This is a genomic window from Marinomonas epiphytica (assembly GCF_054780655.1).
In genome coordinates this window covers 114968-172638 of sequence record NZ_BAAGVX010000026.1, presented here as the reverse complement: position 1 = coordinate 172638, position 57671 = coordinate 114968, and the positions used below count along the sequence as shown (strand labels likewise).

Here is a 57671-nt window from a genome sequence, read left to right as displayed (position 1 = left end):
ATACTGATGCCCATCACCACGCCAACAACCAATGCTTGACGAACATCTAACCATTTTAAGTTGCGAAAGTATTTTTGTCCTGCCAAATAAAGTACAAAGGCGGCTACAATGAACCGAACGGCCATGAAGAAAACGGGGGGTAAGCCTGCTAAAGCTTCTTTCGAAAAAATCCAGCCAAAAGCCGCTAGCAACGTCACCAGCACAAGAACCAATTCAGCTTTCATATTAGAGGGGTGGGACACAACGACGCTCCATATCAATTAAGAGCAACATTGTAACAACAAGTGTTAGTTGGATGACATCTGTAAAGTAAGGAAACCTAGAGGAGTCAACTTACCGCCGACTCCTGCAGATCATCAGGCTCATTAGCAATTAGGCTTTTGCAACCTTAGGCCAACCCAAGAAAATAGAGACCAAAGCGACTACAGCAAGTACCCAGCTATACTGGACATAAGCCACCAGATCCAAAGGCGAAACTGCCGCAAGAGAAGACGCCAACAAAATTTGCGCTCCGTAAGGCAAAATGCCCTGTACCACACAGGAAAAAATGTCCAGTAAGCTCGCACTGCGTTTAGGGTCCACCTGATACTTGTCTGAAATATTTTTCGCAACCGAGCCATTAATCAAAATGGAAACCGTATTATTTGCGGTACATAGATTGGTTAGAGCCACGCACAAACTAATACTTAGCTCACCCGCACGAGTTGATCCAGCTTTTGCACCTAACGCCAAAGCACCTTTTTCAACTTTTGTAACCAACCAGTCTAAACCGCCTTCTGATTTCATAATGGCTCCTAAACCGCCAATCAGTAATGACAGAATTAAGATTTCCTGCATACCGGTGTAACCGCTGTAAATATCACTCGACCAATTAGCAATGTGGTACTCATCAGACAAAGCCATACCCAACAACCCCGCCATTAAAATACCAGAGAAAAGCACCAGCATGACGTTTACACCCGCTACTGCTAACACCAGCACTGTGGCATAAGGCAAGACTTTAATTAACTCATAGTCTTGGACATCCGTAATTTGCGCGTTTTCACTCTGAAAAAACAACCCGACAATGGTTAAGATGGCTGCAGGCAAGGCAATTTTGAAGTTCATGCGGAACTTATCTTTCATATCACAACCTTGTGTACGTGTCGCCGCTATGGTTGTATCTGAAATAATTGACAAATTGTCACCAAACATTGCCCCGCCAATCACAGTACCTACGGTAAGCAATAAAGGTAAGTCTGCGGCTTCCGCAACTCCGATCGCAATAGGAGCAATCGCAGCCACTGTGCCCATTGACGTACCCATTGATGTGGCGACAAATGCGGTAATAACAAATAGTCCTGGTAGTAGTAGGCTAGGAGGTACGATGCTTAAACCGAAGTTTACGGTTGCATCCACACCACCAATCGACTTTGCCACACTTGCAAAAGCACCAGCCAACAAATAGATCAACACCATAGTGACGATAGTGTTATCTCCAACACCATTTACAAAGGTTTCAATGCGTTTATTCAACGCCCCTTTCGCCAAGAGAATCGCCAGAGCGATAGCCGGTAAAATGGCTACTGGGGCAGAGATTTGATAAAAGGCAAAATCCACACCTTGGGATTGATACCAAAGTCCGCTGCCAACAAAAAGAACAAGGAATAAAGCCAGCGGTAAAAGCGCTAGCGGAGATTTAGAAGTCATGATTTTTGCTAATTCCTGATTATATAAAAGCAAAAAGCACCTCGCTTTTGGCAAAGTGCTTTATTTAGAGAGTAAGACAACAATAACGAAGGTCAGCCTTAAAATTCGCAGCGATGATAATCAATCTCAGAAAATCTCGCTAATATTAATTAGTCATGAAGAGGAAGCAATTCGATATAACAAAACTCTCGCTAAAGCAAAAATCTAAGAAGTTAAACTTATATAGCGTCACACTGACACATAACCATAAACAGGATCTAGCTTGCCTTGAACTAAACTTGGCGCGAAGCGTGACAGCTGGCTAAGTACTTTTAATTTCGCCAGCCCTAACGGGCCACTCATATGATACAAGCTCGCATTATTGGCTGACATCGTTTGAATTTTCGTAGTACGTTGCTTTCTTTCTACTTCATACTGAGCAAACGCCTCTGTGGGATTCCGCTGGTTTTTATCTTTCGCTAAATGCCGAGCTAACGCCATCCCGTCTTCAATCGCCATCGCAGCCCCTTGCGCCATAAATGGCAACATAGGATGGCAAGCATCCCCCAGCAGAACACAACGCCCTTTATACCAGTTGTCTAATGGCTTTCGCCCATACAAGGCCCATAAAAACGTCTGATCCACTTGCTCTAGCAAACCGCTAACATCCGGATGCCAGCCTGAAAAAGCTTTTCTTAACGCCTTTACATCCCCTTCTTCACTCCAAGACTCATTACGCCAGTCCTGACGTTCTTCCACTGCAACAAAGTTGACGAGTTTTCCACCGTCGAGAAAGTAACTGACTAGGTGACGGCCTGGGCCCGCCCAAACACAGGCGTCGGGTGCCACATGGACATTACCTAAACGCTCTACTGGTACCACACCACGCCAGGCAACCTGGCCAGTAAACTTAGCAGGCTGTGCCCCAAACATGCGCTCGCACAACTTTGAGTGAATACCATCGGCTCCAACTAACAGCTTGCTTCTTAACTCTCGGCCATCTTCAAACTGAGCCACCACCTCTGTCGTTGTTTCTTGATAATCCACCAGTTTGGCGGACAAGATAACCTCCACCCCTAAACGTTGACAGCACGATAACAGTGCTTTCAACAAGTCCGCGCGATGCACATGCCAATAAGGCGCACCATAACGAGACACGACTTCATCACCTAACGGCAACTGAAGATAATAATGGCCTGACTGATAATCACGAATAGAGGCTTGCTCTGGCACAAAAGCAGACGCTTTCAGAATTGCTGCAACGCCTAACGCGTCTAATACTTTCATCGCATTAGGGCTCATCTGCAAGCCCGCTCCCACTTCTTTTATGGCACAAGACTGCTCACAAACCGTTACCACAAAGCCTTGCTGAGCGCAGGCTAGAGCTAAGGTAAGACCACCTATTCCAGCCCCAACTACGATTACCTGGCTATTCGTATCCAATCACAATCTCCTAAGCCTTTAACAGGTTCTGTACATAATAATGGCAACACTCTCAGTTTGTATCAATTGAGCTTTTATTTGTTGCTTTGGCGCAAAATTTGCTCTTATTTTGTAACAAATTAAATATATTTTGTGTGTTTTATTAGTTGATTATTAGAGTCGCTTCAAGACATTATGAAAGCGCGACCAGAAAAACAGGGAAAATAATAAATAGGTTATCTGATCAGTATCAAGATAAACCACACCCAGTTTGCAAAAAAGCGAGGTAAACATGGATCATTTACAAAACCAATATCAATCTAATGGCTTTTTCGATGAGTTAATCGACTCAGAGAGCCTGCCTAGGCCCCCCGCCAAACAACTCTTTCATTACCTCAACAGCTTAACAGATGAAGAACTTGAAAAACGGCGGTTAGCAGCAGAGGCCACTATCCAAGAAATGGGCATTAGCTTCACGGTTTACACAGAAGAAGGCAACATAGACAGAGCATGGCCCTTCGACATTATCCCCAGAACCATTGAAGCCTCAGCTTGGCGAGTCGCAGAGAAAGGCCTAAAGCAAAGACTCAAAGCACTCAACCTTTTCATCGACGACCTCTACCACGACCAAAATGTCATTAAAGATGGCATCATCCCAGAGCACATCATTAAAGAATCCAAAAACTTTCGCCCTGAATGCGTTGGGGTTTCACCCGCTTACGGTGTATGGGCACATATTTGTGGTACTGATTTAGTGCGCGATGACAAAGGCGATTTCTATGTACTGGAAGATAACCTAAGAGTCCCCTCAGGTGTTTCTTACATGTTAGAGAACCGCGCTATTACTAAGCGAGTGTTGCCAGAGCTATTCGAAAACGACCATATTTTGCCCGTAAATTCCTATACCTCTCAGCTTTTCGACACATTAGCTTCCCTTTCTCCGCGAGAGACCGATAGCCCTGAAATTGTCGTTATGACACCGGGCATTTATAACTCAGCGTACTTTGAACATGCCTTTTTAGCGCAAGAAATGGGTGCCGAGTTAGTAGAAGGTAGCGATTTATTTGTCGACACTGATGACTGCGTCTACATGAAGACCATTAATGGGCCGGAACGCGTAGATGTGATTTACCGTCGTATCGATGACCTGTTCATAGACCCTGAAGCCTTTAACCCAGATTCTGTATTGGGCGTGCCTGGACTCATGCGAGCATGGCGTGAAGGCAATGTTGCATTAGCCAATGCGCCCGGCGCAGGGGTTGCTGACGACAAAGTCGTGTATGCCTATGTACCAGAAATCATTCGCTACTATTTAAATGAAGAACCTATTCTAAAAAACGTAGACACTTACCTATGCGATGACCCAGAACAGCAAAAATACGTTTTGGACAATCTAGATAAACTGGTGGTGAAACCGGCTAATGAATCTGGCGGTTACGGTATGTTAGTTGGCCCTCATTCTACGAAAAAAGAACAAGCTTTATTTGCAGATCTCATTAAAAAGAATCCTCGCAACTACATCGCCCAACCCACTTTGAAACTATCAACAGCCCCCACTTTAATTTCCCAAGGCAATCTTGAACCCCGCCACCTAGACCTCCGCCCTTTTATTCTTCAAGCGAAGGATACCTTTGTGACGACAGGTGGGCTTACGCGAGTCGCCATGAAAAAAGGCTCTTTAGTCGTTAATTCGTCACAAGGGGGTGGTAGTAAAGACACTTGGATAGTAGAAACGGAGGGCAAGTAACATGTTATCACGAGTAGCCGAACGCTTATTTTGGAGTGCACGTTACCTAGAACGTGTGGAAAACACAGCCCGTTTAGTCAGTGTTTATGACGATCTTTTATTTGATTTACCACGGGACGTGCAAGTTACCTGGTACAACCTAATTGAAATCAACAGTGGCGTTGAGCTCTTTGAGCAAAGGTACAAAAACAAGGACGAACGCAATGTCGTAAAATTTTTGTTGGCCGATGACAGTAATCCAAGCTCCATGTTGTCGTCTTTAAAAATGGTACGCGAAAACATTCGCACCTCTCGGGATGTGGTGCCCAAAGAAACTTGGGAGCTAATAAACGAACTGGACATATACGCCCGTAACAACATTAAACAGGGTATCAACCGTTCAGCCCGACACGACTTCCTGAATACCGTAATTGAAGGATGCCAGAAAATCATTGGCCTATTAGCAGGCGCTATGAGCCGTGATGCAGGCTGGCACTTTCTTATTTTAGGGCGCTACCTAGAACGCGCTGACATGAACACCCGAATCCTAGACGCCGCCCTATCCATTATGATGGAAGCGGATAAAGAAGAAAGCGTGTTACTTGGCCAGGTTGTCTGGTCTAAAGTATTGAAATCTCAAAGTGCGTACTTGGATTACCGCAGAACGGTACGAACGGCCATTAATGGCGCCAAAACGGTTACTTTCTTATTACGAGACCCTTGCTTCCCACGCAGCCTGGGCTATTGCCTTGAACAAATGCGAGACGCTGCGAGCAAGCTCCCTAGAGCGGGCCTGATTGCTGCTAATATCGACAAATTAAATAAGCGTTATTATGAAATAAACGGCTCAGAAGACTTGGATGAGAATTTCCATGAATACCTGAACGACATTCAATTAGATATTATCGACATCAGCTTTAAGATCACTGAGAACTGGTTCCAATTCCGCCAAGGAGACGCAGCATGACCATTCGAGTTGCGATACAGCATAAAACTACTTATGAGTTTGATCGCTTTATCAATGTCGCACCGCATATTTTACGTCTGCGCCCTGCGGCCCATTCACGCACCAAAATTCATGGTTATTCCCTTAAAGTGACCCCAAACGATCATTTTGTAAACTTGCAACAAGATCCGTTTGGCAACTTTCAAACACGTTTGGTTTTCCCTGAAAAAACAAACAAGTTGGAGTTTATGGTTGAAGTGATCGCAGATATGACCGTGATCAACCCCTTTGACTTCTTTGTAGAAAGTTACGCTGAAAACTACCCATTCAGTTACGATAAAGACCTTAAAAAAGAGCTAGAACCCTACCTAGCAGTCACCGAGTCAAGTCCTCTTTTAGACAAATGGCTGGCCAGTGTGGAGCGTTCTAAAAAGCCCATTAACGATTTTCTGGTTGAAATTAACGGACGTTTAGCCAGTGAAATAGGCTACGGCATACGCCTAGAACCCGGCGTGCAAACTTGTGAAGAAACCCTCACACTCAATAAAGGCTCATGCCGTGACACCTCTTGGCTATTGGTGCAGATCCTCCGTAACTTAGGTCTTGCAGCGCGCTTTGCATCTGGCTATTTGGTGCAATTAACCGCCGATGTCAAAGCATTAGACGGCCCTTCCGGCCCAGAAGAAGACTTCACAGATTTGCATGCCTGGTGTGAAGTCTATTTACCTGGCGCAGGCTGGGTAGGGCTGGACCCGACTTCAGGACTGTTTGCTGGTGAAGGACACATTCCTCTAGCCTGTACCCCAGAACCGGCTTCTGCCGCTCCTATCACTGGCCTGATCGATGAATGCGAATGTGAGTTTAGCTACAGTAATGTGGTGACTCGTATTCACGAAGACCCACGAGTTACCAAACCCTATGCAGAAGGCGAATGGGACACTATAAAAGCTCTGGGTTATGCCGTAGACAAAGAACTTGAAGCTGGTGATGTGCGCCTTACTATGGGGGGAGAGCCCACCTTTGTTTCCATTGACGATATGGACTCTGAACAATGGAACACAGGAGCATTAGGCGCTGAAAAACTAAAGTTGGCCAAAGATTTACTGTTGCGCATGAAAAGTGAGTTTGGTGCTAATGGCTTACTGCACTATGGGCAGGGCAAATGGTATCCAGGCGAAGAAGTGCCTCGTTGGGCCCTAGGTTGTTTTTGGCGTACTGACGGGCAAGCACTCTGGCAAGAGCCAAACTACTTAGCCCGAGTCGACAAAGACTACAAACACAATATAAAAAGTGCCAAATCTTTTGGTGAGCACCTATGTAATATAATGCAGCTTGATAGTAAATACTTACAAGCATCTTATGAAGACACCCTATATTATTTATGGTTAGAACAATCCTTACCCGCTGATGCGGACCCGACTAAAGCCGATTTAAAAGACGACTTAGAACGCCGCCGGTTAGCCAAACTGCTTAATCGAGGCTTGAGTACAGAAACCGGCTATTTGTTACCCCTGGAATTTAATTCAGTCAGCAATCAATGGCAAAGCAGTCTCTGGCCAATGCGCAGCGACGTTATTACCTTGATCCCTGGCGATAGTCCAATGGGCTATCGTTTACCCCTAAATTCGTTACCTGCTATTGTAGAAGAAGAGCAGCCGAAAGAACGAGACCCGTTTGACCCACTACAGCCTTTGGCAAACATGACCTTCCCTCAGGAGCTAAGTGCTAATTCAGCCAGCCCTGATAAGCGTACCGCCAAGCCTATTAAAGACAAAAACCAGGTTTTTAAAAATGTCATTCGTACCACCCTATGCATTGAACCACGAGAAGGCCGACTGCATATTTTCATGCCTCCTCTCACCCATCTAGAGCATTTTGTCGACCTTCTTGCTCGCATTGAAGCAACCGCCAAAGAGCTTGATTTGCCGGTTGTGATTGAAGGTTATGAGCCCCCTAAAGACCCGCGTTTACAAAAATTCTTAATCACTCCTGACCCAGGTGTCATTGAGGTAAACATACACCCTGCGGGCAGTTGGGACGAGCTAGTACATAATACAGAAACCCTATATCACCAAGCGTATCTCTCTCGTTTAGGTGCAGAGAAGTTCATGTTAGATGGTCGTCATACTGGAACGGGGGGCGGTAACCATGTAACCCTTGGCGGTCGCACACCTGCCGATAGCCCTCTTTTACGTCGCCCTGAATTGCTGCAAAGTTTAGTGACCTATTGGCAACATCACCCTGGGTTGTCCTATCTGTTTTCTGGTATGTTCATTGGCCCTACCAGCCAGGCCCCTCGCCCTGATGAAGGTCGCGATGAAAACCTCTATGAAATGGAAATTGCCTTCCAAAACATGCCCGAAGGCTTTGTCGAACAACCTTGGTTAGTTGATCGGCTCATGCGCAATCTATTAGTGGATATTACGGGTAATACCCACAGATCGGAATTTTGCATAGACAAACTTTACGCTGCTGGTACCTCCAGTGGTCGACAAGGTATTTTAGAGTTTCGCGGTTTTGAGATGCCTCCACACCCCCATATGTCTTTGGTGCAAATGCTATTGCTACGTTGCTTGGTGGCACGCTTTTGGAAAGAGCCTTACAAACAGCCTCTGGTACGCTGGGGCACGAGCTTACATGATAAATTCATGCTGCCTCATTTTGTTTGGCAAGACATTAAAGAAGTCGTGGAAGATTTACAAAGACACGGCTTCCCATTCAAGTTGGAATGGCTCATGCCGTTCGAAGAGTTCCGCTTCCCTCACTATGGTCGCCAACAAATTGACGACATGGAAATTGAATTGCGCTGGGCCATTGAGCCTTGGCATGTTCTTGGGGAAGAAGTCACAGGCTCAGGCACTGCACGCTATGTAGACTCTTCAGTGGAGCGTTTACAAGTCAAATTGAGCGGACTAACCGAAGGGCGTTATGTGCTTAGCTGTAATGGTCGTCGTGTACCAATTCGTTCTACTGGTCGCAAAGGGGAATTTGTTGGTGCAGTGCGCTATAAGGCTTGGGCTCCGCCATCCGCTTTACACCCAACTCTTGGCATGGATACACCACTGGTATTTGACTTAATTGATACTTGGAATGGCTTGTCCGTAGGGGGTTGTACTTACCATGTGTCCCACCCTGGTGGTCGTACTTATGAAACCTTACCTGTTAACAGTAACGAAGCCGAAGCTCGGCGAGTAAACCGTTTCTGGGATCACGGTTTCAGCCAAGGCCCCATTGCTCCACCACCTGCGTTCAGTGCCCTTAGAGCATTTCAGCCAAGTGGCAGCACGCCAAGACCTATGTCTCCACCTGCAGAAGAGCCAATGGATGAATATCCTCACACATTAGACCTGCGTAAGAGGTATACTGTGCTCTAATTACGACATTGAATATTCAGGCACACTATGCAACAGCAATCTAATCAACCGATGATGGCAACAGAAGACATCCCTTCTGTTGCTACGTCTTTCTCTTATGAAAGCCCAGTAAACGCTTATGACGAAGCCTTTACTGAGGCTCGTTTGCCAAGGGAACACTGGCAAAACGTTATTAATAGGATCAAAGGATTAGGTACTAATGGCATGCTTGAGCGCCAGCGACGTGCCCAACGTATCCTTAGGGAAGATGGCGCTACCTATAACTTATCCAGCGACCCATTAACCCCTAGTGTCTGGTCGCTGGATTTAATTCCCAATGTAATTGATAGCCAACAATGGCAAAACCTAGAACAAGGGCTAGTACAGCGTTCCACGTTGTTCGACCTTATATTGAAAGATCTATACGGTCCGCAAAATCTAGTGAAAGAAGGCATCATTCCAGCCGACATTGTTTATAGTCACCCTGGCTTTTTACGGCCATGTCACGGGCTCCAGTCTCCTGGTAAGCATCAATTGCTGATACACGGTACTGACCTAGTTAAAAACCAACAAGGCCAACATATCGTTATTGGCGATCGCACCCAGATGCCAAGTGGTGCAGGTTATGCGCTGGAAAACCGCTCTGTCATTTCTCGCGTTAACCCCAGTATTTTTCGTGACAACCAAGTGTGTCGATTGTCCTCTTACTTTTTGAGCATGAAAAGCATGCTCACCCAATTAGCAAGCGATTGGACCGATACCCCACGCATTGTTACCTTAACACCAGGCGCATACAGCAATAGTTATTTCGAACAAGCCTATTTATCAAACTTTCTTGGTTTTCCATTGGTACAAGGCAGTGACTTAACGGTGCGTAATGGTGCCGTGTGGATGAAATCTTTACACGGTTTAGAAAAGGTCGATGTCATTTTGCGCCACGTAGAAGATATCTACTGTGACCAAGCAGAGCTGAAAGCCGATTCCTTTTTAGGCGTACCTGGTTTATTAGAAGTAGCCCGAGCTGGTAATGTTGCCATCGCCAACCCTCTTGGCAGCGGCCTGTTAGAAGCGCCAGCGTTACTCAAATACTTACCAGCCATTAGCCAGTTTTTAATGTCTGAAGCCCCTCAGCTACCCGCGGTTGATACCTGGTGGTGCGGCGATAGCGCAGACCTAGACTACACCCTAGCAAATATTCATCAGTTGATTATTAAACCGGCCTTACGCAGCAGAGTAAACGGCAGTGTTTATGGGCATACTCTCGATGCCAGCAGCACCCAAGACATCATATCGAAAATCAAAGCCACTCCCCATTTATACGTTGCCCAGAGCTATGTACCAGGCTCAATGGTGCCAATTTGGGATGGCAATCAGCTAACCGCACGACCAAGCCTACTTAGAGCCTTTGCGGTATCTAATGAAGACAGCTATACGGTCATGAAAGGTGGCCTGAGCCGCGTTGGTAGTTCTGAAGACGAAGAAATCGTGTCCAACCTGTCTCAATCTAAGAGTAAAGACACCTGGGTGATATCAACAGAGCAGGAAGCGAAAGTCTCCTTGATTGATGACCAAGTATTGCTGCAAGACGACGCCCTACAAACAAACTTACCTAGTCGTGTCATCGAGAATTTATTTTGGATGGGGCGCTACGCAGAGCGAGCTGAAATCAGCATGCGCTTATTACGCACTGTGTTTAAACAAATGAATGGCGTTGACCCACTGCCAGTCGAAAGTAAGCAAATTCTACTGGAAATGGCGTCGGAGCAAACCGGCTGCTTACCCGGCTTTTTAGAAGCCGATCAAGACATGTTCGACAACCCTGACAGTGAACTGGTTTCCATCATCACTGACGGCAGCAGACCTGGCTCCATCAAAGCCAACCTACAAGCCATGTTGGGCTGTAGTGAACAAGTTAAAGAAATGCTCTCAGCGGATACTCGAATCATTATGAACGAGTTACGTGATCACATTCATGACTTAGATCGTGCCTACACCAATGGTTTACCAGATGCTCCTGAGGAATCGCTAGATAATCTGGTGACTTCCTTGTTAGCTCTATCCGGGCTGAACCATGAAAGCATGTTACGTGGGCTAGACTGGACCTTCCAAGAAATTGGCCGCCGAGCAGAACGAGCTATTCAAACGGCCAAACTGCTTAAGTCTGCGCTCACTCAACCCTTACCTGATGCGCCACAGCAACAGATTTTAGAATCCGTTTTATTGAGTGTAGAGGCGTTGATATCATTCCGCCGTCGTTACCGCAACAAAGCTCGTATCGCCTATGGGCTAGACCTAATGATGATTGACGAAACAAACCCTAGATCATTAATTTATCAAATTCAGCAACTGCAAACCTACATTCAACAATTGCCGCGTAACGAAACCAGCAGAGCAGGACTCAGCCCTGAAAGCCGTTCGGTTATTAAGTCATTAAATGATGTCCAACTGGCTGACCTAGAAGCACTGGCAAAAGTTGACGGTCCGACTGGCTCGCGCCTTCAATTGGACATTTTAATGACTCAATTACTTGAACAGCTAGAAGAGTTTACCGTGCAAATTAGCGATAAGTATTTTGACCATACAATTGGTCCACAACCGCTTATCAAGAGCACTTTGGAGATCACAGTATGAGATACCGAGTTCGCCATATCACCGAATACACTTACAGTGCGCCGGTGAGTTTATGCTACAACATGGCTCATTTGTTACCTCGTGATACAAACAATCAGACCTGCTTTAATCAAAAAATGCAGATCAACCCACCGCCCGTGTATCAAAGCAGTGGCATTGATTACTTTGGCAATCAGACCTTTTATTTCTCTATTCAAGAAGCACATAGAAAGCTCGTTATTGATGTCAAAACCGATTTCGATATAGAACCTTTAAACACAGAAGACACACTTAACGCCAGCACTCTTACTTGCGGCGAATTACGTGCTATGTTGGCAGCCCCAGACACACAAGAGCTGCGCCTTGCCAAAGAGTATTTACTTGATTCTGATCAGGTAAAATCATCTGCCACCCTGAAAGCCTATGCTCAAGAGACATTTCGTGATGACCAAACGGTGGTAACCGCGGCTTTGGCTTTTACCCACAAAATTTTCTCAGAATTCACTTTCGACCCTAACGCCACCACGGTAGCCACACCACTGGAGCAGGTTTTAGAACAACGCCGTGGCGTTTGCCAAGACTTCGCACACTTGGCAATTGGTTGTTTACGCTCCGTTGGCTTACCGGCCCGCTATATGAGTGGTTATTTAGAAACCCTGCCACCACCAGGACAAGAAAAGCTTGTCGGGGCAGATGCCTCCCATGCTTGGTTTGCGGTTTACATTCCTTTTCTCGGCTGGGTTGAGTTTGACCCTACCAATGACATCATGCCCAGTGACCAGCACATAGTAACGGCTTGGGGTCGCGATTATGCTGATGTCACACCACTACAAGGGGTTATTTTTGAAGGGGGGAGTAGCCAGCAACTTTCCGTATCTGTTGATGTACGCCGCCTTTAAGCTACCGCCCTTTTTAACTAGCTGAACATTACATGGCATGTGGATTCGATATAGGGTAAGCTCCCCGCCATGCACATGGGGCGACTCCCCTGCCCCTTATTAAATGATCAAATGAGACACACTATGAGTTTTGACACCCTTGGCCTTTCTGCCGACATTCTTAAAGCAATTAACGAATTAGGCTATCACACCCCGTCTGCCATCCAAGCGCAAGCCATACCAGCCGTATTGGAAGGCCAAGATGTCATGGCCGCAGCACAAACGGGTACAGGCAAAACCGCTGGCTTTACGCTCCCATTATTAGAAAAGTTAAGCCAAGGTATTCCAGCTGGCAACAACCAAGTTAGAGCTCTTGTGGTCACTCCAACCCGTGAACTGGCTGCGCAAGTAGGCCAGAGTGTCAGTGAATATGGTCAATATTTGGGGCTAAAATCCGCGGTGGTATTCGGTGGTGTTAAAATCAACCCGCAAATGATGACCCTGCGCCGTGGCGCCGACATTCTGGTTGCGACACCTGGCCGCTTGATTGATTTATACAATCAAAACGCGGTGAAATTTGATCATTTAGAAGTACTAGTATTGGATGAAGCAGACCGTATGCTAGACATGGGCTTTATTCACGATATTAAGAAAATCCTTGCCTTCTTACCTAAGCGACGCCAAAACTTACTGTTTTCAGCTACCTTTTCAGACGACATTCGCAAACTTGCCAAAGGCCTAGTAAATAACCCTGTAGAAATATCTGTTACACCTCGTAACGCCACCGCTGTCACAGTGGAACAATGGCTTCATCCGGTAGATAAAAAACGTAAAACCGAACTGCTTATTCAACTGATTAGTGATGGCCAATGGCAACAAGCTTTAGTGTTTTCTCGCACCAAACATGGCGCAAATAAGATCACTAAACAGCTAGAGGCCGCTGGTATTCGGGCCAGTGCAATACACGGCAACAAAAGCCAAGGAGCCCGCACACGAGCATTAGCGGACTTTAAAGAAGGTCGTATTCGAATTTTGGTAGCCACAGACATAGCCGCCCGAGGCCTCGACATTGAACAGCTACCTCATGTAGTCAACTTTGATTTACCCGATGTGGCCGAAGATTATGTCCACCGAATCGGTCGTACTGGGCGAGCAGGAGCGAATGGCCAAGCGATTTCGTTAGTGAGTGCAGACGAATTAGAGCAGCTAAAAGCCATAGAGCGATTAACGCAAAAACTCATTGAGCGCCGCTATGAAGATGACTTTTTCCCGACTCACATGCTGCCTGACACCCAGCTAGACACGCGCCCTATCAAACCGAAAAAGCCTAAGAAGCCCAAAAACAACCAAGCACAGAAAGGGGGGGCACAAACTAATGGCGGCACAAGTCATAAATCTCGTCAAAATAAGAAGCCTGCTCCTAAAGCCGATGTTACTCAAGGGCCAGGACTAAGAAGTAAGCCTCTTGCGCCTGCCCGTAGAAACCGCAAGCCGCGCCCGCAATAACCCCCTACCCAATTTAGTTTATCTCGTGCCACACAAAGTGGCACGAAGTCTGCTTCAGTTTTAGCCTGTTAAGGTGCTAATGACGCCCACTAGCATGCTGACCCGCTTAAAATAGGCTTTTTATTCAGCTTGCCTACCATATAACGCACAGTATAAGTGCGAACGTATTTTTGCGCCTGGAACAATGCACCATTAAATACCACTCTAGGAGTGCTATGTCTGCTTCTCAAAAAATCTTTAAGGTCCGCCGCCATTACAATAAGTGGGTTGCTGACCAAACGTTAGAAGATTACGCACTGCGCTATACCGCCAAACACGGACATACCATGACCATAGAGCGGGTTGCCCATACTGCTTTTGGAGCAACTGCATTTCTAGCACTAGAGGGCTTAGCGGCTGCGGTCACCTTAAATTACGGTTTTACTAATGCCGTTGCGGCCATACTGACGCTATTGGCCGTGTTTTTCATTACGGGCTTCCCCATTGCATATTATTCAGCCAAACACGGCCTTGATATCGATTTATTGACCCGAGGTGCGGGCTTTGGCTACTTGGGCTCGACCCTTACCTCGCTCATTTATGCCACCTTTACCTTTATCTTCTTTGCCATTGAAGCGGCCATTTTAGCTTCGGCCATGCAGGTGCTTTTTAATATTCCCCTGGCTATTGGGTATGCCTTATCGGCCATTTTTGTTATTCCAATTGTGACACATGGCATTAGAGCAATTAGTCGTTTTCAAGGCTCTACTCAGCTCATTTGGCTTGTATTACAGTTCACCGCCTTATTTGTTGTCGTGTTAAATGAATACGACCAGTTTCACGCTTGGACAGAGTTTTCACTGCCCCATGTACCGCACAGTGATGGCTTCAACATTCTACTTTTTGGCAGCGCTGCCTCTGTACTGTTTGCCCTCATGGCGCAGATTGGTGAGCAAGTCGACTACTTACGTTTTATGCCTCAAAAAACCGCAGAGAACAAAAAACGTTGGTGGTTTTGGCTGACCCTAGCGGGCCCTGGTTGGGTTTTTATGGGGGCTATAAAAATGCTTTTGGGGTCATTTTTAGCCTACTTGGCCTATCACCAAGGTTTGTCCTTCGAACAGGCTAGCGACCCAACGTACATGTACCAAAAGGTGTTTCAGTTTTTAACGAATTCCCCGACCTTAGCCCTCATTCTGGCAGCGGTTATGGTGTTTATTTGCCAAATGAAGATCAACCTAACCAATGCTTATGCAGGGTCCATTGCTTGGTCTAATTTCTTTTCACGCTTGACCCATAGCCACCCAGGTCGGGTGGTATGGCTAGTATTCAACGTGGTGATTGCCCTGCTTTTAATGGAGTTAGGTATTTATCAGGCATTAGAGGCCATTTTGGGGGTTTTTGCGATTGCCGCGGTCAGCTGGTTAGGTTGCCTCTCTGCTGATCTTTTGATTAACAAACCCCTTAAACTCAGCCCAGACTATGTTGAGTTTAAGCGCGCCCATCTATACGACATTAATCCGGTTGGCACAGGCTCTATGATTATTGCCACCATATTAGGATTGGTGAGCTATTTAGGTGCTTTTGGAGAGATTGCTAAGGCGTTATGCCACTTTGTCAGCCTTGCCAGCTGTTTTGTCTTTGTGCCCTTCATCGCTTGGTTAACGAAAGGCAAATACTATCTTGCAAGGCAGTCTCCTGAATTAATCCCATACATTGAACTAACCGCACAAAAATCGCCCAATGAGTCTGTGCAAAACCTTAAATGTGATATCTGCGAAAACCACTTTGAAGTGGCCGACATGAGCTATTGCCCTGCTTATATGCAGCCCATTTGCTCCCTATGCTGCTCTTTAGATGTTCGCTGCCTAGACAGCTGCAAACCTCATGCCCGTATTACTCAGCAAAGCATTAGTTTTCAGCGGCTTTTCCTGTCTAAAAAAGTCGTGCGCATGATCAACTCGCGGCTGGGTCAATTTGTTTCACTACTGGCTGTCATTAACTTAGTGATCGGCGCTCTATTAGCCCTGATTTACCGACAAATGGAACCACAGAATGTTTCGGAAGCAGCGCTTCTGCATCAAACCATGTGGACCCTATTTTTTACCTTACTCATTGTTTCTGGTGTGCTTGCTTGGCTCTTCCTATTGGCACACGAAAGCCGAGTGGTTGCGCAAAAGGAGTCTAATAGACAAACGCGTAAACTCACCAAAGAAATTGATGCCCACCAAGAAACCGACAAAGCATTGCAAGAGGCCAAAGAGCTTGCAGAAAGATCTAATGCAGCTAAGAGTCGTTATTTAACTGGTATTAGCCATGAATTGAGAACCCCATTACAGTCTATTATTGGCTACGCTCAGCTCCTGTCGGAGAAAGAAGAAACCCCACGCCAGCATCAACATGGCTTGGACATCATCCAACGCAGCGGAGAGTACCTTGCAGACCTGATTGAAGGCTTACTGGATATTTCTAAAATTGAAGCTGGACGACTCGACTTAAATCGCAATATTTTGGACTTACCGGCACTCATTGACCAGCTCAACAATATGTTTTCCATGCAGGCCACCAGCAAAGGGATTCAGTTTCATTCTAATATTAGAGACCCCTTGCCAAAAGCCGTCATGACCGATGAAAAACGATTACGACAAATACTGATCAACTTACTCTCTAATGCAGTAAAATACACCAGCCATGGCAAGGTAGCCTTTCATGTGCATTATCGTAATCAGGTGGCCGAGTTTATCGTTAAAGACACAGGCCCAGGTATAGAAGAAGAACACCTTTCACGTATTTTTGACCCCTTTGAACGTGTACGAAACAGCCAGACTGCCAATCTGCCCGGCACGGGCCTTGGCCTGACCATTGTGAAACTATTAACTGAAATTATGGGGGGCGACATACAAGCTCAAAGCCATTTAGGAATTGGCAGTGAGTTTAAGGTCAGCCTCATGTTACCTTGGGTGCCCGAAGAGCAAAAAACCACCCTTCAGCCTAAACACATTGTTGGCTATCAGGGTCCACGAAAAACGCTACTCATAGTGGATGACGACCCCATTGTCAGAGGCTTATTAGGGGACTTACTTACCCCTCTTGCATTCAATGTATACGAAGCACGAGACGGGCAAGACGCACTACAACAACTGGATAAAATTCAGCCAGATTTATTTTTGATGGATGTTTCCATGCCGGGTATAAGTGGATTAGAACTGGCCAAAGCCGTCAGAAAGCGTGGTATCAAGGTACCTATTGTTATGTTGTCTGCTGATGCTCAAGAACAACACCGCCAAGACGATGAAAAAGCTGCTTTTGATGACTACCTGGTAAAACCTGTGAACAACGTCACCTTGTTTAAGACGCTTGCTGAGCACCTTGCTCTGCAATGGCATTACCAAAGTACTCTTAGCCATACCACAGCACCAGAAACTGCACCAGCAACGCCACAAGCCGTTATTCCAGCCGCTGCTACACCTGCCCCCTTAGGTATTCCTGACCATGAGTGTATTCGAGAATTGATTGCCTTTGCCCAAATGGGATACCGTAAAGGCATAGCCCGTTGTTTACAGCAATTTGCCGAAGAGGCTCTGCTCAGCGAACCGGTCCAACAAGAGTTGGAAAGCTTCTATCAGGCTTTTCAATTTGACCAATTGGCAAACTACTTAATAGAGAACTCTCAGCCCATGTCTAACGAAGGAGACACCTCTCATGATGACGGCTAAAAATGACATTGTCTTAGTCGTGGATGACTCACCTGATGCTTTAAGCTTGATCAACGACACGCTTGAAGCCGCTAACATGGATGTGCTGGTTGCCTTAGAAGGCAAGCAAGCGCTTACGATTGCAAAGCGCATTCGCCCGGATATCATCCTAATGGATGCCATTATGCCCAACATGGATGGCTTTGAAGCCTGCAAAGCACTCAAAGCAGATGCCAACCTTGCGGCTATTCCTGTGATTTTCATGACGGGTTTAAGTGACACCGACGACATAGTGCGCGGGCTCGAGGCCGGCGGTGTTGACTATCTCACCAAGCCCATCAAGCCAAACGAATTGCTCGCTCGGATGAAAGTCCATTTGAATAATGCACGCCTGACTAACAGCGCACAACTGGCCTTAGACAGCACAGGGCAGCACCTCATGACGGTTACTGATGGCGGTATGATTGAATGGGCGACTCCCCAAACTTATGCCCTATTAGCCAAAGCCAAAGCAGATGAAGATTGGCAAAACCAACACATGGCACCACAACTGGCCCAATGGTTACGCCAGTCACCTGCTAACGACAGCCGGATTCGCCTAACGGAGCTTGAATACCCTCTCAGCGTTAAAATGATCAATAACCAGGCTGGGCAAGAACGCCTGCTTAAGCTTGAAGACGGTAAACGTCCTACCGGTCCCCATTTACTTAAACAACAACTTGGATTAACAGAGCGTGAGTCTGAAGTTTTGCACTGGTTAGCAAACGGTAAAACGAACCGGGACATAGCACAAATATTGGATATGAGCCCTCGTACCGTCAATAAACATTTAGAGCAGGTTTTTCCTAAGTTAGGCGTTGAAAACCGAACCGCTGCGGCGGGAGTAGCCCTAAAGGTGTTAGCCAACGACGAATAACGCACGTTTTAAACAAAAAAAGAGAAGCCCTACGTACATAGAAGCTTCTCGAAGGTAAGCGTACACAGTCATGAAGTACGCTCACAAAAGGAAAAACTAGCCTTCAAATGGACTTATTACAGGGTTCAAACGCCCATCGGCCATCTCACCGGGTTGGCGATCTGGTAGCCAACGAGTCATATCGTCCCGGCGCCCCTTATTCCAGCGATCTTGCTCATCTGGGTCTTGAATTATTTGTGTTTCATCGGCATACCAAATTATGGTCATGGCTTCTCGCATCGTATCTGACTGATTCTCATGTGCTCCATGTAAACACCAGCCAGAATGAAAGGTGGCATCACCCGCTTTCATGTCGCCATGATTGACAATCTCAAAGCCTCGTTCTTGGCAGAGCTGACTTAAAATGGCTTCAGATTCGTCAGAAATTGGAATATCACCAAGATAGCCTACCTTACCTGTGCCACTCGCAAAATTCAGTGTTCCCATATTTTCACTGACATCGATCAATGGCATCCACATGGTGAGTATCTTATCTGTCTCTAAAGGCCAATAATATTGGTCCTGATGCCAGGGAGTGAGCCCCCCATAAGGCTCTTTATAAAGTGCCTGATCATGATAAACACGTACTTTTTCAACCCCAAGTAGCTGCGCTGCCACCCCTGCAAAGCGCTTCGCCAATACAAATTTGGCCACTTCTGGGTAATCAGGCCAAAGGTTCATAATTTGTAAGAAAGCTTTGCCGTAGGTGTCCCGCTCTGCCAAGGGCTTCAAAGCCAACTGTTGTTTTCGGTCATCTACAGCGGTGCGAATTGCTTGTCGGCTTTCTGCCACTTGCTGGAGATCACAAACCTGATTAATTCGCACATGACCATCTTTATGGTAAGCCGACTTTGCCTCCTCTGAGACCGTCATTAGATCATCAAAAATTGCCATACTCGGCTCTCCTTTACGTCATGAATATGCCATTAGATTAGGACCTATGACGTAAAATAAAAATCGTTATCCTGTCTAAAAATATCAGATATTTGCACTATCTATTTTTTGACTAGACCTTCCCAGTAACTCGTTACGATATTGCTTTGGCGTCAGTTCAAATTGCCTTTTAAATAACGCAATAAAATGAGAAGGGGTAGAAAAACCCAGGTCATAACTTATGTCGGTGATCGACTTATTGGTCTGAGTGAGTAATCGAGCTGCACTGTAAAGCTTATGACGCACGGTATATTCGGAAAAATTGAAATGGAATATGCTTTTAAAGAGACGCGAAAAATAAGAAGGAGAAATATGACAAAGCTCCGCGGCTTCCACTAAAGTGAGGTCGACATAGAGATGACTACGAAACTGCTCAATGACTGGCGCCAGCCTTTCGTGCCCCTTACTTGCGGTTACCAAGTAATGGTTCTGAGCATTCACAGGCTGGGCATGCTCAACCAACCAAATAATCAACAACTTCAGTAATGTAAGGCTCTTCAGGCTATAAGGATTCTCCTGATAACTGTCTTTAAGCCATTCTAATTGCTGACGTATATTCGTAATTTGCGCTTTATTTAAACGCAAATGCACACCATATTGTAAAAACTCTGCCTCTTTGAGCAAACCATTTTCGGCTAAGAAATCGGGTAGAAACTGCACTATCGTCCAAGATTTAGCGCCTTCTTGTAGCTCATAATCATGGGTTTCTAATGCCGGTGTGTACACCACATCATAGTTCTCTAAGCTAGACTCACCTTGTGAGTGAATGTAGCTCCCTTGTACATGATCAAAAAAAATAAGCTCATGTACCTCATGAAAGTGCATGAAACAGGAGTATTCCTCACCAGCTTGATAGGACACTTTATGAACTTCAAATTGGTAACCTTCTTGAATATAAAAAGGCTCGCAGTATGTGGGTGTTTTTATCATTATTGTTCACTCCAATAAATGCAGCTTTATGGCTCTTTTTTAAAAATAACAGATATTTAACCTCTAGGTAAAACCACACTATAAATCTAAAACCACAAATATATGTTATTTCGAGACAAACATCTGGCAGAAAAAACTAAGATTTGCATGCTTTAATCCAATGCTATAAGTCATTTTAGGTTGGCTCGCCGCCAATGAGGAAAGTATATGCCAGAGGTTAAAGCCGTCATTTCGAACGGTAGAGGTGAATTCAAACACACGCACATACAAGTTGGCGCGCCAGCAGCTGGCGAAGTTCAGGTACAAATAAAAGCCAGCGGTTTATGCCATACCGATTGGGATGCAATCCAAAATTGGAATAAAAACTTTATTGTCGGCCACGAAGGTGCGGGAGTCGTTACTGCGGTAGGAGAGAATGTTAGCACCGTGGAGGTTGGCGACCACGTTGTATTAAATTGGGCCATTCCATGCGGCCAATGCTTTCAGTGTCGAGAAGGAAATTTACACCTTTGTAGCAACAACTCCCCTGTTTGCGGTTGTGGCCTTAGTGGCCACGCCCACGGTGCAGCCAGCACGCACTTGCATGAGCCGATTGAACGCTCTTTCCACCTGGGCACTTTAAGCGAACTGACGGTGGTGAAAGAAGCCGCCGTTGTCAAAATTAGCAAAGACATTCCTTTTGCCAGCGCCGCCATTGTTGGCTGTGGCGTCATGACAGGCTGGGGTTCAGTAGTAAATGCCGCAAGGGTTACACCAGGTAGCTCAGTGTGTGTGATTGGCTGTGGTGGTGTTGGACTCAACGCCATACAAGGCGCAAAACTGAGTGGCGCAGCCAAAGTTATAGCCATAGATATCAACCAAGCTAGGCTCGATCAAGCTAAGCTGTATGGCGCGACACACGGCATTATTGCTCATCCTAACGATAAGGACTTCAAACAGGTTGCCCATGACGTTAAAGCCCTCACTCAAGGTATAGGTGCCGATTTTGCTTTTGAGTGTACAGCGATTCCCGCGTTAGGATCAGCCCCATTAGCCCTTGTACGAAATGCAGGCACGGCAGTACAAGTCAGTGGTATTGAACAACGTATTGACTTTGATTGTGAGCTATTTGAGTGGGACAAAAAATACATTAACCCCTTATACGGTATGTGTAACCCAGAACGAGATTTCCAGCGTATTTTCTCTTTGTATCAGAAAGGCGACATGATGCTAGATGAGCTGGTCACTAAAACCTACCGATTAGACGAATTATCACAAGGCTTTGACGATATGTTGAATGGCCGAATAGCCAAAGGCGTCGTGCTTTTTGATGAGACTCAAGGAGCATAAAGTGGCTATAAAACGTCTTGAAGTATCAAATCCAGATTATACTCCCCTCCATCTGACCACCATGACTGTCCACTCTTCGTATACTCAAAGACGTCATGATGTGTCTGTGTATCAGCAAGCAACTAGTGGTAAAGACCTCCCTATTATTATTTTACTGCATGGCGTTTACGGCAGCCACTGGGTTTGGCTGCAATTAGGAGGGGTCGATAAAGTTTATGAGGAATTAAAAAGCTCACACCAGATTGAAGACTTCATTTTAGTGATGCCGTCTGATGGGGGATTTCAAGATGGTTCCGCTTACTTACCTACCCTTAATAATGGCGACTACGAAGGGTGGATTATGCACGATCTGCTCGACGCAGTTAAAGGCAATCTGACATCGGCCTCAGATTTAAGCCGACTGTATATTACAGGATTATCTATGGGCGGCTATGGCGCTCTTCGTTTAGGCGCAAAGTACGCCAGCCGTTTCAGCGGTATTTCCGCTCACTCCGCTATTACTCAGCTTCCACAAATTCAACAATTTACCGATACGGACCTTGAGGCGTATCAATGCTCTACTCCTCACGAGTCAGACTTACTACATTGGTTTAAGGTAAACAGCTTACACTTACCACCTTTACGCTTTGACTGCGGCCAAGAAGATGAGCTTTATGAGGGCAACGCAAACCTACATAAAAATCTACAAGAGCTGGGAGTTGACCATAACTTTCAGACTTTTCCAGGAGGCCACAGCTGGGACTATTGGCATAAATACATTGCCCATACTCTGCTGTATTTTACGCAAATCGAGCATTCTATTAAGCACCACTGAGTCATAAGATAACAACAAAAACGAGGACAAAATAATGAAAAAAATATCCGCCCTACTCACCCCATTGCTACTGGCAGGTAGTTTAATCAGCTCAGCCTACGCAGACACTCTAGTCATTAACTCGGATCAGGCCGATGCTGCCCCAAAAGCGGCCTTTGAAAAGATCATTAGTAAGTTTAAAGCTGAAAATCCTGACATTGATGTAAAATACAACCTGTACGATAAGGAAGCCTATAAAACGGCAATTCGTAACTGGTTAGCAACCTCTCCACCAGATGTTGTGTTCTGGTACGCGGGTAACCGCATGAAAACCTTTGTGGACCGCAACCTATTTGCCGATGTCAGCGAAATTTGGGAAGACCTAGACCTTAAAACCGTTATGCCTTCCTCTACCTCGTCGATGACCATTGATGATAAACAATGGGGTCTTCCATACACCTACTACCAAGTTGGTGTCTATTACCGCAAAGACTTATTTGAAAAATTTGGCCTAGCTGAACCAAAGACTTGGCAAGACCTCCTAGACGCAAGTGCCACATTAAAAGCGAATAACATTGCCCCTATTGCTATTGGTACCAAGTACTTATGGCCTGCAGCCGCTTGGTTCGATTACATCAACTTGCGCCTAAATGGTTTAGAGTTCCACATGGATCTCATGGAAGGCCGTGCGGCTTACACTGACGAAAAAGTTCGCAACGTCTTTAAATACTGGCGTGAACTGGTTGACCCAGGTTATTTCTTAGACAATCACTCATCTTACTCTTGGCAAGAAGCTCAGCCGTTCCTTTACAATGGCACCGCGGCGATGTATTTGATTGGTAACTACATTGCACCTAACTTTCCAAAAGAGCTAGATGGCAAAATGGGCTTCTTCCAATTCCCAATTATTGACCCGAATGTGCCTGTGGCGGAAGACGCTCCTACAGATACCATTCACATTCCCGCCAAAGCGAAAAACAAAAAAGATGCTCGTAAATTCTTAGAATTCATGTCTCGCGCAGAAAACCAGACTTTGGTTAATGAGGCACTACTTCAGATCCCTACCAACAAAAATGCCTCTGCCGTGGATAACTACTTCCTTAACAAAGGGGTAGAAGTGCTGGGAACAGCAAGTGGTACTGCTCAGTTTTACGACCGAGATACCCACCCCAACATGGCGAAAGAAGGTATGAAAGGCTTCCAGGAGTTTCTTGTGAAACCGGATCGTTTAGATCAGATCTTGGAACGTTTAGAGAAGGTTCGCCAAAGAACCTTTAAGTAAGTCCAAATGCCCACTGCTTTGCAGTGGGCATTTTTCTTTAGACTTGAGCAACCAAGGCAGCTGCTTTTTTACGCCTTAAATGCTGAATGATGATACCCGCAATCATGACCACTCCGCAGCCAAGATACGTTTGCAGAATGGTTTTGTCTTCCGACAGTAGCCCGATATCGGAAAACATGATGAATGCTCCAAGCACCATATAAAGCACGATTGCAGAAGCTTCAAACCGAAAGGCCCAAGGGGTTAGGTCCATGTCTTGATTTACGGGCATTACGTAATCGCTAGCACGTGGTTTGAAGTAGCCAATCACAAACATTAATAGTGAACAAACAACAAACAAAATCGCCAATTGATGCAAGAAATGAATTGGCGTGTCAAACACCAATTGCATAGCAGCATAACAGCTTACAAACACAGTAAGTGCGACTTTTGCCGCCACCGCAGGTACACGTTTACTGATGTACCCCACAAATACAATGGTGAATATTGGCACGCTAAAGAAGCCCGCGACCATTTGTAGGTATTGGAACAGCCCCGCAGGTGCGAACATAATAAAAGGTGAGATACAAACCGCGATAATGGCAATTAAAACGCCGAAAATACGCCCCTTCGAGACCAACTCTTGATCTGTGCGCCCCTTACCAAATAGAGGCTTATAAACGTTAAGCGCAAACAAAGTGGTTGAGCTGTTCAAAACACCGTTAAAGGTACTAAGAATGGCGCCAAACATAACAGCCACAAAGAACCCTACCAAAGGTTCTGGCAATACCTCGTTGACCAAACGTGTATACATGGTGTCTGGGTTACCCGCATCGGCACCAAACATATGGAACGCAATAATACCCGGAATTATCAAAAATAAAGGCGAAATAACTTTAATGGCCCCGGCTAAAATCACCCCTTTTTGGCCTTCTTTTAGGTTCTTGGCCCCTAAAGCACGCTGAATGATCGATTGATCTGTTCCCCAATAATACAAGTTTACTAGCAGCAAACCGGTAAACAAGGTTGAGAATGGCAGTGGATCTGTTTCCGAGCCTACTGATTGTAACTTTTCAGGTGCCGCCGTAACCAAGGTATTTAAACCAGAGGTAAAACTACCATCGCCCAATACCACCAGACCTAAAATCGGAATCATCATACCGCCAATAATGAGCCCAACACCGTTAATCGTGTCGGCAATTACCACTGCTTTTAAGCCACCGTAAATGGCATAAAAGAAGCCTAAAAAGCCAATCGCGGCAGAAATGATAGCAATAGATGCAAACTCACTGACCCCTAGTAAGCCCTGAATATCAAAGATGCCGCCAAGCACCACCGCGCCTGCATAAAGGGTCGTGGGCAAGATGTTAATCACGTACTGACAAAGGAACAGTAGGGTCACAAACTTTTTCACTGATAAGTCATAACGGCTTTCAAGAAAGTCCGGAATGGTCGTAATACCCTGCTTTAAATACCTTGGCACTAACAATAAAGCGATGATCACCAAGGTCACACCAGAAGCAACTTCCCACCCCATAACACTCATATTGTGGGAGTAAGATTGCGCACTCATACCCACAAAACTGGTAGCACTCAAATTGGTTAGAATAAGCGAACTGGCGATTAACGTGCCTGTTAGCGTACGCCCACCAAGAAAAAAGCCTTCTTGCGAATCTTTATTCGTGTTTTTTACCTTGCTATAGGTGTAGAACACCACAAATCCCGTAAAAAACAGGAAAGAAAGAATGGTTGTAAACATTAAAAGTAACTCCGTAAAACTTTTGTTTTTGTTGTGCAGAGCGCGTGAAATTACACGCGCTTAAGGTGTAGCATTAACACTGATTCTGGGTCGAGAATTGGCAAGGTCAAACCAATTGATTTTAAATTCTCACCACTTAAAGTCAGGGTTTTGTCTAACCATTGAGGACGTTGCTTCATTAGCTGAAAACTGGTGGTAGGCATTTCAACTATTTTCACTTGATACACTGCTGACTCGTCCACACAACTTATTCGTAGGGGGGAAGGTAAGGCGTGATCTGGCATTGCCAATTGGCAAACATTTATCAACATATCCTGCTCACCTTCTACCCCATAAATAAACTGGCGGTCATCTGGCGCATTCAATCTGAACGAGCGACCAGAGTGCAGCAAATCACGGAACGTTTTATGTAGCGCTATGTATTTAGCATAACCTTGCTTTTCTTCTGGGGTCGCCTTTACAGGGTCTAATTCAACTCCCATATGGCCAGTAAGTGCCGTCATTCCACGCATATTAATATGATGGCAACGACGTGTCGTATGGCTTTCATCGGGCCCTATATGAGCTCCCATTACCTCTGGTGGGAAGAAATAGCTCATGCCTCTTTGTATTGTCTGTCGCTCTAAGGCATCGTTACAGTCTGACGCCCAAAAACGATGAGTTCGTTTTAGTATTTCAAAGTCAATACGCCCACCACCTGAAGCACATGACTCAATTTCCACACTTGGATGAGCCTGTCTTAAGGTTTCTAACAAGCGGTAAAGCGCTTTTGTTTGGCCGTGTACTGCGGGCTTACCATGATGGCCGGGCTGTACTAGCTCGCGGTTCATGTCCCACTTTAAATAGCTAATTTGATAGCGACTTAGTAGCTCGTTCAAACGCTCAAACAAGTAGTTAAAGCAGTCTTCATTTTGCAAATTCAGAACATACTGCCAGCGCCCAGACGGTTGTTTATAGCCTGGCAGACCTAACACCCAATCAGGGTGTTGGCGGAACAAATTAGAGTCTTCACTGATCATTTCAGGCTCAACCCACAAGCCAAATTCCATGCCATTATCTTGCACATGTTGAATAACGGGTTCTAAACCGTTTGGATACTTTTCCTTGTCTAAATACCAATCACCTAAAGCGGTACGCTCGCCGTGGCGTCCTACAAACCAGCCGTCGTCTATAATGAAACGCTCTACCCCCATCTCAGCCGCTTCACTTGCCATTTGCATAATATATTCAGGCTTATGGTCAAAATAGATACCTTCCCAAGTATTAAGGTGAACAGGACGTGGCTTTTGTGAAGGGAATGACACAATGCTCTGGCGCACAAAACGATGAAAGCGGTCACTGATTCCATTTAATCCTGATTCTGAGTAGCACGCATATAGCCAAGGCGTAGTGTAACTTTCATTTTCAGAAAGAATACACTCACCAGCCAGTAGCAACTCACCGGCTTGTACAAATCGGCGACCATCACTTTTGATATCAGCACGCAACTGATGATTTCCACTCCAGCCCAAATGGAAGCCCCATACTTTACCGTCTTGCTCGTTGAAAGACTCAGTACCAGCCATCATGCCTGGGAAGTTTTCATGGGAAGTACGGCCACGGCGGTTTTCTTGGTTAAAACCGCCATGAGTTAGAGATAAGGTCTGTGTTTGAAACTCGCGACTCCAACGCCCGTGAAACGTCATCAATTGAGTGGCATGATGAGGCAAAGGCAACGTCGAAGTGAGTTTATTAAGCACATATTCCGAATCGGCAAGGTTGGTTAGCTTAATGCGTTTTTGTAATACATCGGTTGTATAATCAAGTTGCAACTCAATGGTTAAAGCCAGTTTCGCTACTGTATCTTGTAGAACAAACACCACCCCTTGCTCAGATTTTTGAGTTTCTGATACCGCAAACACAGGAGCCCAATCGCCACCTAGCCTATGGCCTTCTAAACCGGGAGAGTTAAAGTGGCCACTGCCTAGTTCAGGACAAAGCGACAAGGGCACATCGACATCAAGACGTGCTTGTGAAATAGGACGCTCTGTAGACATGATTAAGTCTTCATCAATTGTGCTGATTTTGGGTCCCCAATGTAGGATCTCAGGAACTCGCACCACATTAATAATCAGACTGCTGTTTTTACTCGTAAGATGGATGATGTTATTCATATTTTATACTTTTACTCGCTATGTTTTCGTAAACATTCTTCGTAGATTACCACGACACACAATCAAAAATCAGCAAATATGAAGTCAAAAAAAGATAAAAGTTCCAATAAAATCTATCAGTTTTTAGGAAATCGTAGTTAAAACAAACAATTATGTTTTCGTAAACAGTTGTTGTTCTACATTAACCTAGATAGGATGATAACGTTAATACAACTCTAACAAGAACGACCTAACCGACCATGAAAGCCACTTTTAAAGATGTCGCTAAACTAGCGGGCGTTTCAACTCAAACCGTTTCGCGAGTAACCAGCGGAGCAACCAATGTCGCAGAAAAGACTCGCGCTAAAGTTCTTAAAGCCATTGAAGAGCTAGACTATGTACCAAATAAAGGTGCGCAATTATTAAGCCGTTCGAAGAGTAAAAGCGTTGGGCTTATCACTCTTAGCCTAGACCACCACGGTGCTTCGCTCATAGCGAATGGCATTCGCCAGCAAGCAGAAAAAATGCATTACAACATAGTGCTGAATGTGGTGAGTGAACACAGTGTTAGTACAGCCAACAGCGCCATTAAAGAGCTGAAGGCTCAGCAAGTTGAACTGATTATTATTAATTTACCTTTAAACCGAGAGCAGGCCGAAGGATTCCAAGCTAATCATAAAGACACCACCTTTGTGTTTATGGACGTTCCGCCTGACAGCCAAGTTCATCAAGTGAGCTCCACTCACCAACAAGGGGCCGCATCGGCTGCAAGGCTAATGATAGAGCAAGGTAGGGAAAGCTTCATGCTGATTGCCGGACCACAAGATTCTAGCGCCTCGTCACAGCGGCTTGCGGGGTGGAAAAGCGTAGTAACTGACCAAAATTGCCGTTTAGTCATTGAAAAACACGGTGATTGGAAAGCGGCTTCAGGCTACCAACTTACTCTACAGGCTCTAAAAGAAGGCTACGACTTTGATGCCATTCTCGTAGCCAATGACCAAATGGCATTAGGAGTGTTAAGAGCGATCCATGAGTTTGGCCGAAAAATCCCTAGCCAAATCGCGCTAGCGGGGTTTGATGACTCAACGGACAGTGCTTATTACTATCCACCGTTAAGCAGTGTTCGTCAGGACTTCTTATCTCTGGGCTTTAACGCTGTCAACCTAGCCATTGCCGCCCACCATAACCCGCAGGAAGAGTTACAAAAGATTGCTATACCAACTCAATTAATGGAACGCCAATCTACTGGTGTGAAAGCGCCGCAAGATGTCGACAAACACGCCATTCGCCAACTCTTAAATGAGCTGAATGAGAAGTTGTCTTAGTACTAGTCAGCTTCGTTCGCGTAACACTCATCTTGTAAAAATTGAACAACCGAACTCAAGCACTGACACTCAGCAACACAAAACAAGATACGCCCCTCACGCCTTTGGCTCATTAAGCCTGCTGACGCTAAACTAGAAATGTGGTGCGATAGCGTAGACGCAGGCACTTCTAACTTTTCTTGTATTGCCCCCACGGGAATACCCTGATGACCCGCCTTAACGGCTTCTTTATAAATTTTTAAACGTACCGGATGCCCTAGCTCTTTTAACGCTTTTGCTACTGCTTCGATTTCCATAGCCCACCCAAAAATTCGATAAAACCGGAATTATAGCTTAACAAGCTAAAGTTTCTCTAGGCAGACTTCACTTAGCTTTCGCCATCCCAAGAGTAATCAGCAAAATAGTCACTTAAGTAGTCAATCAACGCTCGTAAGACTGGAGACATATGCTTTCGAGACGAATACAAAAGAAACACCTCCATTTCCTTTAGCTTCCACTCTGGCAAAACAACACTTAGCTCACCACTTTTTAAGTAAGGTGCAACCAAATATTTTGGCTGAATGGCAAGCCCAGCACCATTCAAAGCCGCGTGTAAAAGCATGGTTGCTTCATTCGCGCTTAAACGGCAGTCCACTTCGATTGACCGGCTTTGATCACCTTTCTCGACATACCACACATGCTGTTGAAAATTTTTATAACCAAGGCATTCATGAGCTTGCAGGTCTTCTGGTTGCACTATATCAGCCCTGCCTTTTAGATAATCGGGAGCCGCAACAATGACAGACTGACAGACAGCAATGGGCTTACCAATCAAAGACGGGTCAGGGTTAGAAGCTATGCGTACGGCTAAATCTATTCGGCTTTCGGTTAGATCGGATACGGAATCTCTTAAGTCGATATCAACTTTTACCTTTGGATGCTCAGCCATAAAGCCTTGCACAGCGCGAACCAAATGTGAAAAGCCAAAAGACATACTGGTTGCTAAGCGAATATTTCCAACCAGCTGTTCACTCGCTTTCGTCATGTTGCTGATACTTTCAGCCTGTAACAGCCAATTATTTATCTCAGCCAGACAACCTTCCCCTGCAGTTGTTAGCGATACTTTACGAGTTGTTCGATGCAGAAGCCTACAATTTAGCCAATTTTCCATTGTCTCGATATAGCGAGTAACCATAGGCCTAGACATATCTAGGCGCTCAGAGGTCTGCGTAAAACTGCCCGTTAAGGCGACATCGGCAAATACTTTAGCGGCAATTAACCTATCCATAACTTGCTCTAATTTTGAAACAGTAATGCTCAATTTAGTATCTATTTCAGAACATATCAAGAGTTTACTATTCCCCCCTAACAATCACTCATTAGGAGAACACAATGAAAAAACTGGTTTCTTTTGCCCTTGGTCTAGCGGTTTCATTTGGAGCCCATGCAAACCAAAACACACCGCTCAATCTAGATGTTTATAATGCTGGCCAAGGTAGCTTTCATGTTAACTCGACCCTACTCACTGGCGACAAAGAAGCACTGTTAATTGACACAGGTTTCACAAAATCCGACGCCTTGCAAATTGCCGCTAAAGTGCTAGATAGTGGCAAGAACTTAACCACCATATTCATTAGCCAAGCTGATCCAGATTATTACTTTGGCGCAGAATTTCTTCACACCCTATTCCCAGACGCCAATATAGTGACCACTCCAGCTGTGCAAAAGGCCATTAAGGCGAAATTACAAAACAAACTCGATTTCTGGGGACCTAAGCTTGGCAGCAATGCTCCCGTTTCCCCATTCATACCAAAGCTGATTACCGACAATACCTTAACATTAGAGGGGCATACTATTGAGATCCACGGTACCCAAGGTGCGCTTGCGAACCGCCCGTACTTATGGATACCGTCTAACAAAGCCATTCTTGGTAATATTGCAATATTTGGAAACCTACATGTTTGGACTGCCGACACTCAGTCCGATGACAAAATTTCCGCTTGGAATAAACAACTGACGCACATCCTTTCACTGGACCCTGAAATCGTCGTACCTGGCCATATGAAAGCAGGAACGGCCCTTAATACTGAAACAATCGTATACACCCAAGAATATTTGCGTGACTTTATTGAAGCTAAGGCCGGAAGTAAAAATAGCGCTGAGCTGATAGAGAAAATGCAACAAAAATACCCTAACGCGCAATTGCCCATTGCCTTAGATATTGGAGCAAAAGTCCACATGGGTGAAATGCCTTGGTAAAGCAAGATTAGCGTAAAGGATTAGTTACTTGATTGATTTATAAGTAAATCTTGAGAGTGACTAGTCTTTCTAATTTCATTGTAAACCGAGACTCAAACTAATGACTCTTTTTAGCCACACTGCTGGACTCTTGTGAGAGAGTGTCGAATAGCCATTGAATAAATACACTTCGTTCATATTCATTTGTGTCTGAATTAGTACAAGCAATCCCATACCAAGTAGACCGGATAACATCATTCATTGGCTTAACCAAAGTACCATTCGCTAATTCATTCATACAAAGTAAATCATCAGCTAGGAACATACCTTCCCCATCTAAAGCGGAATCAATGGCTAATGAAAGGTCTGAATACACATAGCCGTTTTTCCAAGCTTCGCTGTCAGGCAGAAACTGAGCGAACCATTTACGCCAAGTCTGGTGGCTATTATCGTGAATTAGCGATAAGCCAATAAGGTCTTCAGGCTTTTCGATATTTGGAAATTGCTCTAAATAACCTGGAGAGCACGCTGGAAAGGCATCTATTGGGAATAAACGTTGCAACTGAAAACCATGTTTATCAAGATTTTCCTCGAAATGAATAATAACATCTAAAGAACTTTCAGAAGCATGGTCTTGCACGGTGCCAGACTGCATTCGAACATTAATATCAGGATACGTTTCACGAAAAGACTTCAAACGGGGGCGTAACCATCGAGTTGAGAAACCAGGTTCAGCCACAATACGCACTATCTTCTCTCTGTTTGACTGACTTATTTCAACACAAGCCTCAGCCAACAAATTAAAGGCTTCGTTCAATTTAGGTTTTAAAGCTTGTCCTTCTAAAGTGAGCTTTACACGATTACCACTACGTACAAACAGCTTTACTTCAAGCCATTCTTCCAATGTTCGAATATGTTGGCTGATTGCACTATGACTCACACATAAGTCACGAGCTGCATCAGCAAAGCTCTCTTTATAAGCCGCAGACTCAAATGCTCGTAAAGATGCAAGTGGAGGTAATTTATGTCTCATAGATCCAGTGTAAGTATAACTTTCGGTGAGATCAAGATTTTTATAATCACGCCCTGCCGCCTGCACTGTTAGCATGAATTTAATAACTGAAGAGCCACGCTCAATAAAAGCGAAAAGGGCTACTTCAAAAAAGCCTAAACAATAAAATTCAAAACAACGGCAGGAGTTCACAATGACTAACCCATCACCAGCACTTGTTGTGGAAGATCTTCACAAGAACTTTGGCAACCACAAAGTGATCAAAGGAGTCAGCCTTACTGCAGAAGCTGGCGATGTTATTTCTATTCTTGGTTCATCTGGCTCCGGCAAAAGTACTTTTCTACGTTGTATTAATCTTTTAGAAATGCCGAATGCTGGCAAGGTCTATATGCATGGCGAACAAATCCTCATGACAACAGACCGCAATGGTAACCCCCACCCCCAAGATTTAAGGCAGGTTGAACGTATCCGCTCGCAGCTTGCGATGGTATTCCAAGGTTTTAATCTATGGTCACACATGACCATTTTAGAGAATGTCATTGAAGCCCCTATCCACGTTTTAAAACGCCCTCGCAAAGAGGCAATAGAGCTAGCAGAACACTTACTAAATAAGGTCGGCATGTATGAGAGGAAAGATTACTACCCTGCTCATTTATCTGGTGGACAACAGCAGAGAGCAGCAATTTCTCGTGCTCTTGCAATGGAACCTAAAGTCATGCTGTTTGATGAGCCAACCTCTGCTCTCGACCCAGAGCTTGTAAGCGAAGTACTTAAAGTCATTCAAACCCTAGCAGACGAAGGGCGAACTATGATTTTGGTAACTCATGAGATGGCATTTGCCAAAGAAGTGTCTACCAAAACCGTGTTTCTTCATGAAGGGCTAGTTGAGGAACAAGGCCCGCCAAGCAAAATTTTCACCAACCCAACTTCTCAGCGCTTCCAACAATTTCTGGCTAACACCAGACATTAACCGAGAGCATCTCAATAACAAAAATAAGGAATAAGAAAATGAAAAAGTTATATTCTATCGTTCTTGCTAGTGTTATAGGCCTTACTGCGGCATCAGTTCAAGCCAAAGATACGCTTCGTATTGGAGTTGAAGGCGCCTATCCTCCCTTCTCATTTAAACAGGCAGACGGCTCTTTATCCGGATTTGACATCGAAATAGCGAATGCCATTTGCGATGCGATGAATCGTGAATGTAAATTGGTTGAACAAGAATGGGACGGCATGATCGCCGCATTAAATTCACGTAAATACGATGCGATTGTCGCATCTATGTCGATCACTCCAGATAGAATGAAGCGCGTCAGCTTCAGTGAAAAATACTATGACAATTTAGTTCGTGTAGTTGCTGCTAAAAACTCAAACCTAGAGGTATCCCAAGTTGGGATGACCGGAAAATCATTAGGGGTAGTTCGAGGAACGACTCACCAATGTTACGCAGAAAAGCACTTATCTAACGCTAACATTAAGCTTTATAACACGCACGAAGATCTATACGCAGACCTTTTAATAGGTCGAGTAGATGCCCGTATTTCTGATGTAACTGAAGCCGCTGCTGGCTTTTTGAAAACCCCTGAAGGACAAGATTATCAGTTCGTAGGGGCTAATTTAAAAGACAACAATTGCTTTGGTGAAGGTATAGGCATTGCGGTCCGTAAAAAAGACAAACTAGCAAACGAACTAAATCAGGCCATTAGAGACATTCGCACTAGCGGTATATACCAACAAATAAGTAACAAGTACTTCTCCGTCGATATTTACGGCGAATAAACCGTTGTTCTTATTAGGCCAGTTTTGACATTACCTAACTGGCCTTAACTCTCATTATTTAATACGAGATCAAACATGACGGATATATACGAATACCGCGGAATGCTCATAGATGGCACCCTAGTTACCATTTTATTAGCTATCTTCTCTTTACTTCTCTCTGTCTTCTTCGGAATGATGGGGGCCATGTTAAAGCTTTCTAAATCGAAAGGCTTTAATCGTCTCGGTGGCGCTTATACCACTTTCGTTCGTGGCGTTCCTGACTTGGTTCTTATGATGTTGTTGTTCTATGGGGGACAGCAGCTAATCAATGACCTTGGCGCGTGGAGTGGGTTATGGGACTACGTTGAAATCAGCCAATTTATGGCAGGTGTACTAACTATAGGGTTAATTTTTGGCGCCTATATGGCTGAAACTTTTAGAGGGGCCATTCTTTCAATTCCCAAAGGACAAATCGAAGCCGCGTTGTCAGTAGGCATGAAACCGAGCCAAGTATTTTTACGTGTCACCTGGCACCAAATGGTGCGCTACGCATTACCTGGATTTACCAATAACTGGCTAGTTCTAGTGAAGTCAACAGCACTTGTTTCGGTAATTGGCTTGCAAGACTTGGTCTGGAATGCCTTTTCGGCTGGTAGATCTGTGAAGCAAATGTTTTCTTTCATGCTCGTTGTCATGGTTGTTTACCTAATCATAACGGCCGTTTCTGACTTAGGAATCCGTTGGTTAGACCGTAAATACAGCGCTGGAATAAAGAGAGGTTAATCATGAATTCAGAACGCACATTTCTTGAATACTTAAGCGAGCTTAGCGCCGAATCTCCTTTAGACTTCTATTTGATTTACGACAATCTTGATAGATTTATTATGGGCGCGTTAGTAACGTTAGAAATCACGTTTCTTTCTTTGCTGCTAGGTGGAATTTTCGCCATTCCTTTGGCCTTAGCAAGAGCTTATAAAACGCCTTATATAAATAAGCCGATCTCCTATTTTACCTATTTCTTTCGCGGCTCCCCACTATTGGTACAAACCTACTTGTTCTATTTTGGTTTAGGGCAGTTCGAGTTCATTAGAGAGAGCGCGCTGTGGGAACCAGTGCTAAGTCAGCCGTTTTGGTGTGTGCTGATCGCCTTTACCCTCAATACCATGGCTTATAGTACTGAGTTTTTACGAGGAGCCATTGAAGCCACTCCAAACGGTGAAATAGAAGCAGCTAAATCTTGCGGAATGACGCCATGGAAGCGAGCAACCCGAGTCATTTTACCTAATTCATTTAGGCGTGCTTTGCCGGCTTATTCAAACGAGGTGATTTTCACTCTTCATGGCTCAGTTATTGCCAGCACCGTGACTTTACAAGACCTTTTAGGTGTTGGGCGTTGGCTAAATGGGCGCTATTACCTTGCCTACGAAGGCTTTATTACTGCCATGCTGTTTTACATGGTAATCGTATTCGCCATTTCGAGATTGTTTGTCTATTTCGAAAAACGCTGGCTTGTACATTTGCGCCCTAGGATTGCTGAGACCGACCAAACGGTATCTGACCAGAATACAGCCAGTATTCGATAACCTTCATCAGGTGCGAACAGCCATTAATCAATTATGTAGTTTTATGGAGTAAACATGCTTACTACAAAAGCCCCAAACTTGACGTCTGTGCCTTATATAAGCGTCGAGAACATGTTAAAAATCATAAATAAAATAGGCATTGAACAAGTTTTCAATGATCTCGTGACTTACTTAGAAGAGGACTTCAAACGCTGGCCAGTCTTCGATAAAACCCCACGTGTTGCAGCCCACTCGCAGGTCGGTGTAATTGAACTTATGCCCACCTCTGATGGGGAAGTCTATGGGTTCAAATACGTCAATGGACACCCTAAAAACCAAAAAGAAGGTTTACAAACAGTCACCGCTTTTGGCGTGCTTGCTAACGTATCTAGTGGTTATCCTACCCTTTTCACCGAAATGACTATTTTAACAGCCTTAAGAACAGCTGCCACCTCAGCAATGGTCGCTAAATATCTAGCGCCAGCAAACGCTAAAACAATGGCATTAATTGGCAACGGTGCGCAGTGTGAGTTCCAAGCATTTGCTTTTAAAACGCTATGTGGCATTGAAACTATTCGACTTTATGACATTGATAGCGCAGCCACAGATAAGGTGATTAAAAACCTTGAAGGTAGCGGCATTGAACTGGTTCGCTGCCACTCTGCAAAAGAAGCCGTTGAAGGTGCTGAAATCATTACGACCTGCACTGCTGACAAACAGTATGCCACCATTCTAACCGACGACATGATAACGCCCGGTGTTCATATCAACGCTATTGGTGGAGACTGCCCCGGCAAAACAGAGCTCGATAAAAACATTCTTCTTCGCTCAGACATATTTGTTGAATACACACCTCAGACTCGCATTGAAGGAGACATTCAACAACTTAACCAAGATCACCCAGTTACAGAAATGTGGCAAGTGATATCTGGGGAGGCACGAGGTCGTCATTCTGACGAACAAATCACCTGCTTTGACGGCGTTGGCTTTGCAATTGAGGACTTCTCTGCACTTCGCTACATCTACAAACAAGCCATTCAATCTGGCCTACACAGTGAATTGGACATTGTTGCTGACCCAGAAGATTCACGCAACTTGTTCGGAATGCTACATAAATCCAAATAGCAGGAAATTCACCCGTTAGATCCAATGATCTTCTTGGTGCAATCTCTCTTAAAATTCTTTTCTAAAAAGAGTGTTAAAAAGGTTAAAACTATGACTAAAAAAATGCAAAGAGACCTTATTGAAGGTCGTCCAGCTCTTATTGTAATCGATATTCAAGCATCTACTTTTGCTGATATCGAAAAGCGCTCTATCGCGCACATGCCCGAATATGCTGAGCGAATGGCTCTGTCTCGAAAGGCAATTGATAAAGCTCGTGAAAAAGACATTCCTGTCATTTTCATTCAAGAAATTCACCGTGCAAACTTGATCGATTTTGGCCGTGAGCTCGATGGTGATGAAGAGATCCATTGTTTAGATAACAATCCACATACAGAGATTGCTGTTGAACAACTCGGTTTCAAAAAAGACGACTACCTCATTCAAAAACGTCGCTACTCAGCCTTTTTCGGAACGGATCTAGAAATTCTATTACGCGGTTTAAAAGTTGACACTTTACTTTTATGCGGTGGTTTAACTGACGTTTGTGTACATTACACTTTTGCTGATGGGCACCAAATGGACTACTTCTGTCGTGTTATTGAAGACTGCGTAGCCGGTTCAAGTATTGAAGCGCACGATGCCTCATTAAATGCTATGGAGTACCTGCAAACAGGTGCCCGCCGTTCGTTAGCTGACGTTCTTGACGCAATGGATCGCAGCTAGGGTTTAGGAGCTATGTTGAAATTTTGCTGGCGTTTTTTTATGAAGCCTCCCAAGCGTACTCATAAATATGGACCGAAAACCCAACACAACGTAGCTCCTATTTCTTGCTACGGATCGATGCAATGGCTAAATAAGAAGTTACAATATCTAAGCCCTCTCGACCAAGTTAGCATGCTAATGCGTGGAGTAAGCCAGGTTGCCTTTGTTAACAACCCCATTACAGGTTTGATAATAACGATAGCAATGCTAATTGAAGAGCCTTGGCTGTGCTTGATAGGACTTTGGGGGTGCTTATCCACAACTCTTTTTGCGGTAAAGTGTAAGCTTGATACTTCCAGTATTCGTAATGGTGCTATAGGATTCAGCGGCTTTTTGGTCGGTTGCGCGTCCCATCTAGTGCTTTCGAAACTCGGCCATACATTCTGGCTAAGTTATTTACTTGTCTCTACAGCGTTATCCTTACTGAACGTTACCTTAATCCATTTGATGATAAAAATATTTGTAAAAAAAACACAACTACCCTTTTTTACACTACCTTATAATCTGTCTCTATTTACCTTTATTGGCATTCTTTTTCTTACTCTATCCACACCATTTGGAAGCACAACCTTAATGCCAAACTCTAGCTTCGTCTTTAACAGTTCAAATATTCTACAAGCAGGACTGACTAACTTAGCTCAAGTCTTTTTTTTTCAATCTCCCTATACTGGGTTAGCCATCGCCTTAGCTATTTTTGCTAGTTCAGCTTTCGCTGCTTTCTACGCTCTGCTTGGAGCATTCATTTTTATTTCAACCGCAAACCTACTTTCACTTAATGCGCATGTGTTGGCAAGCGGTGTTATTGGCTACAATGTTATTCTGGCAAGCGTCGTCGTTGGCTGCACATACTATCAAGTCAGTAAAGCTAGTTTTGCCGCGGCTTGCTTTGCCAGTTTTATAACAAGTATTTTTGCCATTACCTTAGCTCAACTAATTAGTCCCTATGGTATTCCCTTACTCACTGTTCCTTTTTGCTTATGCAGTATTTTGATTATTTATACCCTTCGAACGATAAAGCTAAGAGGCCTTACTCTAGCTTCTTCTCCTTTCTTAAGTGCTGAAGAAAATTTAGAGGCGACCAAAATAAAGTAGGGCTTAATAATTCAATCAAATGTCACCAAGACCATCCCCCCCGCCGGTTACATTTTTCGTTGGCACAATCGCCTTATATAAACAAAGCTTATGCCGTTTAAACTTTATTTATTGTACTTAACCGCATAATCATCCTAAGGTAGGTGACAATATATCTTGGAATTACAATAGGAAATGCCATGAGCGCCATTACCAACCTAGACACATTACTGAAATCTATGTCACCAGAGCTAATTGAAGGGAACTATGTTTTTTGCACCACTCAAGGGAGTTTAAATGATTACCTAGATTTCACCCCGATTGCGACTTTTCAAGAAAAAGAAGGGCTGACTCTGGTGCTAAAAGAAGAAGCCGCCATCAGAGCGCTGTTACCCTACGATGCCGTGTTTAGCCTGATTACCCTTTCGGTCCATTCTAGCTTAGAAGCTGTGGGGTTAACCGCTGCCTTTGCCACGAAGCTAGGTTCCTATGGCATCAGCGCTAACGTGATCGCAGGCTATTATCACGATCATATCTTTGTGCAAAAAGACAAAGCCGAGGCGGCAATGAACGCTCTGAAGGAATTTGCTGAGGCTTAACAGAGAGGTTGTGTTTCTTGATCTAGCTCTCAAACTTATTTTATGTGAGCACAATAACTTTAAATTCGTTTTACCATTTGAATCTGCTTGATCGTGTTCCGTTTTTTACAATACTAATTAGATAACTTTATTTTAAATGGAAGCTCTAGGTCACTTTCTAAACTGGAGCACATAATGAAAAATAAAAATAAAGCCCTCACAGCAAGTTTTTTAGCCGCCATGGGGTTAACTATAAGTAACCATGCGAATGCACATGGGAGTTCACCCGACTATATTAAAATAGAAGATTCTCTTAAAAGCTCTGGAGCCGTCTTTTTTTATAACCCATCAGCTAAAGAAGTTCATATCACATTAGATACTGTCCATGCCTGTGTTAAGGTAGGCGCAATGAAAGCTGATGTTAGTGGAAAATCAGTCGATCTTGATGCACCAATAAAAATTGAGCATGGTAATATTTTAGTTGAACGTGGCTTCGCTAATGACCTTTTTGAAGGTTATCTATCACAAACCGTTTCGATAAGTCATGCAAAACACCCTTTAGATCCACTTTCAAAAGAAGAAATCACCCTGACTCAAAAAACAGTTCAGGCTTCCAAGTACTTCCGAGACAATCTAAGATTCACCGAAATTAAGTTAGCTGAGCCTGATAAAAGTAAGGTATGGGCTTGGTCGTATGGCAGTGCAGAACAGTTTCAACGTTTGGCAAATTTTACCATTTTAGATGGTAAACAAGTGATTGAGGGGACAGTCAATTTAGAGTCAAAAAAGGTTACTCGCTGGGAGCCTATTAAAGACGTTCATGGCATGGTGATCTGGGACGACTTTATTAATGCCCAAGAAATTATCGAGAACAGTAAAGAGTATGCAGCTGCTCTTAAAAAGCGCGGGATTGATAATGTCGGTGACGTTGTCGCAACACCACTCACTGTTGGTTTTTTTGATGGAGAAGATGGCCTAAAACAAGATAGTCGATTACTTAAAATCGTCTCCTATCTAGATATTGGCGACGGAAACTTCTGGGCACATCCCATTGAGGGCTTGGTCGCTGTGGTAAACCTAGAAACTAAATCAATAGAAAAGATTGAAGACAGCGGAGTGATTCCTGTCCCAATGAAACCAACCCCATACGATGGCCGTGATCATAGCAAAAAAGCCAAAATTAAGCCTCTAGTGCTTTCTGAGCCTAAAGGCACAAACTATAAAATGTCGGGCAATATTATTCATTGGCAAAATTGGGATTTTCACTTAAAGCTTGACCCTCGAGTTGGCCCTGTATTATCAACCATGACCTATAACGACCAAGGAACAAAAAGAAAAATCATGTATGAAGGTTCCCTTGGCGGGATGATTGTTCCCTATGGCGACCCAGACATTGGCTGGTATTTTAAAGCCTACCTAGACTCTGGTGACTATGGTATGGGCGGACTAACATCTCCTCTTGAGCTAGGCACAGACGTCCCACAAAACGCCAGATTAATCCCCGCAACCCTAGCAGATAATAATGGGTCTCCTTACACTATACCCAATGCCATCGCCATTTTTGAACGTTATGCTGGCCCAGAGTACAAACACAATGAAATGCTTGGGAGTGGTGCAGGAAATTACAGTCGCTCACGCAGAGAGTTAGTAGTACGTTGGGTCAGTACCATTGGTAACTACGACTATATGTTTGACTGGGTGCTACTGGCCAACGGGACAATCAAGTTAGATGTCGGTGCGTCTGGGATAGAAGCTGTTAAAGGCGTCAAAACTAGAACCATGCACGATGCGACCGCCCAAGAAGACACTCGCTATGGGACTCTCATTGATCACAATATTGTCGGCACAACTCATCAACATATCTATAATTTCCGTTTAGATTTAGATGTTGATGGAGAAAAAAATTCTTTGGTTGAACTCAACCCAACGGTAGAAAAAAACACGGCAGGCGGCCCTCGTAAAAGCGTTATGGTAGTTAACCAACAAACAGTCAAAAACGAACACGATGCCTCACAAAAATTCGATCCTTCCACCATTCGACTAATGAGTAATCCAAATAAAGAAAACCGCATGGGTAACCCTGTCTCATACCAAATTATTCCATTTGCAGGAGGAACACACCCTATTGCGAAAGGAGCTCTATTTAGCGAAGACGAGTGGTTGTACAAGAGAGTAAGCTTCATGGACAAACAAATTTGGGTCACTAAATACAAACCTAAAGAGCGCTATCCAGAAGGCACTTACCCTAACAGAGCTAAAACCGATACAGGCTTAAAAGTCTTTATTGAAGACAATGAATCGATTGAAAATCAAGATAATGTGCTCTGGATTACCACTGGTGCAACACACGTTGCCCGTGCTGAAGAGTGGCCAATTATGCCAACGGAGTATGTGCACGCTATGCTAAAACCATGGAACTTTTTTAGCCAAACTCCCACTCTTAACTTACCGAGCGAGTCTATAAAGAAATAGTAAAAAGATAAGTACGCGAGTGATTTGCTAATTAGCCTCAGCTAAGTCAAATCACTCGTTTGCTCTATAACCTCTGACAGCGTCAGTCAGCTTATAAATAATAACACTAAGAGAAAGCTAATTATGACAACATATCCTTTAATCAGCGGTGGTAAAAGTATTACCGTAAACGAGACCTTCCCTGTGATAAACCCTTCTACTATGGCTATTGCAGGTCATGCCCCAAAGGCGTCAATTACAGATTTAAACCTTATGGTCAAGGACGCTAAAGCAGCCTTTGCCTTATGGTCAGCAACTCCTTACGCGAAACGCCAAGAATATATGAATCAGATAGCAAATGTACTGGAAGAGCATTCTCTGGAGCTTGCAAAGATCATCACTTTAGAGCAAGGCAAACCACTAACCGCATCCCTAGGCTCTATGTTTGAAATGGGAGGAGCGGTTGCTTGGACCCGCTATACAGCGAGTTTGGAGTTACCCATAAAAACCCTACAAGATGACGAGAATGGGCGCGTTGAACTACACCGACGCCCTATTGGTGTTGTCGCTTCTATTACCCCGTGGAACTGGCCTGTAATGATCGCTATTTGGCATATTATACCAGCCTTGTTGGCTGGTAATACGGTTATATGCAAACCCTCTCCTTACACACCTCTATCGACATTACGAATGATTGAACTTATCAGTGAAGTGCTTCCAAAAGGCGTAATCAATAGCATAACCGGTGGAGATGAACTTGGCTCAGCCATCTCCAACCATTCTGAAATAGATAAAATAGTTTTTACAGGCTCAACTGACACAGGCCAAAAAGTCATGGCTTCTTCTGCCAAGAATTTAAAAAGATTAACACTGGAATTAGGTGGTAACGACGCAGGAATTGTTCTTGGGGACTGTAATCCAAAAGAGATTGCGGCAGGCTTGTTTTGGGGGGCCTTTATCAACAATGGTCAAACTTGCGCAGCATTGAAACGCCTATACGTGCACCGTTCCATCTACTCCCAAGTATGCAATGAGTTGGTTGAGTTTGCCCAAGGAGTCAAAATGGGTGATGGTTTTAAAGAAGACATTGAGCTCGGCCCGATTCAAAATCGAATGCAATTTGAAATAGTTCAGTCGTTAATAAAAACATCTGTATCACAAGGAGGCAAAGTTATCTTAGGGGGCCCGGTTGATTCAGAAGAAACTTTATTCCATCCCGTAACCCTATTGGCAGTAGAAGATAATCAAAACGACTTGGTACAAAAAGAGCAATTTGGTCCTGTTTTGCCAATTATACCCTTTGATAGTACCGAAGAAGCCATCACCATGGCAAACGATAACCCTTCTGGGCTAGGCGGTTCTGTTTGGTCGAACAACAAACAAGTAGCACAAGCCATTGCTGCTCAGCTTGAATGCGGTACGGTATGGATCAACAAACATGGAGCCATCCAGCCTAACGCCCCTTTTGGTGGCATAAAATCTTCTGGGTTAGGCGTTGAGTTTGGAGAAGAAGGCCTACTCGCAAACACAAACATTCAATGCATCATAGCTTAAACTAGTAAGACATTGGCTGAATTACATAAGTTATATTAGGTAAGTTCAGTCATTGTCTTATTTAAAAATGAATTTACTGCTCTCAGTCAGATTAGTTCTCTTTATTTCAAGATCGAGCACACTGTTAAGAAAACAGCTGGGGGTCATCTCGGTGAAATGTTTAAAGTCTCTAATTAAGTGTGAGTCGTCATAGTAGCAACAGCGCATTGAACTGTGGTTATTTGTTTCAGAGGGAGTAGCATACAACAAAGAATAAATTAGGTTTTGAAACTTAACAATTCGACTATATTGCTTTGGGGACATCCCAATACTCTGACTAAATTTTTTTCGTAGCAGTCGATCACTAACCCCAAGATTATTTGCAAGATCGATGATCCTGATAGCGCCATAGTTACATTGAATTTCTTCTAGACAGTAATCAACTATATCCGTCTCTCTATTTGATAATACACCAGATGTCATTAGCCAGTTTTCTAGCGCTTTTTTTCGTTCAGAAAAGTCCACAGCTGAAATTAATTGCTCAATAAGAGAAGCTGAAGAAAGCCCAATATCATTTAACAAAAACCCAGTATTGACCACTTGATCGTAGGGTAAAAACTCTATACAGCGACTGACGGACGTAGAGACACGTACGCCGCAATAGATATTATTTTGTTGATATTTAATTCTTGTAGGAGTCATTACAGACCCCCACAACATGCTAGATTGGACAGACTCACCACAGCAAAATTGGAAGTCAGCACACCCGTCTGCAATCACAACAGTTTGATCCGAAGATTGGGTTGTAAATTGATAATAAAGTACCGAAATGCCGTTATAATCCACCAGGCACTCGTGGTAATTTTCGAAGTCCTGCGCAAAACAATATTGAGTTGGAATATAGCTATGAGGTTGCATAGACTACTCACTCTATTCATTTTAACCTTAAAAGCTAAACCTCTAGTCGACGAAATAGAGGTTTAGCCAGTCACAGGGGAAACAAACTTTTCCCTTATTTACTGAGTTCATTTACCTTATTTCTAAAGTAGCTCAAAGCTTCTTTAGCACTAACATCACGATCAGCTACAGAGTCGATCCAAGCTTTCTCGATATCTTTAGACAACATTCCCATATCCTTCACTAGCTGATCACTTTCTTTAAGTTGAACAACATTTACGCCCCTAGCTTTTGCTTCAGCAAGCCCTTCTTGGTCAGCAGCTCCCCATGCTGCACCAGCTAACTGAGAGAGTTTTTCACCCGAAACACTCATAATCGCTTCTTGATCTTGCGCACTTAGCCCCGCAAACGTATCTTCGTTCATAACAATACTAAAAGCGGTTGTATATAAACCTTTGGGGAAAAGCACTAGGTCTGTGGTAACTTCACTTATGCGCAACGTTTTTTGTTGTTCTGTAGGCAAAAAGGTGCCATCCACAACCCCTTGCTGCATCAGCTCATAGGATTTCGGCGCGGGTGCTGAAATTGGTGTCACTTCTAAGAGAGCGGCTAAGTCATTCACAACACCACCGCCGACTCGCATTTTTTTACCTTTAAGGTCGTCTAAAGAGTTAACAGGAAAGGTTGTGTTTAATTGACCTGGGCCATGAACAAACAAAGCTAATAAATGTAACCCGATAAATTCACCGCTGTCTTTAAAATATTTATCATAAGTATCCCACAAAGCCACAGAGCCAGCTTCAGCGCTCGAGATCCCTCCTGGTATTTCAGCCACACTTGCAAGCTTAAAACGGCCTGGGATATAAGCGTTTACACTGAACCCCGCATCGTAAACACCATCTTCAACTGCATCAAAAATGGTCTTTGGCTCACCGGTATAATTTTCAATAACAACTTTCACACGGCCTTCCGTTGCTTCTTCGACCCATTTTTTCCATGTCGGCCAAACCACCGCATTTTGCGCACTCGTTGGCGGCAACCAAGTGGCAACATGAAGCGTTGTGGCCGCAGAAGCCATACCAGATGCCAATACCGCTGTACCGCATGCAGCCCAAAGTAACGTCTTTTTAAAATTCATCATTTTTATTATTCCTATTGTTTATGATTTTTATTGTGGTGAATAATCCAATGAGACTATCCAAAGAAATCAACCGTATAAAAAATATGGAAAGAACAAGGCGACAGGCGCAATAAACACAATAATTAACAAACGCAAAATATCAGCACACCAAAAAGGTGTAACACCTTTAAAGATAGTGCCGGCTTTTATGTCTTTTAATACTGCGCTTAAAACGAAGACATTCATCCCAACTGGTGGGGTAATGAGACTAATTTCCGTCACTACAACGACCACTATCCCAAACCACACAAGATCAAAACCTAAACTCGATACTAAAGGGTAGAAAACGGGCACCGTTAGCAGGAGCATAGAAAGACTTTCAAAAACCATTCCTAAGACGATATAGATAGCGAGAATAACCAAAATGACCAACATAGGGCTAAGTTCTAATGCTGTCACAAAACCTAAAAGCGCATCTGGTAACCCCGCACGATTAATGAAATCAGAGAAGATAAAGGCACCGATCACTACACAGAACAGCATGGCAGAAGTTCTGGTCGTATCGACAAAAGTTTCAAACAAGGTTTTAAGGTTTAGGCTACGTCTTAACATACCAATAAGCAAAGCCCCGCCAGAGCCGATCCCAGCTGCCTCGGTAGGCGTAAAGACCCCCAAGTAAATTCCCCCCATTACAATAATGAAAAGCAACAATACGCCCCAAATATTCTTTAATGCTGAAACTCGCTCGGATAAGCTCATTCGCTCGCCAGCAGGACCAGCAGAGGGGTTACGCCACACAACATAGCGAACAGCGCACATATAAAGAATAATGCCTAACACTCCAGGAATTAAACCGGCTGCGAATAGCTCACGAATACTTGTTTGCGTCAATAGGCCGTAAATCACCAATATAACACTAGGCGGAATAAGTATTCCCAACGTACCTCCAGCAGCGATGGAAGCCGTTGCTAAACCATCTGAGTAACCAAATTTACGCATTGGAGGCATTGCTACTTTTGCCATGGTTGCTGAGGTCGCTAAGCTTGAACCGCAAATTGCCGAAAAGCCACCGCAAGCTAATACCGTAGACATAGCTAAGCCACCTTTTCTATGACCTAGAAAAGCATACGAAGCGTTATACAGCTCTTGAGAGAGGCCCGACCGAGTTACTAAATTCCCCATTAAAATGAACAGTGGTATGACCGACAAGTTATAATCTTGCACTGTTCCTATTACTCGGTTAGAAGCAAGAGTCAACGCTGCAGTCCAGCGAAATGAAAATAAGCTGTCAAAGCTCAATCCTTGTAAAATGGTGAAGCCAAAAAAGCCAACCACCCCCATTGCAAAGGCAATAGGCATACGTAGCAGCAAGATCAGCACTAACAAAACAGCAAAACCAATGAGAACGATTGTCATACTAATCTCCTAACTGCTGTGTAGTGTCATGCCCCTTCAAGACACGATAGGCACCATAAGTAATCATACAAGCTGCCGTTAGCCAGCTCATGAAAGCGATATACTCAGTTAAATAGCCGGTTGGTATATGGAGAAACTCCGTCACCTCGGCACGTCGTAAAGAGCGCTGAGCCAGTTCATAAATGCGCATAGCTAGAAAATAAAACGACGTTGAAACAATCAACACAGATAACATACCTAGCACTTTTACAATACGATTGCCTAGAACGTTATCCAGCAAATCCACGACCACATGACTCCCCCGCCACGTAATCAGTGGCATCTGTGCAAAAACTATAATAGCGAGGCCAAGCTGTGTTAGCTCAAAGGCGCCATTAACAGAGTTGTTAAAAAGATAGCGCCCCATTACATCCACACAGGTGAGAGCCATTAGAAAAAACAAAACGGCAGCCGAAATCCCTTCCAGAATAAAACCAAGCCAGCGATAAACACTTGGCTCAGGGTACTGAACCTTCATCCAACGTTTCATCGTCATAACCACTCCTGCATTATTTTTTTAATTAAGTAAGTTGTGATATATCAAAGCTAGGTGGGCTCCCCCACCTTTGCTTTGCTAATAAGGCTGTTTTTTCACTAACGTCAGAATGTCATAGCTTGCCACTAGCTCGTCATCTTGGTTCGTCACTTGAACATCCCATACCACAACCCCTTGCGGCTCACCTTTCGGGCTCAATTTGCCCTGATCAATTTTACGTTTACACGTTAAACGAGCTCGAATGGTATCGCCAATTGGCACGGGCGTAATAAAGCGCAACGTATCCAAACCGTAATTGGCTAATACAGGCCCTTCTCCCGGTGAAACGAACAATCCCGCCGCAGCCGATAACACAAAATAACCATGCGCAATACGCTGCTCAAACTGCGTTTCTCTGGCGGCTATGTCATCAAAATGCATATAGAAATGGTCACCCGATAAGCAGCCAAAATTCACAATATCAGCTTCTGTAACAGTGCGTCGGTGGGTCAATAATGACTCACCAATTTGCAAGTTTTCAAAATAACGTCGGAAAGGATGCACATCTGTTTCCAAGGTCTCACCACCGCGCACATATTCACCTGTAACCGCAGATAACATGGTTGGGGAGCCTTGCACCGCTGCACGTTGCATATAGTGTTTTACTCCGCGTATGCCGCCTAACTCCTCACCACCACCAGCTCGGCCTGGACCACCGTGCTTCAACGTTGGTAGCGGAGAACCATGCCCTGTGGACTCCTTCGATGATGCTTCGTTCAGAATATGAACACGACCATGCCATGCCGCTAAAGCAGGTACCACTTTCTTAGCAATATCAGGGTCTTGAGTAACAAGTGTCGTTACCAAAGAGCCTTTGCCGCGAGCAGCCAGAGCAATGGCATGATCTAGATCCTGGTAGGGCATTAATGTACTAATTGGCCCAAACGCCTCAATGTCGTGTGCCCCCCCTTCAATATCAGGATCGTTACTTAACAATAACGTTGGCTGAATGAAGGCTCCTTTTTCTACCCCATCGCCTTGACACTCAAAATCTGCGTTGTGTCCACAAATCACTGTACTAGTCTCTAGTAGAGCATTTAGCTGCTCAAGAACATCTTCTTTCTGATCAAAAGAGGCCAAAGCTCCCATACGTACAGTATCTAAATGCGGGTCACCGATAGACACTTTAGCAAGACGCTGAATTAATCGATCAGATACACTTTGCACCTTATCTTTCGGAATCAACACACGACGAATAGCCGTACATTTCTGGCCTGCCTTGACTGTCATCTCTCTAGCAACTTCTTTGATAAAAAGCTCAAATTCTGGACTATCTACAGACACATCTGGCGCTAAAATTGCGCAGTTAAGTGAATCGGCTTCAGCATTAAATGGAATGGCATTATTAATAAGATTGGGGGTTTGTTTTAATTTAGCCGCAGTACTTGCAGACCCGGTGAAAGTAACTACGTCTTGCCCTTCTAAACGGTCTAATAAATCCCCTGTACGGCCAATGATCAATTGCAAGCTGCCTTCAGGTAACAGGCCAGAGTCATGCATTAAACGGACACATTCTTCTGTTAAATATGAGGTAGCCGTCGCTGGTTTAACAAAACAAGGAACCCCTGCCAAAAAGTTTGCTGCAAACTTTTCCAACATACCCCAAATTGGAAAGTTAAAAGCATTAATATGAACGGCCACACCCTGACGCGGTACTAAAATATGAGAGCCATAAAACTGCCCTTCACGCCCCAATGGAAAAGCGTTATCTTCATGAATAAGATTACCCGAAGGCAGTTCACGACGCCCCAAACTTGCATAGGCAAATAAGGTTCCCGCCCCTCCTTCTATATCAATCCAGCTATCGGTACGTGTTGCTCCCGTCAATAGTGAAACCTGATACAAGGCTTCTTTATTCTCAAGCAAATATTTCCCTAGGTCACGTAAACAGGAAGCGCGGCTTTGAAAATCCATCGCCATTAAAGATGCTCTCCCTTTGGTGCGCGAATATTCCAATGCGTGACCAAAATCAATGGACTCAGAGTGGGTATGATAAATGGTTTCACCATTTATTGGACTCACTAATGGCTGTGCTGCCTGCTGGCCTAACCACTCCCCCGCAATCAGGCTTTGTAATATACGATGTTGACTCATGTTCTTCTCCAGCGGCGGCTTATCGACCACCCTAATCTTTTACTATTTTTATTTTCGGCTGACTGAATTTTTATTTTTTGCTATGGGCTAAACGTCGTTAAATTTGATCAAAATCCAATACGACTTTTTTAGACACGGGATAGGATTGACAAGACAACACATAGCCCGCTTCAACCTCATAATCCTCAAGCCCAATACTGACATCCATTTCTACTTCACCTTCAATAACCTTGCACTTACAGGTAGAACAAACGCCAGCTCGACAGGAAAAAGGTAAATCCGCACCATGTTCATTGCCCGCATTTAATACGTTTTCGGTATTCTGCTTAAGATCAAAGCTCATTCCATGTCCATCTCTAATGACGGTAATTTCAGACACATCTGCATGTTGGGCAGCCTCTTCACGTTCAGCACGTTTTGCGGCATTACCTGCCGCAGCAAACAATTCAAAATGCACTTTATCTGCAGGCGCTCCAAATTCATGTAGAACATCTCTAACGGCTTCCGTCATAGACTGAGGTCCACAAATAAAGGCTGCTGATAAGCTTTTTACATCGACCCAACGGGAGAACAAAGCTCGGCATTTTTCGGCATCTATATGGCCGTTATATAAGTTGATATCTTGTTGCTCGCGACTTAGAACATAAATGAGATTTAAACGCCCCATATAGGTGTTTTTCAGATCTGACAACTGCTCTCTGAACATGGTGGTCGATGTAGAACGGTTTCCATACAACAAGGTTATTTGACTATTAGGTTCAGCTTCTAATGTGGTTTTTGCGATGGATAATATAGGCGTAATACCGCTCCCTGCCGCAACAAGTAAATAGTGCCCATGGCGCTGTGCATCTAGCTCTGTGTAGAAACTCCCTAAGGGCGGCATCACCTCTAGTGCGTCTCCGACTTTGAGATTCTCATTCGCAAACGTCGAAAACACCCCACTCGGTACACGTTTAATGGCGACACGCATCTCGTTATCCTTAACACCACTACATATGGAGTAAGAGCGCCTTACTTCTTCACCATCGATGTGCGTTTTTAAGGTTAAATACTGGCCTTGTTTAAAACGATATAATTCAGCTAGCTCTGTTGGAATATCAAAAGCCAGCGATACTGAATCTCGAGTTTCACGGCGTAAATCCGAAACACTAAGAGAATGAAATTGACTCATTTTTATCTCCACGGCCATGTTATTTTTATATATGGCTCAAATACATTTAAAATAATCGAACGGTTCTAGGCATGACTGACAGCGATATAGAGCTTTACATGCCGTTGAGCCAAACTCGCTCAGTTGTTCTGTCGATGCGCTGCCACAGTGGGGACACTCAACCTGTGCAGCCTCTGCCAGTAAATGACGTTTATCTGAACTACCAACTGGTGGGGCAACACCATAGGCCTTCAGTCGATCCCTGCCCTGCTCTGTTATCCAGTCTGTTGTCCAAGCGGGGTCTAAGCGATGTATCACTTTAGGGTGTTCGAACCCCGCACTTTGTAACGCTGCTAATATTGTGGTTTCAATATATTCAGTAGCTGGGCAACCTGAATATGTTGGTGTCACCACAACACGAAGGTGCCCTTTTTCCCATCCGACATCTCGGACAATTCCAAGGTCCATCACGCTGACCACAGGGACTTCTGGATCCATAACTTCCTCAAGCACCTCCTGAGCACGCTGAATATCCGCGACATTCCCAGGACGCCCATGGCGATCAGTCGTAATTAACTCACCAGCTGGCATCTGGATACGCTCTCTGCAAATACTGCATTTCGGCTAATAGTCCCCCAAGATGCTCTGAATGCATCCCCTTGCGGGCACTTAAATAAAAATGACAAGGCGCATCGGGCACATCGAGCGTTGCTTTGGCAAACACCTCGTGCACTGTGTTTTGCCACAGTGTTGGCAAGCTAGCCAAAGAAGGTAAATGCCCTGCCTCTGTCAGACCTCTTTCTGACTCATCACACTCGGTTAGCTCAACGGTGAAGCGCCAAACGCTATCTACTGCATTCACCATACGTTGATGGCTTTCTTCTGTACCATCGCCCAAACGCTCAACCCACTGAGAAGATCTGCGCAGGTGATAAGTCACTTCTTTTAATGACTTTGTTGCTATGGCTGCAATACGAGCATCGTCCGAGTCTTTTAGAATCGTTAACAAATGATATTGCCAGGCATCATAAAAAAACTGCTTTGTCATGGTGACGCCAAAGTCACCATTTGGCTGTTCAACCAGCAACAAATTTCGAAAAGCTCGTTCATCCCGACGAAACGCCAGCTGATCAGGGTCAGTACCATCATTAATACGCTCTGCGGCATATTGGTACCAATTGCGAGCTTGACCTACTAGGTCTAAACCAACATTCGCTATCCCTAATTCTTCTTCAAGTTCTGGAGCGCGACCAATCCATTCACACAGGCGTTGAGCATGAATAAGAGCACTGTCACCTAGGCGTAGTAAAAATTCCGTTAAATCATCGTATTTAGTCATACACACCTCACATATGACCTACTTCAGCAGGCAACTCATAGAAGCTGGCATGACGGTAGACCTTATCTTCTGATGGATCAAACAGAGGCTCTTTTTCATCATTTGCTGTTGCGACAATAGCCACTGACGGTACGACCCAAATACTCACTCCTTCATTGCGACGCGTATATAAGTCACGAGCATTTTCAATTGCCATTTCAGCATCCGCAGCATGTACACTGCCTACATGCTTATGATTAAGGCCATGTTTACTTCGTATAAATACTTCAAAAAGTGTCCAATCCGACATAGGAATCTCCTTTAGGCTGCTGCCTGCTTTTGTTGTTTTTTTCTGGCATGAGCAACGGCGGCTTCACATACCCAAGCGCCTTCTTCAATCGCTTTACGACGAGTATCAATACGCTCACGATTACAAGGGCCATTACCTTTTAATACATCGTAAAACTCGTCCCAATGGATTTCTCCGAAGTCATAATGACCACGCTCTTCATTCCATTTCAGATCAGGGTCTGGCACAGTGCATCCCAGTAATTCTAACTGTGGGATGGTTTGATCAATAAAACGTTGGCGTAATTCATCATTCGTGTGGCGTTTAATTTTCCAAGCTAACGATTGGGCTGAGTTAGGGGAATCAGCATCGCTTGGGCCAAACATCATGAGTGCAGGCCACCACAAACGATTAATCGCGTCTTGCACCATATCTTTCTGCGCCTGTGTCCCGTGACGCATCATATGTAATAGAATTTCGTAACCTTGACGCTGGTGAAAGCTCTCTTCCTTACAAACTCGGATCATGGCACGAGAATATGGGCCATAAGATGTTCGTTGAAGCACAACTTGGTTAACGATAGCCGCACCATCTACCAACCAACCCACTGCTCCCATATCTGCCCAAGTTAGAGTTGGGTAATTAAAAATACTTGAATACTTAGCACGCCCCGTATGTAATTTTTCGATTTCTTCATCTCGACTCGCGCCTAATGTCTCCATCGCGCTGTATAGGTATAAACCGTGGCCAGCTTCATCCTGAATTTTAGCCATCAGTTGCAACTTTCGTTTTAGGGTTGGTGCGCGAGTGACCCAGTTTCCTTCGGGTAGCATTCCAACTACTTCTGAGTGAGCATGTTGAGAAATTTGCCTAATCAAGGTTTTCCGATAATTGTCTGGCATCCAATTCTTCGGCTCTATTTTAATCTCAGCGTCAATTTTGGCTTGGAAGGCTCTTTCTTCTGGGCCCATTTCATCCAAAGACTTTACTGACTTTACTCCTGTATCAACCTGCTGTGCATACATGAAAACTCTCCAATATAGTGAATATCTGATCACCAGACTCACTAAAAGAATAGACTAACGACACAATAAATCAAATATTTTTTATATTCTTGTATCACATTTAAATATAGCTTTGAGCCATTCCTTGCTTTTCGGCACTTAGGCTTTTAAAACAGCAAGGTAACAAGCCTACCAAATACCAGTTAACTAGCCACTAGACCTCTATTATCAAAGACATGCTTCGCTTTGCCTTCTGATCTCGCCATACTACCTATATCTTGAAGCTTAATTGCCACACTAATGCCCACTGAGGATTTGATATGATGACGTAACTCATTGATAGCATCGTTTATTTTTTGGCCATCATAATGAGCACATTCCGGCCGTAGCTCCACATGCACATCCATACTATCCATATTTCCATTGCGATACAGATGCAACTCGTAATTTTCAGAAAAATGACAAACTTTAATCACCTCTTCTTCAATTTGTGTTGGAAAAACATTTACGCCTCGGATGATCATCATGTCATCACTTCTGCCTGTGATCTTATCAATACGGCGCATGCGCCGAGCTGTGCCAGGCAATAAGCGTGTAAGATCCCGAGTTCGGTAGCGGATCATTGGCAAAGCTTCTTTACTTAAGCTTGTAAAAACCAGCTCTCCCATTTCACCGTCAGGCAACACATCTCCGGTAATTGGATCAATAATCTCAGGATAAAAATGATCCTCCCAAACAGTAGGGCCATCTTGGCTTTCGGCACACTCCATAGCGACACCCGGCCCCATAATTTCTGAAAGCCCATATATATCCATTGCTCGAATGCCTGCCCGCTGCTCAACTGAGCTGCGTAGCTCTTGTGTCCACGGTTCAGCACCAAATATACCCAAGCGCAATTTCAACGAGTGTGGATCAACGCCTTGCCTATCCATCTCGTCAAGCAAATTCAACATGTAAGATGGTGTTACCATAATGATATTTGGCTGAAAATCTTGAATTAAGCGAACTTGCTTTTCCGTTTGCCCACCGGACATCGGGATAACGGTACAACCTAAGCGTTCTGCACCGTAATGCGCTCCCAGGCCTCCAGTAAACAAACCGTACCCGTAGGCATTATGAAGTATGTCACCTTTACGACCTCCTGCCGCACGAATAGAGCGAGCCACAATATTGGCCCAATTCTCTATGTCATTTTGTGTGTAGCCGACAACTGTAGGTTGACCAGTTGTTCCGCTAGAGGCGTGCAGGCGTACCACCTGATCCATTGGCGTTGCAAACAAACCGTAAGGGTAATTATCTCGAAGGTCCGATTTGGTAGTGAAAGGGAGCTTGGCGATATCATCCAATGTTTTGACATCATCTGGATGCAAGCCTTTTTCATCAAAGCGCTTTTTGTACATTGGAACATTGTTATAAGCGTGTTGTATTGACCACTGCAGGCGTTCTAGCTGATGAGCCCTAAGTTCATCAAGGCTAGCCACCTCCATCGGGTCAAGTTGATCTGGATGAAACTGATCTCGAATACTCATTGGTATCCTCCATTGTTATTATTTTTAGAATTTGTTTGCTCTTTACATGCTGACTGATAGCTTTATAGAAAAGCTTATAAATTCAAAACCTTACTATAAAAAAGTACATCAGTTACTGGCTAAGCATCTTCATTAAAGCGCTCAATCACCATTGCTATGCCTTGCCCCACACCAATACACATAGTACATAACGCATACCGCTTCTGCTGCACTTCTAGCTCATGCAAGGCTGTGGTGATTAGTCGCGCTCCACTCATACCCAATGGATGGCCTAACGCAATCGCCCCACCATTTGGATTGACACGACTATCGTCATCGGCCAAACCAAGCTCACGCAAAACCGCCAAACCTTGGGAAGCAAAGGCTTCATTCAACTCAATAACATCCATATCTGCTAAAGTCAGCCCCACCTGCTCTAACACTTTTTTAGAGGCGGGAGCTGGGCCAATTCCCATAATTCGCGGTTCAACTCCCGCAGCCGCCATGCCTAATACCCGCCCGCGTGCTTTTAGTCCATTAATTGCAGCCGCCTCTTCACTAGCCAACAACAAAGCGCAAGCGCCATCATTTACCCCAGAAGCATTGCCCGCAGTAACAGACCCTTTGCCATCTTTACGAAATGGTGTAGCCAGACCAGACAAAGCCTCTATCGTCGTGTTTGCTCGAGGATGCTCGTCTTGCTTAATGACAACAGGTTCCCCTTTACGCTGAGGAATAACAACCGGCGTAATCTCTTGCGCAAGCCGCCCACTACTCTGTGCCACAGCCGTTTTTTGCTGGCTGCGTAATGCAAACAAGTCTTGGTCTTCACGTGAAACCCCAAACTCCTCAGCAACGTTTTCTGCCGTTTCAGGCATTGAATGTACGCCGTATTGCTGTTCCATAAGTTTATTCACAAAACGCCAACCAATGGTGGTATCGTACATATTCGTTTGGCGCGAAAAAGCCTGATCAGCCTTACCAAGCACAAAAGGCGCTCTGGACATTGACTCAACGCCACCAGCAATCATTAACCCTGCTTCTCCAGCACTAATGGATCTGGCCGCTAAACCAACGGCGTCCATACCAGAGCCGCACAACCTATTAATGGTCGAGCCAGGCACACTGTGCGGCAAACCAGCCAATAAAGCAGACATGCGCGCGACATTTCGGTTATCTTCACCTGCTTGATTAGCACAACCATACAAGACATCGTCGATGTCATTCCAATTAACCGACGGGTTACGAACCATTAACTCTTTAATTGGAATTGCACCTAGATCATCAGCCCTCACACTTGAAAGCGCACCGCCATAACGGCCAATAGGTGTACGAATAGCGTCAATAATAAGCGCTTTAGTCATTTTTATTCTCCCCTGGAAGGATTTCGCCTCTCACTCGATAAGATCGGCCGTGAAATATGGCAACTAGTTGATCTTGCTGATTTCGAATTTCCACCGTGTAATTTCCTGTTCGCCCACCTCGGCTTAGCTCGCTTGCTGTGGCAGTGAGTACATCACCAGCAAAAGCAGGTGCAACATAATCAATTGAACAACCTAAGGCCACCGTTGGCTGGTTATAGGTATTACACGCAAACGCAAAAGTAGAGTCGCCTAACGTAAACAAATACCCACCGTGACAGGATTTATGACCTTGTAACATGAAATCTTGCACCGTCATGCGCATAGCAGCTTCGCCTGGAGCAGCGCTTAATAATTCTATTCCTAAATGCTGGGTAGCAAGATCACGTTCATATAGAGCATTTGCACACTGCTCTGCCAACTGGCGATCCTGACTTTCTACCGCTTTATTCATGAAACAGTCCTCCTTTCAAAGCTAAGCGTTGCATGAGTAACGATGCGCGATACCGGTCTTCGCCATAAGAGTGCTGAAGGTTTCGGAGTACGGCACCCGCTTTAGCAATACCGAACGAGTCCGCCCAGGCCAATGGCCCTTGTGGATAATTAACGCCATAACACATAGCAACATCAATCCCTTGCGCTGTCGCAACGCCCTGCAAAACAGCATCTGCGGCCTCATTGGCCAGCATGGCCATGGTTCGCATTACCACTAAAGCTGGTGAGTCTGCAACTTCACTTACGGCCATACCCGCGCTATTGAAACATTGCACCACCAGATTGAATTTATTTTGCGAAATGTCCTTTGAGCGACTAACCGCAATACAAGTTGCAGTCTGATAATCTAGCGCCAAATCCACCAAGACTAACTCATCTATTTGCTCATCCAATGCACGTTCACAAGCCATACGACCATCAGTTAACGCCAAGGTAATTGAGCCTATTCTGAAATAGCCCTTTTCCAAATCATCAACATGTTTCAGAGATACGCCAGCATGAGACAAGCGTTCCACTAAGCCAGAAACATTCCCCATGTCACTAGCCACTTCACAAACTAGGCCTTCTACAGGCACTGTATCTGACTCAGACACAACCACAGTTTGTGCGACTGGTTGCTGAGCACCTTCGCGGTATGAATAGAACCCCTTCCCAGTTTTACGGCCTAGGTATCCAGCATCCACCAACTCTTTTTGAACTAAAGAGGGCTGAAATCGAAAGTCGCCATAATAGGCATCAAAAACTGAGCAAGTAACCGCATAATTCACATCATGCCCAATCAGGTCAGTTAATTCGAATGCCCCCATTCGGAACCCACCCGCTCCTCTTAATAACGCATCTATAGTGGCGCAGTTAGCCACTTGTTCTTGTCGAAGCCGAAAGCTTTCAGCATAAAATGGACGCGCTACTCGATTAACAATAAAGCCTGGAGTGGATGAGGCATGCACCGGCATTTTCCCCCACTTTTGCGCCGTCTCATACACACAAGCAGACACGTCTCCTGAGGTCACTAATCCAGAAACAACCTCTACCAACTTCATAATGGGCGCAGGGTTAAAAAAATGCATTCCAACAAAGCGCTCAGGGTGCACTAAGCCAGCAGCCAATTGAGTAATAGAGATAGAAGAAGTATTACTCGCCAAAATGCAGTGTTCTGAACAAGCAGATTCCAAAGTGTTTAAAATGCTTCTCTTCACT

47 protein-coding genes (2 of these 47 running past the window's edge) are annotated in these 57671 nt (G+C 44.5%); 23 read left to right on the top strand and 24 right to left on the bottom strand.

Annotated features, from left to right (window positions below):
• The 3 genes from ACYVGZ_RS05910 to ACYVGZ_RS05900 all read right to left on the bottom strand — a co-directional run.
• Positions 1–242 carry the 5' end (the start) of a DMT family transporter gene (locus tag ACYVGZ_RS05910; RefSeq protein ID WP_460752567.1) on the bottom strand. The gene continues 667 nt to the left of window position 1, outside the view, so only the first 242 of its 909 coding nucleotides appear in the window; its start codon is at positions 240–242; the stop codon falls past the left edge of the window.
• Between the two features lie 130 nt (positions 243–372).
• Positions 373–1689 carry a Na+/H+ antiporter NhaC family protein gene (locus tag ACYVGZ_RS05905; protein ID WP_460752564.1) on the bottom strand — a complete coding sequence of 439 codons (1317 nt, stop codon included), beginning with the start codon at positions 1687–1689 and terminating at the stop codon, positions 373–375.
• Positions 1690–1917: 228 nt separating this feature from the next.
• Positions 1918–3111, bottom strand: coding sequence for an FAD-dependent monooxygenase (locus tag ACYVGZ_RS05900; protein ID WP_460752561.1), 1194 nt, complete (start codon positions 3109–3111; stop codon positions 1918–1920).
• A gap of 271 nt (positions 3112–3382) precedes the next feature.
• Between ACYVGZ_RS05900 and ACYVGZ_RS05895 the strand changes: the two genes are divergently transcribed.
• From ACYVGZ_RS05895 to ACYVGZ_RS05860, 8 genes are all read left to right on the top strand, one after another.
• Entirely contained in the window at positions 3383–4837 is a 1455-nt protein-coding gene (locus ACYVGZ_RS05895; RefSeq protein ID WP_460752558.1) for a circularly permuted type 2 ATP-grasp protein, read from the top strand.
• 1 nt (position 4838) lies between these two features.
• Complete coding sequence (locus ACYVGZ_RS05890) at positions 4839–5783, top strand: alpha-E domain-containing protein (protein WP_460752555.1); 945 nt, start codon at positions 4839–4841, stop codon at positions 5781–5783.
• On the top strand, positions 5780–9136 hold the full coding sequence (locus ACYVGZ_RS05885; protein ID WP_460752552.1) for a transglutaminase family protein: 3357 nt from the start codon (positions 5780–5782) through the stop codon (positions 9134–9136). The genes ACYVGZ_RS05890 and ACYVGZ_RS05885 overlap by 4 nt, the downstream gene beginning before the upstream one ends.
• 27 nt (positions 9137–9163) lie before the next feature.
• Positions 9164–11746 carry a circularly permuted type 2 ATP-grasp protein gene (locus tag ACYVGZ_RS05880; protein WP_460752549.1) on the top strand — a complete coding sequence of 861 codons (2583 nt, stop codon included), beginning with the start codon at positions 9164–9166 and terminating at the stop codon, positions 11744–11746.
• A complete protein-coding gene (locus ACYVGZ_RS05875; RefSeq protein WP_460752547.1) occupies positions 11743–12624 on the top strand; it encodes a transglutaminase family protein in 882 nt (293 codons plus the stop codon). Before ACYVGZ_RS05880 ends, ACYVGZ_RS05875 begins: the two co-directional genes overlap by 4 nt.
• A 123-nt stretch (positions 12625–12747) precedes the next feature.
• Positions 12748–14109 carry a DEAD/DEAH box helicase gene (locus ACYVGZ_RS05870; RefSeq protein WP_460752544.1) on the top strand — a complete coding sequence of 454 codons (1362 nt, stop codon included), beginning with the start codon at positions 12748–12750 and terminating at the stop codon, positions 14107–14109.
• A gap of 215 nt (positions 14110–14324) precedes the next feature.
• Complete coding sequence (locus ACYVGZ_RS05865) at positions 14325–17804, top strand: hybrid sensor histidine kinase/response regulator (RefSeq protein ID WP_460752541.1); 3480 nt, start codon at positions 14325–14327, stop codon at positions 17802–17804.
• Positions 17794–18699 carry a response regulator gene (locus ACYVGZ_RS05860; RefSeq protein ID WP_460753724.1) on the top strand — a complete coding sequence of 302 codons (906 nt, stop codon included), beginning with the start codon at positions 17794–17796 and terminating at the stop codon, positions 18697–18699. Before ACYVGZ_RS05865 ends, ACYVGZ_RS05860 begins: the two co-directional genes overlap by 11 nt.
• A 96-nt stretch (positions 18700–18795) precedes the next feature.
• Here ACYVGZ_RS05860 and ACYVGZ_RS05855 read toward each other — a convergent pair whose 3' ends face one another.
• Positions 18796–19632: a phytanoyl-CoA dioxygenase family protein gene (locus ACYVGZ_RS05855; protein WP_460752538.1), complete on the bottom strand. Its 837-nt coding sequence runs from the start codon at positions 19630–19632 to the stop codon at positions 18796–18798.
• A gap of 84 nt (positions 19633–19716) precedes the next feature.
• Positions 19717–20601, bottom strand: coding sequence for a helix-turn-helix transcriptional regulator (locus tag ACYVGZ_RS05850; protein ID WP_460752535.1), 885 nt, complete (start codon positions 20599–20601; stop codon positions 19717–19719).
• 207 nt (positions 20602–20808) lie between these two features.
• Between ACYVGZ_RS05850 and ACYVGZ_RS05845 the strand changes: the two genes are divergently transcribed.
• The 3 genes from ACYVGZ_RS05845 to ACYVGZ_RS05835 are packed head-to-tail and all read left to right on the top strand — an operon-like array spanning position 20809 to position 24005.
• On the top strand, positions 20809–21930 hold the full coding sequence (locus ACYVGZ_RS05845) for a Zn-dependent alcohol dehydrogenase (RefSeq protein WP_460752532.1): 1122 nt from the start codon (positions 20809–20811) through the stop codon (positions 21928–21930).
• Position 21931: 1 nt separating this feature from the next.
• Positions 21932–22744, top strand: coding sequence for an alpha/beta hydrolase (locus ACYVGZ_RS05840; RefSeq protein WP_460752530.1), 813 nt, complete (start codon positions 21932–21934; stop codon positions 22742–22744).
• Positions 22745–22778: 34 nt separating this feature from the next.
• Entirely contained in the window at positions 22779–24005 is a 1227-nt protein-coding gene (locus ACYVGZ_RS05835) for an ABC transporter substrate-binding protein (protein ID WP_460752527.1), read from the top strand.
• 37 nt (positions 24006–24042) lie between these two features.
• Here the strand turns inward: ACYVGZ_RS05835 and ACYVGZ_RS05830 are convergent, their stop codons facing one another.
• Positions 24043–25743, bottom strand: coding sequence for a solute:sodium symporter family transporter (locus ACYVGZ_RS05830; RefSeq protein WP_460752524.1), 1701 nt, complete (start codon positions 25741–25743; stop codon positions 24043–24045).
• A 50-nt stretch (positions 25744–25793) separates the two neighbouring features.
• Positions 25794–27896 carry an alpha-galactosidase gene (locus ACYVGZ_RS05825; protein ID WP_460752521.1) on the bottom strand — a complete coding sequence of 701 codons (2103 nt, stop codon included), beginning with the start codon at positions 27894–27896 and terminating at the stop codon, positions 25794–25796.
• Positions 27897–28135: 239 nt separating this feature from the next.
• Between ACYVGZ_RS05825 and ACYVGZ_RS05820 the strand changes: the two genes are divergently transcribed.
• Positions 28136–29200, top strand: coding sequence for a LacI family DNA-binding transcriptional regulator (locus tag ACYVGZ_RS05820; protein ID WP_460752518.1), 1065 nt, complete (start codon positions 28136–28138; stop codon positions 29198–29200).
• 2 nt (positions 29201–29202) lie between these two features.
• On the opposite strand, the gene ACYVGZ_RS05815 is transcribed toward ACYVGZ_RS05820, so the two are convergent.
• Positions 29203–29496, bottom strand: coding sequence for an ArsR/SmtB family transcription factor (locus tag ACYVGZ_RS05815; protein ID WP_460752516.1), 294 nt, complete (start codon positions 29494–29496; stop codon positions 29203–29205).
• Positions 29497–29567: 71 nt separating this feature from the next.
• Positions 29568–30467 (bottom strand): LysR family transcriptional regulator, encoded by a 900-nt coding sequence (locus tag ACYVGZ_RS05810; RefSeq protein WP_460752513.1) that lies wholly within the window; start codon positions 30465–30467, stop codon positions 29568–29570.
• A 104-nt stretch (positions 30468–30571) separates the two neighbouring features.
• On the opposite strand from ACYVGZ_RS05810, the gene ACYVGZ_RS05805 reads away from it, so the two are divergent.
• Positions 30572–31438: an MBL fold metallo-hydrolase gene (locus ACYVGZ_RS05805; protein ID WP_460752510.1), complete on the top strand. Its 867-nt coding sequence runs from the start codon at positions 30572–30574 to the stop codon at positions 31436–31438.
• 97 nt (positions 31439–31535) lie between these two features.
• On the opposite strand, the gene ACYVGZ_RS05800 is transcribed toward ACYVGZ_RS05805, so the two are convergent.
• A complete protein-coding gene (locus ACYVGZ_RS05800) occupies positions 31536–32450 on the bottom strand; it encodes a LysR substrate-binding domain-containing protein (protein WP_460752508.1) in 915 nt (304 codons plus the stop codon).
• Positions 32451–32622: 172 nt separating this feature from the next.
• Here ACYVGZ_RS05800 and ACYVGZ_RS05795 point away from each other — a divergent pair, with 172 nt between their 5' ends.
• The 10 genes from ACYVGZ_RS05795 (at position 32623) to ACYVGZ_RS05750 (ending at position 43269) form a co-directional block, all read left to right on the top strand.
• Positions 32623–33399 (top strand): ABC transporter ATP-binding protein, encoded by a 777-nt coding sequence (locus ACYVGZ_RS05795; RefSeq protein WP_460752504.1) that lies wholly within the window; start codon positions 32623–32625, stop codon positions 33397–33399.
• 38 nt (positions 33400–33437) lie between these two features.
• Positions 33438–34205, top strand: coding sequence for a transporter substrate-binding domain-containing protein (locus tag ACYVGZ_RS05790; RefSeq protein ID WP_460752501.1), 768 nt, complete (start codon positions 33438–33440; stop codon positions 34203–34205).
• A 75-nt stretch (positions 34206–34280) separates the two neighbouring features.
• Complete coding sequence (locus ACYVGZ_RS05785; protein ID WP_460752498.1) at positions 34281–34970, top strand: ABC transporter permease; 690 nt, start codon at positions 34281–34283, stop codon at positions 34968–34970.
• 2 nt (positions 34971–34972) lie between these two features.
• On the top strand, positions 34973–35770 hold the full coding sequence (locus ACYVGZ_RS05780; protein WP_460752495.1) for an ABC transporter permease: 798 nt from the start codon (positions 34973–34975) through the stop codon (positions 35768–35770).
• 54 nt (positions 35771–35824) lie between these two features.
• On the top strand, positions 35825–36874 hold the full coding sequence (locus ACYVGZ_RS05775; RefSeq protein WP_460752493.1) for an ornithine cyclodeaminase: 1050 nt from the start codon (positions 35825–35827) through the stop codon (positions 36872–36874).
• A gap of 90 nt (positions 36875–36964) precedes the next feature.
• A complete protein-coding gene (locus ACYVGZ_RS05770) occupies positions 36965–37576 on the top strand; it encodes a cysteine hydrolase family protein (protein WP_460752491.1) in 612 nt (203 codons plus the stop codon).
• A 39-nt stretch (positions 37577–37615) separates the two neighbouring features.
• The gene (locus ACYVGZ_RS05765) at positions 37616–38707 is read left to right on the top strand and encodes an urea transporter (RefSeq protein ID WP_460752488.1); all 1092 of its coding nucleotides are present in this window, start codon (positions 37616–37618) and stop codon (positions 38705–38707) included.
• 179 nt (positions 38708–38886) lie between these two features.
• On the top strand, positions 38887–39285 hold the full coding sequence (locus ACYVGZ_RS05760; protein ID WP_460752485.1) for an ACT domain-containing protein: 399 nt from the start codon (positions 38887–38889) through the stop codon (positions 39283–39285).
• 174 nt (positions 39286–39459) lie between these two features.
• Positions 39460–41736 (top strand): copper amine oxidase, encoded by a 2277-nt coding sequence (locus ACYVGZ_RS05755; protein ID WP_460752482.1) that lies wholly within the window; start codon positions 39460–39462, stop codon positions 41734–41736.
• A gap of 123 nt (positions 41737–41859) precedes the next feature.
• Positions 41860–43269 carry an aldehyde dehydrogenase family protein gene (locus ACYVGZ_RS05750; RefSeq protein ID WP_460752479.1) on the top strand — a complete coding sequence of 470 codons (1410 nt, stop codon included), beginning with the start codon at positions 41860–41862 and terminating at the stop codon, positions 43267–43269.
• Between the two features lie 57 nt (positions 43270–43326).
• Here the strand turns inward: ACYVGZ_RS05750 and ACYVGZ_RS05745 are convergent, their stop codons facing one another.
• The 14 genes from ACYVGZ_RS05745 to paaH all read right to left on the bottom strand — a co-directional run.
• Positions 43327–43950, bottom strand: a complete 624-nt coding sequence (locus ACYVGZ_RS05745; RefSeq protein ID WP_460752476.1) for an AraC family transcriptional regulator — start codon at positions 43948–43950, stop codon at positions 43327–43329.
• A gap of 310 nt (positions 43951–44260) precedes the next feature.
• On the bottom strand, positions 44261–45286 hold the full coding sequence (locus ACYVGZ_RS05740) for a TRAP transporter substrate-binding protein (RefSeq protein WP_460752473.1): 1026 nt from the start codon (positions 45284–45286) through the stop codon (positions 44261–44263).
• 66 nt (positions 45287–45352) lie between these two features.
• Positions 45353–46681, bottom strand: a complete 1329-nt coding sequence (locus tag ACYVGZ_RS05735) for a TRAP transporter large permease (protein ID WP_460752471.1) — start codon at positions 46679–46681, stop codon at positions 45353–45355.
• A gap of 1 nt (position 46682) precedes the next feature.
• Positions 46683–47216, bottom strand: coding sequence for a TRAP transporter small permease (locus ACYVGZ_RS05730; protein ID WP_460752468.1), 534 nt, complete (start codon positions 47214–47216; stop codon positions 46683–46685).
• A 78-nt stretch (positions 47217–47294) separates the two neighbouring features.
• A complete protein-coding gene (gene paaZ, locus ACYVGZ_RS05725) occupies positions 47295–49349 on the bottom strand; it encodes a phenylacetic acid degradation bifunctional protein PaaZ (RefSeq protein ID WP_460752465.1) in 2055 nt (684 codons plus the stop codon).
• A gap of 97 nt (positions 49350–49446) precedes the next feature.
• The gene (gene paaE, locus ACYVGZ_RS05720; RefSeq protein ID WP_460752462.1) at positions 49447–50520 is read right to left on the bottom strand and encodes a 1,2-phenylacetyl-CoA epoxidase subunit PaaE; all 1074 of its coding nucleotides are present in this window, start codon (positions 50518–50520) and stop codon (positions 49447–49449) included.
• Between the two features lie 36 nt (positions 50521–50556).
• Positions 50557–51090 (bottom strand): 1,2-phenylacetyl-CoA epoxidase subunit PaaD, encoded by a 534-nt coding sequence (paaD, locus tag ACYVGZ_RS05715; protein WP_460752459.1) that lies wholly within the window; start codon positions 51088–51090, stop codon positions 50557–50559.
• Positions 51077–51838 carry a 1,2-phenylacetyl-CoA epoxidase subunit PaaC gene (paaC, locus tag ACYVGZ_RS05710; protein WP_460752456.1) on the bottom strand — a complete coding sequence of 254 codons (762 nt, stop codon included), beginning with the start codon at positions 51836–51838 and terminating at the stop codon, positions 51077–51079. The genes paaD and paaC overlap by 14 nt, the downstream gene beginning before the upstream one ends.
• Before the next feature lie 7 nt (positions 51839–51845).
• Positions 51846–52127 (bottom strand): 1,2-phenylacetyl-CoA epoxidase subunit PaaB, encoded by a 282-nt coding sequence (gene paaB / locus ACYVGZ_RS05705; RefSeq protein WP_460752453.1) that lies wholly within the window; start codon positions 52125–52127, stop codon positions 51846–51848.
• Between the two features lie 11 nt (positions 52128–52138).
• A complete protein-coding gene (gene paaA / locus ACYVGZ_RS05700; RefSeq protein ID WP_460752450.1) occupies positions 52139–53131 on the bottom strand; it encodes a 1,2-phenylacetyl-CoA epoxidase subunit PaaA in 993 nt (330 codons plus the stop codon).
• Positions 53132–53313: 182 nt separating this feature from the next.
• Positions 53314–54639: a phenylacetate--CoA ligase PaaK gene (gene paaK, locus ACYVGZ_RS05695; protein WP_460752447.1), complete on the bottom strand. Its 1326-nt coding sequence runs from the start codon at positions 54637–54639 to the stop codon at positions 53314–53316.
• 119 nt (positions 54640–54758) lie between these two features.
• Positions 54759–55982 carry a 3-oxoadipyl-CoA thiolase gene (gene pcaF, locus ACYVGZ_RS05690; RefSeq protein ID WP_460752444.1) on the bottom strand — a complete coding sequence of 408 codons (1224 nt, stop codon included), beginning with the start codon at positions 55980–55982 and terminating at the stop codon, positions 54759–54761.
• Positions 55975–56433 carry a hydroxyphenylacetyl-CoA thioesterase PaaI gene (gene paaI, locus ACYVGZ_RS05685; protein WP_460752441.1) on the bottom strand — a complete coding sequence of 153 codons (459 nt, stop codon included), beginning with the start codon at positions 56431–56433 and terminating at the stop codon, positions 55975–55977. The genes pcaF and paaI overlap by 8 nt, the downstream gene beginning before the upstream one ends.
• Positions 56426–57671 carry the 3' portion of a 3-hydroxyacyl-CoA dehydrogenase PaaH gene (gene paaH, locus ACYVGZ_RS05680; protein ID WP_460752438.1) on the bottom strand. It continues 296 nt past the right edge of the window, so the window shows 1246 of its 1542 coding nt (coding positions 297–1542); its start codon lies off the right edge, out of view; the stop codon is at positions 56426–56428. The genes paaI and paaH overlap by 8 nt, the downstream gene beginning before the upstream one ends.

Coding starts and splice junctions, on each gene's coding strand:
- ACYVGZ_RS05905 (WP_460752564.1), bottom strand. CDS start 1,689: ATGACTTCTAAATCTCCGCTAGCGCTTTTACCGCTGGCTTTATTCCTT.
- ACYVGZ_RS05895 (WP_460752558.1), top strand. CDS start 3,383: ATGGATCATTTACAAAACCAATATCAATCTAATGGCTTTTTCGATGAG.
- ACYVGZ_RS05890 (WP_460752555.1), top strand. CDS start 4,839: ATGTTATCACGAGTAGCCGAACGCTTATTTTGGAGTGCACGTTACCTA.
- ACYVGZ_RS05885 (WP_460752552.1), top strand. CDS start 5,780: ATGACCATTCGAGTTGCGATACAGCATAAAACTACTTATGAGTTTGAT.
- ACYVGZ_RS05880 (WP_460752549.1), top strand. CDS start 9,164: ATGCAACAGCAATCTAATCAACCGATGATGGCAACAGAAGACATCCCT.
- ACYVGZ_RS05875 (WP_460752547.1), top strand. CDS start 11,743: ATGAGATACCGAGTTCGCCATATCACCGAATACACTTACAGTGCGCCG.
- ACYVGZ_RS05870 (WP_460752544.1), top strand. CDS start 12,748: ATGAGTTTTGACACCCTTGGCCTTTCTGCCGACATTCTTAAAGCAATT.
- ACYVGZ_RS05865 (WP_460752541.1), top strand. CDS start 14,325: ATGTCTGCTTCTCAAAAAATCTTTAAGGTCCGCCGCCATTACAATAAG.
- ACYVGZ_RS05860 (WP_460753724.1), top strand. CDS start 17,794: ATGACGGCTAAAAATGACATTGTCTTAGTCGTGGATGACTCACCTGAT.
- ACYVGZ_RS05855 (WP_460752538.1), bottom strand. CDS start 19,632: ATGGCAATTTTTGATGATCTAATGACGGTCTCAGAGGAGGCAAAGTCG.
- ACYVGZ_RS05850 (WP_460752535.1), bottom strand. CDS start 20,601: ATGATAAAAACACCCACATACTGCGAGCCTTTTTATATTCAAGAAGGT.
- ACYVGZ_RS05845 (WP_460752532.1), top strand. CDS start 20,809: ATGCCAGAGGTTAAAGCCGTCATTTCGAACGGTAGAGGTGAATTCAAA.
- ACYVGZ_RS05835 (WP_460752527.1), top strand. CDS start 22,779: ATGAAAAAAATATCCGCCCTACTCACCCCATTGCTACTGGCAGGTAGT.
- ACYVGZ_RS05830 (WP_460752524.1), bottom strand. CDS start 25,743: ATGTTTACAACCATTCTTTCTTTCCTGTTTTTTACGGGATTTGTGGTG.
- ACYVGZ_RS05825 (WP_460752521.1), bottom strand. CDS start 27,896: ATGAATAACATCATCCATCTTACGAGTAAAAACAGCAGTCTGATTATT.
- ACYVGZ_RS05820 (WP_460752518.1), top strand. CDS start 28,136: ATGAAAGCCACTTTTAAAGATGTCGCTAAACTAGCGGGCGTTTCAACT.
- ACYVGZ_RS05815 (WP_460752516.1), bottom strand. CDS start 29,496: ATGGAAATCGAAGCAGTAGCAAAAGCGTTAAAAGAGCTAGGGCATCCG.
- ACYVGZ_RS05810 (WP_460752513.1), bottom strand. CDS start 30,467: ATGGATAGGTTAATTGCCGCTAAAGTATTTGCCGATGTCGCCTTAACG.
- ACYVGZ_RS05805 (WP_460752510.1), top strand. CDS start 30,572: ATGAAAAAACTGGTTTCTTTTGCCCTTGGTCTAGCGGTTTCATTTGGA.
- ACYVGZ_RS05800 (WP_460752508.1), bottom strand. CDS start 32,450: ATGAGACATAAATTACCTCCACTTGCATCTTTACGAGCATTTGAGTCT.
- ACYVGZ_RS05795 (WP_460752504.1), top strand. CDS start 32,623: ATGACTAACCCATCACCAGCACTTGTTGTGGAAGATCTTCACAAGAAC.
- ACYVGZ_RS05790 (WP_460752501.1), top strand. CDS start 33,438: ATGAAAAAGTTATATTCTATCGTTCTTGCTAGTGTTATAGGCCTTACT.
- ACYVGZ_RS05785 (WP_460752498.1), top strand. CDS start 34,281: ATGACGGATATATACGAATACCGCGGAATGCTCATAGATGGCACCCTA.
- ACYVGZ_RS05780 (WP_460752495.1), top strand. CDS start 34,973: ATGAATTCAGAACGCACATTTCTTGAATACTTAAGCGAGCTTAGCGCC.
- ACYVGZ_RS05775 (WP_460752493.1), top strand. CDS start 35,825: ATGCTTACTACAAAAGCCCCAAACTTGACGTCTGTGCCTTATATAAGC.
- ACYVGZ_RS05770 (WP_460752491.1), top strand. CDS start 36,965: ATGACTAAAAAAATGCAAAGAGACCTTATTGAAGGTCGTCCAGCTCTT.
- ACYVGZ_RS05765 (WP_460752488.1), top strand. CDS start 37,616: ATGAAGCCTCCCAAGCGTACTCATAAATATGGACCGAAAACCCAACAC.
- ACYVGZ_RS05760 (WP_460752485.1), top strand. CDS start 38,887: ATGAGCGCCATTACCAACCTAGACACATTACTGAAATCTATGTCACCA.
- ACYVGZ_RS05755 (WP_460752482.1), top strand. CDS start 39,460: ATGAAAAATAAAAATAAAGCCCTCACAGCAAGTTTTTTAGCCGCCATG.
- ACYVGZ_RS05750 (WP_460752479.1), top strand. CDS start 41,860: ATGACAACATATCCTTTAATCAGCGGTGGTAAAAGTATTACCGTAAAC.
- ACYVGZ_RS05745 (WP_460752476.1), bottom strand. CDS start 43,950: ATGACTCCTACAAGAATTAAATATCAACAAAATAATATCTATTGCGGC.
- ACYVGZ_RS05740 (WP_460752473.1), bottom strand. CDS start 45,286: ATGATGAATTTTAAAAAGACGTTACTTTGGGCTGCATGCGGTACAGCG.
- ACYVGZ_RS05735 (WP_460752471.1), bottom strand. CDS start 46,681: ATGACAATCGTTCTCATTGGTTTTGCTGTTTTGTTAGTGCTGATCTTG.
- ACYVGZ_RS05730 (WP_460752468.1), bottom strand. CDS start 47,216: ATGACGATGAAACGTTGGATGAAGGTTCAGTACCCTGAGCCAAGTGTT.
- paaZ (WP_460752465.1), bottom strand. CDS start 49,349: ATGAGTCAACATCGTATATTACAAAGCCTGATTGCGGGGGAGTGGTTA.
- paaE (WP_460752462.1), bottom strand. CDS start 50,520: ATGAGTCAATTTCATTCTCTTAGTGTTTCGGATTTACGCCGTGAAACT.
- paaD (WP_460752459.1), bottom strand. CDS start 51,090: ATGCCAGCTGGTGAGTTAATTACGACTGATCGCCATGGGCGTCCTGGG.
- paaC (WP_460752456.1), bottom strand. CDS start 51,838: ATGACTAAATACGATGATTTAACGGAATTTTTACTACGCCTAGGTGAC.
- paaB (WP_460752453.1), bottom strand. CDS start 52,127: ATGTCGGATTGGACACTTTTTGAAGTATTTATACGAAGTAAACATGGC.
- paaA (WP_460752450.1), bottom strand. CDS start 53,131: ATGTATGCACAGCAGGTTGATACAGGAGTAAAGTCAGTAAAGTCTTTG.
- paaK (WP_460752447.1), bottom strand. CDS start 54,639: ATGAGTATTCGAGATCAGTTTCATCCAGATCAACTTGACCCGATGGAG.
- pcaF (WP_460752444.1), bottom strand. CDS start 55,982: ATGACTAAAGCGCTTATTATTGACGCTATTCGTACACCTATTGGCCGT.
- paaI (WP_460752441.1), bottom strand. CDS start 56,433: ATGAATAAAGCGGTAGAAAGTCAGGATCGCCAGTTGGCAGAGCAGTGT.